The 57,671-nt window shown below is 72.9% G+C and carries 43 protein-coding genes and 1 pseudogene (2 of these 44 running past the window's edge); 11 read left to right on the top strand and 33 right to left on the bottom strand.

The window, feature by feature from the left end:
• On the bottom strand, nucleotides 1-2,009 hold the 5' portion of the coding sequence (locus tag CHR28_RS25515) for a glycoside hydrolase family 2 TIM barrel-domain containing protein (protein WP_094056023.1). It extends 1,936 nt beyond the left edge of the window; 2,009 of the gene's 3,945 nt are visible here — the first part of the coding sequence; it begins with the start codon at nucleotides 2,007-2,009; the stop codon falls past the left edge of the window.
• A 475-nt stretch (nucleotides 2,010-2,484) separates the two neighbouring features.
• Between CHR28_RS25515 and CHR28_RS25520 the strand changes: the two genes are divergently transcribed.
• Complete coding sequence (locus CHR28_RS25520) at nucleotides 2,485-4,530, top strand: SpoIIE family protein phosphatase (protein WP_094056024.1); 2,046 nt, start codon at nucleotides 2,485-2,487, stop codon at nucleotides 4,528-4,530.
• Nucleotides 4,531-4,600: 70 nt separating this feature from the next.
• On the opposite strand, the gene CHR28_RS25525 is transcribed toward CHR28_RS25520, so the two are convergent.
• From CHR28_RS25525 to CHR28_RS25540, 4 genes are all read right to left on the bottom strand, one after another.
• A complete protein-coding gene (locus CHR28_RS25525; protein WP_094056025.1) occupies nucleotides 4,601-5,920 on the bottom strand; it encodes a diacylglycerol/lipid kinase family protein in 1,320 nt (439 codons plus the stop codon).
• An 8-nt stretch (nucleotides 5,921-5,928) separates the two neighbouring features.
• Nucleotides 5,929-6,378, bottom strand: coding sequence for a DUF7144 family membrane protein (locus CHR28_RS25530; RefSeq protein ID WP_094056026.1), 450 nt, complete (start codon nucleotides 6,376-6,378; stop codon nucleotides 5,929-5,931).
• Nucleotides 6,379-6,412: 34 nt separating this feature from the next.
• A complete protein-coding gene (locus CHR28_RS25535; protein ID WP_094056027.1) occupies nucleotides 6,413-6,874 on the bottom strand; it encodes an SHOCT domain-containing protein in 462 nt (153 codons plus the stop codon).
• 79 nt (nucleotides 6,875-6,953) lie between these two features.
• Complete coding sequence (locus CHR28_RS25540) at nucleotides 6,954-7,619, bottom strand: HdeD family acid-resistance protein (protein WP_094056028.1); 666 nt, start codon at nucleotides 7,617-7,619, stop codon at nucleotides 6,954-6,956.
• A 377-nt stretch (nucleotides 7,620-7,996) separates the two neighbouring features.
• On the opposite strand from CHR28_RS25540, the gene CHR28_RS25545 reads away from it, so the two are divergent.
• Nucleotides 7,997-8,629, top strand: a complete 633-nt coding sequence (locus tag CHR28_RS25545; protein ID WP_094056029.1) for a potassium channel family protein — start codon at nucleotides 7,997-7,999, stop codon at nucleotides 8,627-8,629.
• A complete protein-coding gene (locus tag CHR28_RS25550; protein WP_094056030.1) occupies nucleotides 8,626-10,035 on the top strand; it encodes a DUF2252 domain-containing protein in 1,410 nt (469 codons plus the stop codon). Before CHR28_RS25545 ends, CHR28_RS25550 begins: the two co-directional genes overlap by 4 nt.
• Before the next feature lie 20 nt (nucleotides 10,036-10,055).
• Here the strand turns inward: CHR28_RS25550 and CHR28_RS25555 are convergent, their stop codons facing one another.
• The 4 genes from CHR28_RS25555 to CHR28_RS25570 form a co-directional block, all read right to left on the bottom strand.
• Complete coding sequence (locus tag CHR28_RS25555) at nucleotides 10,056-10,253, bottom strand: hypothetical protein (protein ID WP_094056031.1); 198 nt, start codon at nucleotides 10,251-10,253, stop codon at nucleotides 10,056-10,058.
• 126 nt (nucleotides 10,254-10,379) lie between these two features.
• Nucleotides 10,380-10,901, bottom strand: a complete 522-nt coding sequence (locus CHR28_RS25560) for a hypothetical protein (RefSeq protein WP_094056032.1) — start codon at nucleotides 10,899-10,901, stop codon at nucleotides 10,380-10,382.
• A complete protein-coding gene (locus CHR28_RS25565) occupies nucleotides 10,898-12,544 on the bottom strand; it encodes an MFS transporter (protein ID WP_094056033.1) in 1,647 nt (548 codons plus the stop codon). Before CHR28_RS25565 ends, CHR28_RS25560 begins: the two co-directional genes overlap by 4 nt.
• A 60-nt stretch (nucleotides 12,545-12,604) precedes the next feature.
• Nucleotides 12,605-15,277, bottom strand: a complete 2,673-nt coding sequence (locus tag CHR28_RS25570; RefSeq protein ID WP_094056034.1) for a LuxR C-terminal-related transcriptional regulator — start codon at nucleotides 15,275-15,277, stop codon at nucleotides 12,605-12,607.
• 587 nt (nucleotides 15,278-15,864) lie between these two features.
• Between CHR28_RS25570 and CHR28_RS25575 the strand changes: the two genes are divergently transcribed.
• Nucleotides 15,865-16,698: a class II glutamine amidotransferase gene (locus CHR28_RS25575; protein WP_094056093.1), complete on the top strand. Its 834-nt coding sequence runs from the start codon at nucleotides 15,865-15,867 to the stop codon at nucleotides 16,696-16,698.
• 19 nt (nucleotides 16,699-16,717) lie between these two features.
• On the opposite strand, the gene CHR28_RS25580 is transcribed toward CHR28_RS25575, so the two are convergent.
• The 4 genes from CHR28_RS25580 to CHR28_RS25595 form a co-directional block, all read right to left on the bottom strand.
• A complete protein-coding gene (locus tag CHR28_RS25580) occupies nucleotides 16,718-17,227 on the bottom strand; it encodes an O-acetyl-ADP-ribose deacetylase (protein WP_094056035.1) in 510 nt (169 codons plus the stop codon).
• Nucleotides 17,224-18,633 carry a phytoene desaturase family protein gene (locus tag CHR28_RS25585; RefSeq protein WP_094056036.1) on the bottom strand — a complete coding sequence of 470 codons (1,410 nt, stop codon included), beginning with the start codon at nucleotides 18,631-18,633 and terminating at the stop codon, nucleotides 17,224-17,226. Before CHR28_RS25585 ends, CHR28_RS25580 begins: the two co-directional genes overlap by 4 nt.
• Before the next feature lie 180 nt (nucleotides 18,634-18,813).
• A complete protein-coding gene (locus CHR28_RS25590; protein WP_094056037.1) occupies nucleotides 18,814-19,659 on the bottom strand; it encodes an inositol monophosphatase family protein in 846 nt (281 codons plus the stop codon).
• Nucleotides 19,660-19,752: 93 nt separating this feature from the next.
• Nucleotides 19,753-21,576, bottom strand: a complete 1,824-nt coding sequence (locus CHR28_RS25595; protein ID WP_094056038.1) for a gamma-glutamyltransferase family protein — start codon at nucleotides 21,574-21,576, stop codon at nucleotides 19,753-19,755.
• 263 nt (nucleotides 21,577-21,839) lie between these two features.
• Here CHR28_RS25595 and CHR28_RS25600 point away from each other — a divergent pair, with 263 nt between their 5' ends.
• Nucleotides 21,840-22,508, top strand: coding sequence for a hypothetical protein (locus tag CHR28_RS25600; RefSeq protein ID WP_094056094.1), 669 nt, complete (start codon nucleotides 21,840-21,842; stop codon nucleotides 22,506-22,508).
• Between the two features lie 22 nt (nucleotides 22,509-22,530).
• Here the strand turns inward: CHR28_RS25600 and CHR28_RS25605 are convergent, their stop codons facing one another.
• The 9 genes from CHR28_RS25605 to CHR28_RS25645 all read right to left on the bottom strand — a co-directional run bounded on the left by CHR28_RS25605 (nucleotide 22,531) and on the right by CHR28_RS25645 (nucleotide 33,640).
• Complete coding sequence (locus tag CHR28_RS25605) at nucleotides 22,531-24,060, bottom strand: NCS1 family nucleobase:cation symporter-1 (RefSeq protein ID WP_094056039.1); 1,530 nt, start codon at nucleotides 24,058-24,060, stop codon at nucleotides 22,531-22,533.
• A 131-nt stretch (nucleotides 24,061-24,191) separates the two neighbouring features.
• On the bottom strand, nucleotides 24,192-25,214 hold the full coding sequence (locus tag CHR28_RS25610; protein WP_094056040.1) for a TIGR03842 family LLM class F420-dependent oxidoreductase: 1,023 nt from the start codon (nucleotides 25,212-25,214) through the stop codon (nucleotides 24,192-24,194).
• 11 nt (nucleotides 25,215-25,225) lie between these two features.
• Complete coding sequence (gene hydA, locus CHR28_RS25615) at nucleotides 25,226-26,611, bottom strand: dihydropyrimidinase (protein WP_094056041.1); 1,386 nt, start codon at nucleotides 26,609-26,611, stop codon at nucleotides 25,226-25,228.
• Between the two features lie 91 nt (nucleotides 26,612-26,702).
• Entirely contained in the window at nucleotides 26,703-27,545 is an 843-nt protein-coding gene (locus CHR28_RS25620; RefSeq protein WP_094056042.1) for a nitrilase-related carbon-nitrogen hydrolase, read from the bottom strand.
• A gap of 155 nt (nucleotides 27,546-27,700) precedes the next feature.
• Nucleotides 27,701-29,266, bottom strand: coding sequence for a PucR family transcriptional regulator (locus CHR28_RS25625; RefSeq protein ID WP_094056043.1), 1,566 nt, complete (start codon nucleotides 29,264-29,266; stop codon nucleotides 27,701-27,703).
• A gap of 27 nt (nucleotides 29,267-29,293) precedes the next feature.
• Complete coding sequence (locus CHR28_RS25630; protein ID WP_094056044.1) at nucleotides 29,294-30,580, bottom strand: aspartate aminotransferase family protein; 1,287 nt, start codon at nucleotides 30,578-30,580, stop codon at nucleotides 29,294-29,296.
• Entirely contained in the window at nucleotides 30,577-31,419 is an 843-nt protein-coding gene (locus tag CHR28_RS25635) for a nitrilase-related carbon-nitrogen hydrolase (protein ID WP_094056045.1), read from the bottom strand. The genes CHR28_RS25630 and CHR28_RS25635 overlap by 4 nt, the downstream gene beginning before the upstream one ends.
• Before the next feature lie 170 nt (nucleotides 31,420-31,589).
• Nucleotides 31,590-33,278: a hypothetical protein gene (locus CHR28_RS25640; RefSeq protein ID WP_094056046.1), complete on the bottom strand. Its 1,689-nt coding sequence runs from the start codon at nucleotides 33,276-33,278 to the stop codon at nucleotides 31,590-31,592.
• A 110-nt stretch (nucleotides 33,279-33,388) separates the two neighbouring features.
• A complete protein-coding gene (locus CHR28_RS25645) occupies nucleotides 33,389-33,640 on the bottom strand; it encodes a helix-turn-helix domain-containing protein (protein WP_094056047.1) in 252 nt (83 codons plus the stop codon).
• A gap of 32 nt (nucleotides 33,641-33,672) precedes the next feature.
• Between CHR28_RS25645 and map the strand changes: the two genes are divergently transcribed.
• Entirely contained in the window at nucleotides 33,673-34,440 is a 768-nt protein-coding gene (map, locus tag CHR28_RS25650) for a type I methionyl aminopeptidase (RefSeq protein ID WP_094056048.1), read from the top strand.
• A 177-nt stretch (nucleotides 34,441-34,617) separates the two neighbouring features.
• On the top strand, nucleotides 34,618-37,140 hold the full coding sequence (locus CHR28_RS25655) for an ATP-dependent Clp protease ATP-binding subunit (RefSeq protein ID WP_094056049.1): 2,523 nt from the start codon (nucleotides 34,618-34,620) through the stop codon (nucleotides 37,138-37,140).
• A gap of 48 nt (nucleotides 37,141-37,188) precedes the next feature.
• On the opposite strand, the gene ggt is transcribed toward CHR28_RS25655, so the two are convergent.
• Nucleotides 37,189-38,988, bottom strand: coding sequence for a gamma-glutamyltransferase (ggt, locus tag CHR28_RS25660; protein WP_094056050.1), 1,800 nt, complete (start codon nucleotides 38,986-38,988; stop codon nucleotides 37,189-37,191).
• A 104-nt stretch (nucleotides 38,989-39,092) separates the two neighbouring features.
• Here ggt and CHR28_RS25665 point away from each other — a divergent pair, with 104 nt between their 5' ends.
• Both CHR28_RS25665 and CHR28_RS25670 read left to right on the top strand, forming a co-directional pair.
• The gene (locus CHR28_RS25665; protein WP_094056051.1) at nucleotides 39,093-39,854 is read left to right on the top strand and encodes a hypothetical protein; all 762 of its coding nucleotides are present in this window, start codon (nucleotides 39,093-39,095) and stop codon (nucleotides 39,852-39,854) included.
• A 115-nt stretch (nucleotides 39,855-39,969) separates the two neighbouring features.
• Complete coding sequence (locus CHR28_RS25670) at nucleotides 39,970-41,538, top strand: CocE/NonD family hydrolase (RefSeq protein ID WP_094056095.1); 1,569 nt, start codon at nucleotides 39,970-39,972, stop codon at nucleotides 41,536-41,538.
• Nucleotides 41,539-41,758: 220 nt separating this feature from the next.
• Here CHR28_RS25670 and CHR28_RS25675 read toward each other — a convergent pair whose 3' ends face one another.
• Entirely contained in the window at nucleotides 41,759-42,502 is a 744-nt protein-coding gene (locus CHR28_RS25675) for an amino acid ABC transporter ATP-binding protein (RefSeq protein WP_094056052.1), read from the bottom strand.
• Nucleotides 42,503-42,642: 140 nt separating this feature from the next.
• Nucleotides 42,643-43,050, bottom strand: a complete 408-nt coding sequence (locus CHR28_RS25680; RefSeq protein WP_094056053.1) for a DUF6278 family protein — start codon at nucleotides 43,048-43,050, stop codon at nucleotides 42,643-42,645.
• 208 nt (nucleotides 43,051-43,258) lie between these two features.
• Here CHR28_RS25680 and CHR28_RS25685 point away from each other — a divergent pair, with 208 nt between their 5' ends.
• Complete coding sequence (locus CHR28_RS25685) at nucleotides 43,259-45,025, top strand: SGNH/GDSL hydrolase family protein (protein ID WP_094056054.1); 1,767 nt, start codon at nucleotides 43,259-43,261, stop codon at nucleotides 45,023-45,025.
• On the opposite strand, the gene CHR28_RS25690 is transcribed toward CHR28_RS25685, so the two are convergent.
• Genes CHR28_RS25690 through CHR28_RS25705 form a run of 4 tightly spaced genes read right to left on the bottom strand, consistent with a single transcriptional unit; the run spans nucleotide 45,022 to nucleotide 48,958 of the window.
• Nucleotides 45,022-45,801, bottom strand: coding sequence for an exodeoxyribonuclease III (locus CHR28_RS25690; protein ID WP_094056055.1), 780 nt, complete (start codon nucleotides 45,799-45,801; stop codon nucleotides 45,022-45,024). The genes CHR28_RS25685 and CHR28_RS25690 overlap by 4 nt on opposite strands.
• A 53-nt stretch (nucleotides 45,802-45,854) precedes the next feature.
• Entirely contained in the window at nucleotides 45,855-46,490 is a 636-nt protein-coding gene (locus CHR28_RS25695) for an MBL fold metallo-hydrolase (RefSeq protein ID WP_094056056.1), read from the bottom strand.
• 33 nt (nucleotides 46,491-46,523) lie between these two features.
• Nucleotides 46,524-47,828: a bifunctional 3-oxoadipate enol-lactonase/4-carboxymuconolactone decarboxylase PcaDC gene (gene pcaDC / locus CHR28_RS25700; RefSeq protein WP_094056057.1), complete on the bottom strand. Its 1,305-nt coding sequence runs from the start codon at nucleotides 47,826-47,828 to the stop codon at nucleotides 46,524-46,526.
• Nucleotides 47,829-47,860: 32 nt separating this feature from the next.
• Nucleotides 47,861-48,958: an IS110 family transposase gene (locus CHR28_RS25705; RefSeq protein ID WP_256984398.1), complete on the bottom strand. Its 1,098-nt coding sequence runs from the start codon at nucleotides 48,956-48,958 to the stop codon at nucleotides 47,861-47,863.
• Between the two features lie 1,314 nt (nucleotides 48,959-50,272).
• Here CHR28_RS25705 and CHR28_RS25710 point away from each other — a divergent pair.
• Nucleotides 50,273-53,023 (top strand): SpoIIE family protein phosphatase, encoded by a 2,751-nt coding sequence (locus tag CHR28_RS25710; RefSeq protein WP_143655892.1) that lies wholly within the window; start codon nucleotides 50,273-50,275, stop codon nucleotides 53,021-53,023.
• Between the two features lie 629 nt (nucleotides 53,024-53,652).
• On the opposite strand, the gene CHR28_RS25720 is transcribed toward CHR28_RS25710, so the two are convergent.
• From CHR28_RS25720 to CHR28_RS25735, 4 genes and pseudogenes are all read right to left on the bottom strand, one after another.
• Nucleotides 53,653-53,946, bottom strand: coding sequence for a hypothetical protein (locus CHR28_RS25720; protein ID WP_094056060.1), 294 nt, complete (start codon nucleotides 53,944-53,946; stop codon nucleotides 53,653-53,655).
• 838 nt (nucleotides 53,947-54,784) lie between these two features.
• On the bottom strand, nucleotides 54,785-55,135 hold the full coding sequence (locus CHR28_RS25725; protein WP_094056061.1) for an STAS domain-containing protein: 351 nt from the start codon (nucleotides 55,133-55,135) through the stop codon (nucleotides 54,785-54,787).
• A gap of 189 nt (nucleotides 55,136-55,324) precedes the next feature.
• A pseudogene (locus CHR28_RS25730) lies at nucleotides 55,325-55,692 on the bottom strand (diaminopimelate decarboxylase); the annotation flags it as partial.
• A 24-nt stretch (nucleotides 55,693-55,716) separates the two neighbouring features.
• Nucleotides 55,717-57,671: the 3' portion of a sensor histidine kinase gene (locus CHR28_RS25735; protein WP_094056062.1), read on the bottom strand. It continues 586 nt past the right edge of the window; 1,955 of the gene's 2,541 nt are visible here — the last part of the coding sequence; its start codon lies beyond the right edge, outside the window — the gene reads right to left on this strand; it ends in the stop codon at nucleotides 55,717-55,719.

Raw genomic sequence — 57,671 nt, forward strand, 5'->3', positions numbered from 1 at the left:
CCGAAGACGCCCCTGGCGCGGTCGAAGGTGCCGGCGGGCGCCATGATCTCGCCGCGCAGCGCGCCGGGGCCGGACTCGGTCAGCAGCGTGCGCGCCGGGGTGGGCCAGCGCAGGGCCTGGTCGGCGAAGTCCCAGATCCAGCCGCCCTGGAGGACGTCGTGGCGGCGGATGACGTCCCAGTACTTCTTGAAGTTGCCGTTGGAGTTCCCCATGCCGTGGGAGTACTCGATCATCACGTACGGGCGCGTGTCGCTCGTGTCCGCGGCCCGCTGCTCCACCCGCTGGGGGCTGTCGTACATCTCGGAGCGGATGTCGCTGATGCCCGGGCGGTCGTCGCCCTCGTACTGGATGACGCGGGTGGGGTCGTAGGAGCGGATCCAGTCGTGCATGGCGTTGAAGGTGGTGCCGCCGCCCGCCTCGTTGCCGAGGGACCAGATGACCACCGAGGCGTGGTTCTTGTCGCGGTGGACCATGTTCTGCGCGCGCACCACGCACGCCTCGGTCCACTCGGGCCGGCCGCTGCCGGGGTACCGGTCGCGGATGCCGTGCGTCTCGAGGTTGGTCTCGTCGACGAGGTAGAGGCCGTACTCGTCGGCGAGTTCGAGCCACAGCGGGCTGTTGGGGTAGTGCGAGGTGCGGACGCTGTTGATGTTGAGCCGCTTGATGATCGTGATGTCCTCGATCATCTGCGCGCGGGTCAGTGCCGAGCCGGTGACGGGGTGCATCTCGTGCCGGTTGGTGCCGCGGAACGAGACCGGCTTGCCGTTGATGCGCATCAGGCCGTCCTTGAGCGCGAACTCGCGGAAGCCGACCCGGTGCGAGAGGGTCTCGATCACCGTGCCGGACGGGTCGCGCAGACGCAGCACGGCGGTGTAGAGGTTCGGGTGCTCGGCCGACCAGAGCTTCGGCGCGGGGACGGCCCGGGCCGTCTCGACGGTGGCCTCGTCGCCCTCCGGCACGTCCACGGGCGTGCTCAGGGGCCGGGACCAGACGGCGTGGCCGCGGGCGTCGTACAGCTGGGTCTCGACGGTGTGGCGGCCCGCGCCGTCGCCGCCGTAGTCGCGCACGTGCGCGGTGACCTTGAGCTCGGCGGAGGTGTAGCCGTCCCCGAGCGGGGTGTCCAGCTTGAAGTCGCGCAGGTGGACGTTGGGCGTCGAGTAGAGGTGGACCGAGCGGAAGATGCCGCTCAGCCGGATCATGTCCTGGTCCTCCAGCCACTCCGCGTCGGAGTAGCGGTACACCTCGACGGCGATCTGGTTGGTGCCCGGCCTGAGGTGGCGGGTGATGTCGTACTCGGCGGAGGTGTAGGAGTCCTCGTGGTAGCCCGCCAGTTCGCCGTTGATCCACACGTAGTGGGCGGACTTGACGCCCTCGAAGTGCAGGAAGGTGCGCCGGCCCCGCCAGTCGCGCGGGACGGTGAAGGTGCGGCGGTACTGGCCGACGGGGTTGTAGCGGGTGGGGGCGGCGGGCGGCTGGGCGTTCTCCCCGCCGCCGTTGGGGCCCCACCAGGGGTAGGTGATGTTGACGTAGATCGGGAAGTCGTAGCCGTGCAGCTGCCAGGCGGAGGGAACCGGGATGGTGTCCCAGCCGGAGTCGTCGACGTCGGTGCGGTGGAAGTCGGGGTCGCGGTCGTCGGGGCGGTCCGCGTAGGCGAACCTCCAGGTGCCGTCCAGGCTCAGCCGGTACGGGGAGCGCGCGCGGTCACCGGTCAGGGCCTGGGTGAGGTTCGCGTACGGCGTGAGCGTGGTGTGCGGTGGCTCGGTGCCCAGGCGGTACACCGACAGTCCGTCGTTCCACTCCGGCGGGCCGTCCGCCGCCGGGCGCCGGCCGGCCGCGTACGCCGCGCCGGCGGGGGCGGACAGCGCCAGCGCGCCGAGCACGGCGGCTCCTCCCTCCAGCAGACGGCGACGGCTGACGACCGGCCGCTCGGGAGGGGCGGGCCGGCCGGGGTGGGCGGGCCGGCCGGCGGGAGACGGGAGCGGGTGGGGGTGCGGGTGGGGGTGCGGCATGCCGTGGCCTTCCTCGGTTCGACAGGGTCGTGCTGCACGGACTGAGGGCACGTCAGACGCGATCCCCAACTGCGCGTCGGCGACGGGCGTTTCTGTTGGGGCAGGGGGCAACTGACGGTGACGGAGCAACTGCTGAGCAGGCACACCCTAGGACTCGAACACAACCGAAGCAATGACCGCGTCGGACTTTGTGCGGTCCTGATGGTTCGCCTCGGGAGGGGCCTGACCCCGGCGGTTCGGCGGCGGGGATCCACGCGCCCTGCGGAACCGGCCCCAGCGGGCTGTTCCCGACCCGGTGGCCGGATCCCGGCGTCGGCACCAGCCGCTCAGGACGCCGCTCCCCCGCTGCGCGCAACGGCGGTTTTTTGTCATTTCGGCGCGACAGTGTCGCTCCGGCGACCGTACTGTGACCTCATCGGACGGCCTGAAACGGATCTCGGCGGTACCTCTTGCCGCGCCGGAAGGAGCGGCTCGCATGAGTGGCTATGCGACCTCGGAGCCCGACGCCGTCGCGGGCACGCCCGGCGGGCTGCTGGACCTGCTGAAGGTCGCGGCCGTCGTCCTGGACGCGTCCGGGCACATCGCGCTGTGGAGCCCGGAGATCGAGCAGCTGCTCGGCTGGACCGCCGAGGAGGCCCTGCGCCAGCGCGCCGACACCCTGCTCGTGGCGCCCGCGGACCGGGCCCGGGGCAGGGAGCTGTTCGCCCAGGTCAGCGCGGGCGGGCGGTGGGCCGGTGTGTTCCCGCTGCGCCACCGCGACGGCACGGCACGCGCCGTGGAGTTCCGCACGATGCGGCTGCTCGACCCCGAGGGACAGCCCCATCTGCTGGGGCTCGCCGCGGACGCGACGACGGTACGGAAGGTGGAGCGGGACCTCGCCCTCTCGCACAGCCTCGTCAACCAGACCCCGCTCGGCATCGCCGTCTTCGACAACGACCTGCGCTGGGTGGGGGTCAACCCCGCGCTGGAGCAGATCAACGGCGTCCCCGAGGAGGCCCTGCTGGGGCGCCGGGTCGGAGAGGTGCTGCCCGGCCTGGACGTGGAGGCCATCGAGGCCCGGATGCGGCACGTGCTGCGCACCGGGCGCCCGCTCCTGGACCAGCAGACCGTCGGCCGGACGGCCGGGGACGCGGAGGACCGGGCGTACTCGGAGTCGTACCACCGCATCGAGGACATCGACGGGCGGGTGCTGGGCCTCGCCATGGCCGTGCTGGACGTCACCGAGCGGCAGCAGGCGGCGGCGGAGGTCGCGCAGGCGCGCCAGCACCTGTCGGTGATCGCCGACGCGGGCGTGCGCATCGGCACGACCCTGGACCTGCGGCAGACCGCGCGGGAGCTGGCCGACGTGGTGGTGCCGCAGCTCGCGGACCTGGCCGCCGTGGACGTGCTGGAGTCCGTCGTCGCGCACGGCACCATCGTGCCCGTGACGGGCGGCGCTCCGGCCGAGTTCCGGGCGCTGGCCGTCGCGGCCGGCTACCCCACCGACGCCATCCACGCCGCCGACCCGGTGGGCGAGGTCGCCACCTACGGCTCCTCGCGCGTCATCACCCGGTGCGTGCGCAGTGCCCGCCCGGTCCTGGTCGAGCACGTGGACTCCAGGATGCTGCGGCGCCTGGCCCGGGACGCGCGGGCCGCCCAGGCCCTGCACGAGGCCGGTGCGCACTCCTACCTGGCGCTGCCGCTGCTGGCCCGGGGCAAGGTGCTCGGCACGCTGTCGCTGTACCGCACCGTCAACGAGCGCCCCTTCGACGCACGGGACCAGCTGCTCGCCTCCGAACTGGCCGCGCGCGCCGCGATCTGCATCGACAACGCCCGCCTCTACGGACGGGAACGCGGCACCGCGCTGACCCTCCAGCGCAGTCTGCTCCCGGCCCCGCCCGCCGAGCAGGAAGGGCTCGACATCGCGGCCCGTTACCGCCCGGCGCTCAGCGAGGTCGGCGGCGACTGGTACGACGTGCTGCGGCTGGGGCCGGGCCGTATCGGGCTGGTCGTCGGGGACGTGATGGGCAAGGGCGTCCAGGCCGCGGCGATCATGGGGCAGCTGAGCACGGCGACCCGGGCGCTCGCCCGGCTCGACCTGCCGCCCGCCGAGCTGCTGCGGCACCTCGACGACATCGCGGGCTCGCTGGGCGACGCCATCGCCACGTGTGTGTACGCCGTGTGCGACCTGGGGCGCGGTGTCTGCGAGCTGTCCAGCGCCGGTCACCTGCCGCCCGTGCTCGCCGGGGCGGACGGCGGGGCGCGCCTCGTCGAGGTGCCCGGCGGTGTGCCGCTCGGGGTGGGCGGCGTGGAGTTCGGCACGGTGGAGGTGGAACTCGCCCCGGGGGCGCTGCTCGCGCTGTACACCGACGGGCTGGTGGAGACCCGCGGGGAGCCGATCGACACGGGCCTCGACACCCTGACCCGCCTCCTGTCGAAGGCGGCCCCGGACCTCCAGCGCACCGGCGACCACCTGCTCGGCGCGCTGCGCCCGGAGCCGGACGACGACGTGGCCCTGCTCCTGGTCCGCCGGCACGTCTGAGAAGACCGCCACCGGCACCGGCACCGGCACCGGCACCCCAGCGCGAGCCACCCCGCCGGGGCAGCCGCCGTCAGTGCGGGTTTCGGTGTGGGGCGGTGGTGCCGAAGGCGATGCGTGCTACCTGGGGCCAGTCCGCCACCGGTCTGTGCACCGGGACTCCGGGGCGGCGGCGTGGTACCCGTACGCGCAGGGCGCCGGGTTCGACGCGGACCACCACGGGAACCGGCAGCACCACGTGTTCGCCGTCGATGCCCACCGGGACGGTGTCCGTGTCCGCCTCGACCACCACCTCGCGCGCCGTGAGACGCAGCAGGCCCGGGGCGCGGGGGCCGCGCGCCATCCCCGCCGCCTGCGCGGCGTTCTCCACGCGCACGCCCAGGACGCCGAGCCGGCCGGAGTCCAGTCGCTCCCTGCGGCCCGGGTGGGGCGAGTCGACGGCGCGGCGGTAGGGGTTGTTGCTGACGAGCAGCGCCTGGAGGCCCTCGGCGCGGGCGTCGTCGGCCCGCATCCGCAGCCTCGGCGCGTCCGGGCCGGTCAGCAGGCCGGGCAGGGTGCGCAGGGCCGTGTGCACCTTGTCGTCGCGGTAGGCGGGGGACGCGACGACGGACGCGTACGTGCCGAACGAGGCGTTGTTGACGAAGACCCGTCCGGCCGCGAAGCCGAGGTCCACGTCCAGTTCGACACCGTCGGCCAGGGCGTCCAGCGCCGCGGCCGGATCCTCGCGGTCGAGTCCGAGGTCGAGGGCGAAGTGGTTGCGGGTGCCGGCCGGGATCACCAGGAAGGGCAGGCGGTGCCGGGCCGCGACCTCCGCCACCAGGGCCTGCGTGCCGTCACCGCCGGCCACGCCCAGCAGGTCCGCGCCGTCGGACACCGCCTGCCGGGCCAGTGCGGACACGTCCTGGTGCCCGGAGCCGAGCAGCACGACCCGGGCGCCCGCGGCCCGGGCCCTGTCCTCCAGGTGGAAGCGCCCCACCTTGCCACCGCCGGAGCGGGGGTTCATGAGGATCCAGGGATGGCGGGCCGCCGCGGCGCCGTGCTCCGCCGCGACCGGGTCGGCACCGGGCGTGAGGGCGATCCTGGCGGCGGCGACGGCGGCGCCCCACAGCGCGAGGGAGGCCAGCGCCGGGCCCAGCATCCCGGCGGTGGCGTACAGCGCCAGGACGGCGGCCGGCGCCGCCACGGCCAGCAGGAGCCCGGCGGCCCGGGCGGGGCCGGTGCGGGCCAGCGCCCACCACACGCCGGCGGCGGCGAGCGCCAGCCCGGCCAGGCCGAGCAGGAGCCACAGCACGCTGCGCAGTCCGGCCGCGGCCAGGGCGACGGCCGCGCTCGCCAGGAGGGCGAGCACGGCCAGCCGGGCCCAACCCGCCGCGCCCGGACGGAAGGGGCCCACGGTGTGCCTCACGGATTGCCCGGCGGCCGTTCGAAGGGCTCCCAGGCATCGTCCTTGCGCACGGTGCACAGGGCCCAGATGATGATCGCCGACATCGCGATCATCACGACCGACCAGACCGGGTAGTACGGCAGGGACAGGAAGTTGGCGATGATCACGAGCCCGGCGATGCCCACGCCGGCGACGCGCGCCCACGTCGACGCCTGGAACAGCCCGGCACTGACGATCACGGCGGCCACGCCCAGGAACAGGTGGACCCAGCCCCAGCCGCTGAGGTCGAACTCGAAGACGTAGTTGCGGGTGTTGACGAAGACGTCGTCCTCGGCGATCGCCGCGATGCCGCGCAGGATGTCCATGATCCCGGCGATCATCAGCATCACGGCGCCGAAAGCCGTCAGGCCGACGGCCCATTCGCGTTTGGCTCTCGACGGCGTGTGCGTGGGGTGTGTGGCGGTCATCCTGCTGCCTCGTTTCTTGCTGCGTCCGGCGCCTTCAGCGACCGGAGGGGGAGGTGGCGGAGGCCGGGGAGTCCGAGGCGGTGGAGCCGCTCAGCACCAGGTCCTTCGCCTTGCGGAACTCCTCGTCCGTGATGTCACCGCGGGCACGGATCTCGGACAGGCGGGAGAGTTCGTCGACGCTGCTCGACCCGCCGCGGGCGGTCTGCCGTACGTAGTCGTCGAAGGCCTGCTGCTGCCGGCGCGCCTGGGACGCTTCCCGGCGGCCCATGTCCTTGCCCCGCGCGACGACGTAGACGAAGACGCCGACGAACGGCAGGACGATGCAGAAGACCAGCCAGCCGGCCTTGCCCCAGCCGCTCATCGTGTCGTCCCGGAAGATGTCGAAGACGATCCGGAAGAGCAGGACGAACCACATGATCCACAGGAAGAAGACCAGCATCGTCCAGAAGGCGCTCAGCAGCGGATAGTCGTACGCCAGGTAGGTCTGCGCGGTCATGTCACTCCTCCGTCCCGGGCGCACGCCCGGCAGCAGCTCCGTGCCCCTTCAGGCTGGCCGGTGCCACGGGGGCCCCGCCTCACCCGGGGCGGGTGAACATGTCAGCGGCGGCGCCCCGGCGCAGCGCGGCCCGCCAGGCCAGCGCCAGCCCCGCTTCGGCCAGGCCGAGGAGAACCAGCCACAGACCGAGCAGCCGGGTCAGCGCCCGGGCGGACTCGGCGGGCAGGGCCAGTACGACGACACCCGCGACGACGGCCAGGACGGCGGCGCCGAGCAGGAAGCCGCGGTGCGGCAGGTCCCGGGCGGCCAGGGCGGTGTAGAGGGTGAGCAGGCCGGACACCAGCCAGACCAGGCCGACGATCAGGGACAGCGCGGTGATGGTCTGCAGGGGGTTGCGCAGGCACAGCACCCCGGCCAGGACGTACAGCACGGCCAGCAGGAGGCCGGGCAGGCGGTGGCCCGGTTCCGGCCGGGCGAACGTCTCGACGAACCGGAACGCCCCGGCGGCCAGCAGGTACAGGCCGATCAGGACCGCCACGACGTGCAGGGTCGCCTCCGGCCAGACCAGGAGCAGGATGCCCGGCACGAGGGTCGCGACCGCCGAGGCGAGGATCCAGGTCCAGGAGCGGCCGACCGCGGCCAGCAGGTCCGCGGGGTCCGCCGCGCGAGCGGGCCCGGGGCCGTCGGGCCCGGGCCCGCCGCCGTACTCTTCCGCGTCCGGACCGCGGCCTGGCGACGTGGTCATGGCTCCTCCTTCTGCCGCACGGCCCCTGAGGGCCAGCGTCACGCGAGCCCGGGCCGCTGGGGTCACCCCCGACGGGTGATCCCTCCCCACCACCGCCGCGGCGAGCCTGGAGGGACAGCGGGCCGGCGCCGGCGTCGGGCGCACGGGCCACCCGGCGCCGGCGCGGGACCGCCCCGATCCGCCCGAGCGCTGCCCGTGACGGCACAGGAACCGCCCCGATCCGCACGAGAGCCGCCGGGGCCGGCGCGGGAACCGCCCGGATACCGGCACGAGAAGTGCCCGGGACGGCGCGGGAACGGCCCGGGTCCTCACAGGAGCCGCCCGGATACCGGCGCAGGAGCTGCCCGGTGCCGGGCGCCAGAGCGGGAGAGCACGCGATGAGGGATCGAGCGACCGCCCGGACCGGCGCCGTCGGGCCCCCGCACGACCGGGAGCCGCGGGGCCGCGAGCCGCAGAGCCGCGAGCCGCGACGGCGGCGTGCCTCGGCCGCGGCTCTCGCCCGGGCGCTTCTCATCGCGACCGGGCTCCTCACCGTCTACTACCTGCTCCCCCTGGACGGACGCCTGTCGAGCGGTGCCTCGGTCGTACTCGTCTTCGGACTGCTGCTGGTCGTGGTGGTCTTCTGGTGGGAGGTGCGGGCCATCGTGGACTCCCCCTGGCCGCGGCTGAAGGCCGTGGAGGCCCTGGCCACGACGCTGGCGCTGTTCCTGCTGCTCTTCGCGACCGCCTACTTCCTGCTGGAGCACACCACCCCGGGCTCGTTCAGCGAGCCGCTGACCAAGACGGACTCCCTCTACTTCACGCTCACCACGTTCACGACCGTCGGCTACGGCGACATCGCGGCCCGCTCCCAGACCGGGCGGGTCATCACGATGGTCCAGATGCTCGGCGGGCTGCTGCTGGTGGGCGTGGCCGCGAAGATCCTCGCGGGCGCGGTGCAGGCGGGCCTGCGCCGGCAGGGCCGGGAGCCGACGGACGACTTCCCCCGCGGCCGGAGGGCCGAACGATGACCGTAACGGGCTCCCCCAGTTCCTTCCTGTCCCCCGCCGAACGCGCCGCCGGGGGCCGTAACGCGCGGCGGCGCTCGCCGCGGTCCTCCCACGGCCGGCTGGAGGCGGGACCCGGGCGGTTCGACCCGGTGGAGGTGGTGGAGCGGCAGTCGGCGACGCGCGTACCGGAGCTGGTGCCGATCCGCTACGGCCGCATGCTGGAATCGCCGTTCCGTTTCTACCGGGGCGCCGCCGCGATCATGGCGGCGGACCTCGGGTCGGCCCCCGACACCGGGCTGCGGGTGCAGCTCTGCGGGGACGCCCATCTGCTGAACTTCCGGCTGCTGGCCTCCCCGGAGCGGCATCTGGTCTTCGACATCAACGACTTCGACGAGACCCTGGCCGGGCCCTTCGAGTGGGACGTCAAACGGCTCGCGGCCAGTATCGCGATCGCCGGCCGGGCGAACGGCTTCGGCACCGCGGAGCAGGACGACGCGGTGGCCACCTGCGTACGCGCCTACCGGCGGCGGATGCGGGAGTTCGCCGGCATGCGCGTGCTGGACATCTGGTACGCGCAGGACGACGCCGACCGCCTGCAGGAACTGATGGCCGCCTCGATGACGAAGGAGGCCAGGCGCCGCACCGCCCAGGCGACGGCGAAGGCCCGGACCCGCACGCATCTGCAGGCCCTGGCCAAACTCACGGCCGTCACGGACGAGGGCCGGCGGATCGCAGCCGACCCGCCGCTCATCACCCCGCTGCGCGACCTGCTCGCCGGCTCCTCGGCGCAGGACCAGGAGAAGGAGGTGCGCGGCGTCCTGGAGGGGTACGCCCGCAGCCTGTCGTCCGAGCGGCGGCACCTGCTGCGCCACTACCGGATGGTCGACGTCGCCCGCAAGGTCGTGGGCGTGGGCAGCGTCGGCACGCGCTGCTGGATCGCGCTGCTGCTCGGCCGTGACGACGACGACCCGCTGCTGCTCCAGGCCAAGGAGGCGCAGGAGTCGGTGCTGGCCGCCCACACCGAGGGCATCCGCTACGACAACGAGGGACGCCGCGTCGTGGCGGGGCAGCGGCTGATCCAGACCACCAGCGACATCCTGCTCGGCTGGACGCACGCCGTGGGCCTCGACGGCCGCGAGCGGGACTTCTACGTGCGGCAGTTGCGGGACTGGAAGGGCATCGCCCGGCCGGAGACCATGGACCCGGGGCTGCTCCGGCTGTTCGCGCGGCTGTGCGGGGCGAGTCTGGCCCGGGCCCACGCCCGCTCGGGCGACCCCGTCGCCATCGCCGCCTACCTGGGGGGCAGCGACCGCTTCGACCGCGCCCTCACCGGTTTCGCGCAAGCCTACGCCGACCGCAACCAGCGGGACTTCGAGGCGCTCGGCGCCGCCGCCGCCTCCGGCCGGATCCGTACGGCCGTCCTGTGACGCCCCGACCGGCTCCCGGCTCACTCCGGGAGCCGGCGCATCTCGACGACCCTGAGCCCCAGCGACTGGAAGCGGCTCAGCAGCCCGTACAGATGGGCCTCGTCGACCACGGGTCCGAACAGGACGGTCTGCCCGGCCATCAGCACGTGGTCCAGCTCCGGGAAGACCTTGGCCAGCGTCTCCGACATCTGTCCCTCGACGCGGATCTCATAGCGCATGGGCTGCCCTTCCCCGGGCTCAGTGGGGTGTGCGGTGCGCGCCCTTCTCCTGCCATGCTCCACCCGGCGGCGGTGGCCGCCCTCACCCGGGACAGGTGAACCTCGCGGGGGGCCGGGACGGCGGCGTCAGTGCTTCAGGACGATCTTGAGCACGATGATCAGCAGTCCCAGCAGCAGGTTGACGGTGGCGGAGAGGGCCATCTGTCCCCGGGAGGCGCCCGCGCGCACCGCCGCGGCCAGCGACCAGCCCACCTGCCCGGCCACGGCCACGCCGAGCGCCAGCCACAGGGTGCCCGGCACGTCCAGGCCCAGCAGCGGGCTGACGGCCACGGCGGCGGCGGGCGGAACGGCGGCCTTCAGGATGGGCCACTCCTCGCGGCACACCCGCAGCACGGTCCGGCGGTCCACGCTCTCCTGCGCCATGCGCGCCCCGAACAGCTGGGCGTGCACGTGCGCGAGCCAGAACACCGCCCCGGTGAGCACCAGCAGCAGCACCAGCTCCAGCCGGGGCAGCTCGCCGAGGGTGCCGGCGCCGACCACCACGGAGCCGGCGAGCATCGAGCCGTAGACGCCGCCGCTGTAGTCGGCGTGGGCCCGGCGCTCGGCCTTCCGGGCGCGGCGGGCGGTGCGGTCGGCGGTGTCCGTCATGTCGTGCCTCCGGCTCCGGCGCCGCGGTGCGGCTCTGCGGCCGGAGCGCCCTCGTCCCGCTCGGGCGGGCGGCTCTGCCGGCCGGCCGGCAGGTGCGGGGTGGCCAGGAAGCCGACGAGGGTGATCCCGCCGGTGGCCAGGACGGCCGCCTTCAGTCCGTCGAGCTGGGCCGAGGCGTACGACTCGGTGAGGGCTTCCACCTCGGCCGGGGGCAGCCCGGCGCGTTCGCCGGCCGAGCGGACCTGGTCCGTGGACACGAAGCTGACGCCGGACTCCAGGGCGATGCCGGTCTGCCTGCGGGCCTCGTCCGAGAGCCGGGGGTCGTTCTCGACCTGGGTGGTGAAGGCGTGCACCAGGGCCCCGATGAGCAGTGACCCGATGAGGGCGGTGCCCAGCGCCGAGCCGAGGTTCTGCGCGGTGAACTGGAGTCCGCCCGCCTCACTGCGCTCCTCCTCCCCCACGGCGGACTGGACGACGTTGCCCAGCTGCGAGGCGAGCAGGCCCATGCCGACGCCCAGCAGGGCCATGGCCCCGGCGAACTGGGCGTCGTCGATGGCGGGGTCGATGGTGGCGAGCAGCCACACGATCGCACCCGCCAGCGTCAGCAGGGCCAGCCGCACCACCCGCCGGGGCCCCGCCCGCCGCCCGAGCGGTGCGGCGAGCAGGGACGCCAGCAGCATGGTCACGGACACCGGCAGCAGGCGCAGCCCCGTCTCGAAGGCGTTGAAGCCCTGCACCACCTGCAGGTACAGCGGGATGGTGAAGAACAGGCCCAGCAGGATGAGGTTCTGGCTCAGGAGCATGGTCAGCCCGGACCGCAGGACGGGCCGGTGCAGCAGTGTCAGGTCCACCAGGGCGTCCCCGCCGTGCGCGGCCCGCCGCCGCTCCCAGCGGGCGAAGCCGGCCAGGACGAGCACGCCGGCGCCGATGACAAAGAGCGTCGGGGCGAAGCCCAGCACGGTGAAGGGCGGGTCGCGCGGCTGCACCCAGCCCCAGGCGGTGCTCTGCAGCACGCCCAGCACGCCCAGTCCCAGCCCGGCGGCCGAGAGCACGGCGCCCGTGCCGTCCAGCCGTGGGGGCCGTTCGGCGGGGGGCGTGCGCGGGATCGCCCGGTGCAGGCAGAGCACGGCCAGGACGACCACGACCTCCCCGGCGAACACCAGACGCCAGGTGAGGTAGGTCGTCATCCATCCGCCGAGCAGCGGGCCCACGGCGATGCCCGCGCCGGCGAGGCCGCCGATCACGGCGTAGGCGACGGCCCGGTCCCGGCCGCGGTAGGACTCGGCGACGAGGGCCGCCATGGACGGCAGGACCAGCGCGGCACCCAGCCCTTCGATGACGGACCAGCCCAGCGCCAGCACCCACAGGGTGGGGGCCACGGCGGTCAGGGCCGATCCGACGCCGTACACGGCGAGTCCGAGCAGGAACACGCGCCGCCGGCCCAGGATGTCCCCGAACCGGCCGCCGATCATCATGAAGGCGGCCATGACCAGCGCGTACAGGGTGATCACGGCCTGGATGGCCGTGACCTCGGTGTCGAAGTCCTCGACCAGCCGGCTGATGGACACGTTCATCACGGAGGTGTCCAGCACCATCAGGAACTGGGCGGTTCCGAGGACGAGCAGGGCGCGCCAGTGGCTCACGCGTCCATCACAGCGGTGGAACCGGCGGCGTGCCTCACCCCTCGCGGGGGAATCCGCGGTTCACAGCAGCCGCACCTCGCGGGCCCGGCGGACCGCCTCGGCCCGCCGGCTCACCCCGAGCTTGCGGTAGATGCTCTTGAGGTGGGTCTTCACGGTGTTCACCGACACGTTCAGGTCGGCGGCGATCTCCTCCGTCGACAGCATCTCGGCCAGGCGGTGCAGCACGTCCCGTTCCCGGGCGCTCAGCTCCTCGACGACCAGGTCCGGGGGCCGGCCGGGCGGGGCGGGTTCGACGGCCGCGGGCCGGACCGGGCCGGGCACGAGCCAGCCGCCGGCCAGTTCCCGCAGCCGGCCGGTGCGCAACAGCGGGTGGATCCAGGGACCGGCCTCCAGGAACGGGCGGCGCAGCCGGTCCCGCCGGCTGTCCAGGAGGGCGCGGGCGACGAGACGGGCGGCGGTGGCCTGGTCACCGGACTCGTAGGCCGCCTGGGCGCGCACCAGCGTGGCCCGGACCGCCACCGCCGGGCCGGGCCTGCCCTCCTCGGGCAGGTGCGCGATCAGGCCGAGCGCCTCGTCGGTGCGGCCCGCCGCGAGCCGGATCCGGGCCGCCTCGACCGCGCACGCGATGCGGTGGCGGGCCATCCGTTCCACGGCTTCCCCGGCCAGTTCCGGATGTCCCCGGGCCAGGTGGGCGGCCGAGGCGAGCAGGGCGCTGTGCTCCTGCGCCCACGGTGAGGCCACGTCCGCGGTGACGGGTTCGCCGGCCACCGCCAGCGCCGCCCGGGCGTCCCCTCGGGCCAGCAGCAGCCGGCCCCGGATCACGGCCCGCCCCGCCCGCTCCACGGGGTCCTCGGCGTATGGGTGGGAGCCGGCCTTGCCGGCGAGGAGCGCCTGGGCCTCGTCGAGTTCGTTACGGTCCAGCTGGACGGCGGCCAGGACCAGGGGCACGAGGCCGTCACCGGACCGCCGGGGCAGGCTGTAGCGCTCCGCCTGGCCGGCCGCGGCCAGGGCCTTCTGCTCCGCGCGGCCGGGCCAGCCGAGGAGGTAGTCGATCAGCGCCAGGTGGCCCAGGGCCTCCCAGCGGGGCAGCGCCATCACCGCTCCGCCCGGCTGGGAGGCGACCGCCGCCAGGGCGGACCGGGCCTCCTCGAACCGCCCGGCCCACAGGCGGGCGGAGCCCAGGTGGGTGAGGAGCAGGGCGGTGAGTTCCGGGTGCTCGTCGAGGAGCTCCGCCGGGATGTCCTCCCGCAGCAGCCGGGCCTGCTCGGCGGCGTGCTCGGCCTGTTCGGGGGAGCCGGTCAGCCGGGCCGCGAGCGCGTCCAGGAGGGCGAGGCCGAGCCGTGCCGGGGCGGGTTCCCCGCCGTCGCGGGCCAGTTCCTCCTCGGCCCGGCGCAGATGGGGCAGACCGTGGGCCAGATCGCGCCGGCCCAGGTCGCGGGCGGCGCGGACCAGGTCGGGCGCCGGGCCCCGCACCTCGGGGCCCATGTCCGCGAACAGGGCGGAGAGGTCCTCGGAGCGCAGGCCGGTGAAGAGGCGGCCGATCGCGAGGTCGTCGACGACGGCGCGGGCGGTGAAGTCCCAGTCGTCCGCCGCGGCGCCCTGGACGAGGGCCTCCCGCAGGGCTCCCGAGCGCCGCAGCCAGCGGGCGGCCCGGCCGCGCAGCTCCGGCTCCAGGCCGGGGAAGCGTTCGCGCAGATGGGCGCGGAGTATCTCGGCGAACAGCGGGTGCAGGGTGTACCAGGCGTGTCCGAGGTACTGGACGAAGGCGTTCTCGCGGTGCAGCGCGGCGAGGACGGCCTCCGCGTCGGTGCGCAGCGTCAGCGCGTTCACCAGGTCGGGGCAGAAGCGCTCCAGGACGCTGATGCGCAGCAGCAGGTCCTGGGTGTCCGGCTCCTGCCGGTCGAGCACCTCGGCCAGCAGGAAGTCGGCCACGGTGCTGCGGCCCGCCTCGAACTGCTTGACGTACGTGTCGGGATGATCGTCCTGCCGGGCGGCCAGGGCGCACAGCCGGAGGCCGGCGGCCCAGCCCTGGGTGCGCTCGACCAGGGCCCGGGCGGCGCTCACGGGCAGGTGCAGGCCGTGGCGGGTGAGCAGTTCCTGCGCCTCGTCGGTGGTGAAGGCGAGCTCGGCGTCCCGGATCTCCGTCATCTCGCCCGCGGCGCGGTAGCGGTGCAGCGGCAGCAGGGGTTCCGTGCGGGTGACCAGGACCAGGCGCAGTCCGTGCCCGGCGTGCTGCAGGACGAACTGGAGCTGCCCCGCGATCTCGGCGGAGGTCACGCGGTCGAACTCGTCGAGGACGACGACGGTGGTCCGGTCGCGGCGCTCCAGGGCGGCGGCGAGGCGGGTCAGCGTGCGCGGGTCCACGCGGCCGGCCTCCGCCGGGCAGCCGACGTCGGCGGTCACGGGCACTCCGGCGGCCCGCAGTGCCTCCAGCAGGTAGGCCCAGAAGACGCCGGGGGCCCGGTCGGCGGTGTCGGCGGTGAGCCAGACGACGGGTTCGCGCAGACCGGCGGCCCAGTCGGCGACCAGCAGGGTCTTGCCCGCGCCGGCCGAGCCGTTGACCAGGGTCAGGGGCGTGCGCAGGGCTTCGTCGAGATGGCGCACCAGCCGGGCGCGGCGCAGGAAGGTGGAGGGCCGCTTCGGCAGGGCGAAGCGGGTGCGCAGCAGCGGGTCTCCCGTGGGGCCGACACCCGGGGGCGCCGGTTCCGCACCGTTTTCGTCTGTCACGGCCATGGGCTCACCGTCGATTGCCGTCCGCCGGGTGACGAGCAGCGCTCGTTTCGCCCAGCATCTCAGCGTTCCGCCGCACACGCACGCCCAGGCAGCGGCCTCCACGAACACCCGCGGGGGTCTGCCGCGGGGGCCCTGCCGCGGGGGTCCTGCGGGGACCTCCTCGGAGGCTTGGCGCGGGTCACCTGCGGGAGCCTGCCGGGGGAACCCTCGGCGGCCTGCGGCGACCCACTCGCGGGGGCCTGCCGCCGCCCACCCGCAAAGGTCTGCGGGCCCACCCACGGGGGCCTGCCGCAGCAGACTCGCGGGTGCCTGCCGCGAGCCACCCGCAGGGGCCTGCTGCGCCCTGCCCTCGGAGGCCTGCCGCAGCCCACCCGCGAGGGCCTGCCGCGGGCCCCGTCGCGCGGCGCACAACCACCCGCCGCGGGCGATGCGCGGCTTTCGCCGCGGGGGTTGCCTGGGAGGCCACGCGCCACGGCCCCCGGCCACCCGGCCCCCACGGCCCCCCGGCGCGTACCACCTGTCCGCAGCCACCGTTCCCACGGGCCGCCCGGCACCGCCGGGGCGGCCCGGAGACAAGGGGTGTGACCATGTGCCGCTGGCTCGCCTACTCGGGCACCCCCGTGCTCCTCGACGACGTCCTCTACCGTCCGCAGCACTCGCTGATCGACCAGAGCCTGCACGCGCGGATGGGGGTGGAGACCACCAACGGCGACGGTTTCGGGGTCGGCTGGTACGCCTGGCATCTGCGCACCCCTGCCGTCATCCGCGACACCGGCCCGGCATGGAGCAACCGCAACCTGCGGGAGATCGCCGACCACGTCCGCTCGCCGCTGTTCTTCGCCCATGTGCGCGCCTCCACCGGGACGGCCGTGCAGCAGACCAACTGCCACCCCTTCCGCCACGAACGCTGGATGTGGATGCACAACGGGGCGATCACCGGGTTCTCCGCGATGCGCCGCGATCTGATGCTGGCCGTGGACCCGGAGCTGTTCCCGTCGCTGGAGGGCACGACCGACTCCGAGGTGATGTTCCACGTGGCGCTCACCTTCGGCCTCGACAGCGACCCGCCGGGCGCGGTGGCCCGGATGGTCGGGCTCGTCGAACGGCTCGGCCACGAGCACGGCGTGCCGGAACCGCTGCAGATGACGGTCGCGGTGACCGACGGCGAACGGGTGTGGTTCTTCCGGTACTCCAGCGGCGGCGATTCACGGTCGCTGTACTTCAGCAGCCGGGTGGAGGACGTGCGCGCCCTCCACCCCGACCTCGCGTTCCTCAAGCACATCTCCGACGAGACCCGCCTGGTGGTGTCCGAGCCGCTGGGCGATCTCCCCGGTGTGTGGAACGCGGTGCCGGAGAGCAGCTACGGCGTCGTCCAGCCCGGCCGGGACCTGCTGCGGCACTTCGAGCCGGAGCCCGTCTGAGTCCGCCCGGGACGCTGTCTCAGCGCAGCCGGGCGGCGAACACCTCGTACGCCTGCCGGTCGAAGAGCACGAACCTGACCCGCTCGACCGCCGTGTCCGCCGCCCGGACCGTCTCGACGGCGATGCGGGCACCGTCGTCCATGGGCCAGCCGTAGACGCCGGTGGAGACGGCGGGGAACGCGACCGTGCGGGCGCCGAGTTCGCCGGCGACGCGCAGGGACTCGCGGTAGCAGGAGGCGAGGAGGTGCGAGCGGTCCTCGGTGGTGCTGTGGACGGGGCCGACGGTGTGGATGACCCAGCGGGCGTCGAGGTCGCCGGCGGTGGTGGCGACGGCCTGGCCCGTCGGCAGGCCCTTGCCGTACCGGGAGGCGCGCAGCTTGCGGCACTCCTCCAGGATCGCCGGGCCGCCGCGCCGGTGGATCGCGCCGTCGACCCCTCCCCCGCCCAGCAGCGAGGAGTTGGCCGCGTTGACGATCGCGTCGACGCTCTCGTGGGTGATGTCGCCCTGGACCGCTTCGATGATGGTCACGTCTGCCTCAGTCGCTTCCAGACGGCCTTGGCCGCGTTGTGTCCGGACATGCCGTGCACGCCGGGGCCCGGCGGGGTCGCCGAGGAGCAGATGAAGATCGCCGGGTGGGGCGTGTGGTACGGGAAGAGCGTGAGCTTCGGGCGGAGCAGGAGCTGCAGGCCGGAGGCCGCGCCCGTGGCGATGTCACCGCCGACGTAGTTGGCGTTGCGGGCGGCGAGTTCGGGCGGTCCTGCCGTGGCACGGGCCAGGACGCGGTCGCGGAACCCCGGCGCGAAGCGCTCCAGTTGACGCTCCACGGCGTCGGTGAGGTCGCCCGTCCAGCCGTGCGGGACGTGTCCGTAGGCCCAGAAGACGTGCTTGCCCTCGGGGGCGCGGGTCGGGTCGACGACGCTCGGCTGGGTCGTGATGAGGAACGGCCGGTCGGGGGCCCTGCCCTCGCGGGACGCCGCGCGCAGGGCCGCCCCGATCTCCGCGCTGTCCGCGCCGATCTGCACCGTGCCGGCGGCGCGGGCCTCCTTCGCGGTCCACGGCACGGGCCCGTCCAGCGCGTAGTCGATCTTGAACACGCCCGGTCCGTAGCGGTAGCCGGCGTAGTGGCTGCCGAAGCCGGCGATGCGGGCCAGGGCGGTGGGCGAGGTGTCGAAGACGTAGGCCCGGGCGGGTGGCAGGTCGTCCAGGCGCTTGACCTCGTAGTCGGTGTGGACCTCGCCGCCGAGGTCGCGCAGGTGGGCTTCGAGGGCGTCGGAGAGCGCCTGGGAACCGCCCCGGGCGAGCGGCCAGCCACGCGCGTGCGCCGCGAGCGCGAAGACCAGGCCGACGGCGCCGGTGGCGAACCCGCCGAGCGGTGCCATGACATGGCCGACGAGCCCGGCGAACAGCGCCCGGGCCGGTTCGTCGCGGAAGCGGCGCATCAGCAGGGTCGCCGGGGGCAGGCCGGCGAGCCCGAAGCGGGCGAGGGTCACCGGGTCGCGGGGCAGCGCCGTGAGCGGCAGGGACATGAAGTCCCGCACGAGCCTGTCCCACCGGGGCAGGAAGGGCTCGACCAGCCTGCGGTAGGCACCGGCGTCACGGGGTCCGAAGGAGGCGGCGGTCTCGCCGACCGACCGGGACAGCACGGCCGCCGTGCCGTCCGGGAAGGGGTGGGCCATGGGCAGCTCGGCGTGGAGCCACTCCAGGCCGTACCGCTCCAGCGGCAGGGCACGGAACGCCGGGGAGTTGACGGCGAGGGGGTGGGCCGCGGCACACGGGTCGTGCCGGAAGCCGGGCAGCGTGAGCTCCTCCGTGCGGGCTCCGCCGCCCACGGTGCCCCTGGCCTCGAAGACGGCGACGGAGAAGCCGCGCCGGGCCAGCTCCACCGCCGCGGTCAGTCCGTTCGGTCCCGCACCCACTACGACGGCATCGAGCATCGACGGCACCTTCGGACCCCTTCGTCAGCCGACGGCCACTGGGGGATCAGGATATGCCCGGGGACTGACAGTCACCGGCCGCGGGGGACATCCGCTCGGGACGACCGGTTTGCGACGGTGACCGCCCCCGCACGCACACGCACGGTCATCGTCTGTGCGCACCACGCAACCCGTCCGCCGTCATCCGCCGCCCGCCAGCAGGGCCGCGATCCGGCGGGCCGTGGCCGCGTCCCGGGCCGCCGTGAACGGCAGGGCGTTGCCGCCCGTGATGCGGAACGGCTCACCGGTCAGGGTCAGATGGGCGCCGCCCGCCTCCTCGACGAGGAGCAGACCGGCCGCGTGGTCCCAGGCCGCCTCCCAGGAGAAGGCGATGGCGTCGGACTCGCCGCGGGCGATGGCGAGGTACTCCAGGCCGGCCGAGCCGCACGAGCGCGGCGCGACGCCCTCGGTGCGCAGGCCGAGCAGGGCGTGCTTCTGCTCGTCCGTCGTGTAGTCCGGGTGGGAGGTGGCCACGCGCAGGTCGCGGCCGGGCTCGGGGACGCCGGCGAACAGCCGCTCCCCGTCGAGGTGGGCGCCCTTGCCCCGCTGGGCGGTGGCGAGCCGGTCGCGGGCCGGGGCGTAGGTCCAGGAGGCGAGGACAGTGCCGCCGAGGGCGAGCGCGACCAGGGTGCAGAATCCGGCCTCGCCGCGCACGAACTGCCGTGTGCCGTCGACCGGGTCGATGATCCAGACCGGGGCCCCGCCGCGTATCGCCTCGTAGGAGGCCGGGTTGGCGTGCACCGCCTCCTCGCCGACCACGACCGAGCCGGGCAGCAGGGCGACCAGCTCCTCGGTCAGGTACAGCTCGGCCTTGCGGTCGGCGTCGGTCACCAGGTCGTGCGGCCCGGTCTTCTGGTCGATCTCGTGCGCGGCGAGGCGGCGCCAGCGCGGCAGGATCTCCGTGGAGGCCGCCTTGCGGATGGCCTCTTCGACGTCGGAGGCGTGCTGGACGAGAAACTCTTCGATGGTTTCGTTGCTGTCGATCACCCCTCCACTACAACACGCGCCGCTGACAATCCCCACCCGCCGGGTGCACCCCGGGTGGCCTCACGGTGAACTCGGCCGTGCGCAGGGGCGCGGTCACCGGCCCACGGCGTACCCCTGCATGCCGCGCGGGTTGGCGGCCGCCGACAGCACGCCCGTCTCCGGGTCGCGGGCGACCGCACAGAGCCGGCCCTCCGACCAGGGGGCGCCCACGGTCACCTCGTGGCCGCGCCGCCGCAGCTCCGCGACGACGGCCGGATCGGTGCGGGCCTCCACGGTCACGCTGCCGGGGCGCATGCCGCGCGGGTGGAAGGAGCCGGGGAAGCCGTCGTTGTGCCAGTTCGTGGCGTCGATCGCGCCCTGCAGATCGAGCCCGCCGCGGACCTGGGGGCGCAGCGCCAGGGCCAGGAGGAAGTGCAGCTGCCACTGGTCCTGCTGGTCTCCGCCGGGTGTGCCGAACGCCAGGACGGGCACGCCGTCGCGCAGGGCGATCGACGGGGACAGGGTGGTGCGGGGGCGGCGGCCGGGGGTGAGGGTGCTCGGCAGGCCCTCCTCCAGCCAGGTCATCTGCAGCCGGGTGCCGAGCGGGAAGCCGAGTTCGGGCACGACGGGGTTGGACTGGAGCCAGCCGCCGCTGGGCGTGGCCGCGACCATGGTGCCCCAGCGGTCGACGACGTCGAGGTGACAGGTGTCTCCCCGGGTGCTGCCGTCGGGCAGGATCTCCGGTTCGCCGGGCACGGGCGAGGTGGGGAGCTTCGCGACGGTGGGCTCGCCGGCGCCGAGCGCGGCGAAGCCGTCCCGGGCGGCGGCCACGCGCGCGTGCGCGCTCAGACGCGGGGTGCGCCCGCCGGGGCCGCCGGGCCGCAGGTCGTGCTCGGCCCGCTCGCCGACGAGGGCGCGGCGGGCCGTGTTGTACGCGGTGGACAGCAGGTCGTCGAGCGGCACGTCGGCCGCGTCCCCGTACCAGGCCTCCCGGTCCGCCATGGCGAGCTTGCAGTTCTCGATCAGCAGGTGGACGTACTCGCCCGAGCCGTACGGGGGCAGCTCGGGCGGGAGCAGGGCGAGCTGCTGCAGCAGGACGGGGCCCTGGCTCCAGGGGCCGGGCTTGCAGACGGTCCAGCCGTTCCAGTCGTAGGTCGCCGGTGTCTCCCAGGTCGCGGACCAGGCGGCGAGGTCTGCGGCGGTGAGGGTGCCGGTGTGGTGGGTGCCGCTGGTGTCGAGGGTGGGGCGGGCGGCCTGCCGGACGAGCGCCTCGGCGATGAAGCCGGTGCGCCAGACCTGCCGCGCCGCGTCGATCCGTGCCTCGCGGTCGCCGGCTCCGGCGGTCTCGGCGAGCAGCCGCTTCCAGGTGGCCGCGAGCGCGGGGTTGCGGAACAGCTCGCCGGGGCGCGGCGCCTTGCCGCCGGGCAGGTAGACGTCCGCCGAGGAGGTCCATTCGCTCTTGAACAGCTCCCGCACGGTCTCGACGGTCTGGCCGACGCGCTCCACGGGCGGATGACCGTGCTGGGCGTAGCCGATGGCGTACTTCAGGACGTCGTCGAGGCTCTTGGTGCCGTGGTCGCGCAGCAGCAGCATCCAGGCGTCGAAGGCGCCGGGCACGGCGGCGGCGAGCGGTCCGGTGCCGGGGACGAGGTCCAGGCCGAGGCCTCGGTAGTGCGCGACGCTCGCCCCGGCGGGCGCGACGCCCTGCCCGCACACCACCCGCGCCTCCCCGCCGGGCGGGGCGTACAGGATCGGCACCTCACCGGCCGGGCCGTTGAGGTGGGGTTCGACGACATGCAGCACGAACCCGCCCGCGACAGCCGCGTCACAGGCGTTGCCACCGTCCTCCAGCACGGCCATCGCCGCCTGGGAGGCCAGCCAGTGGGTGGAGGAGACCATGCCGAAGGTGCCCTGGAGGGTCGGGCGGGACGTGAACACGCGACTCGTCACCTCTCGTCGTCGTACGGCACTCGTCCCCTCTCCTGTCGCGGCCCCGACAAAACATGGGCCTCACGGGGGTGCGCAAATCCCCCACGGGCCATGCAAACACCCGGAATCGCGAGGGTCCGTGGTGAGGCACCGTCACCGCCTGGCCACGCAGCGAGTTCGCCCTTCCGCACCACAGGGACTCGTGTGACACTGTCGTCCCGTCCGCCGTGCGGACCCGTTCCGCACCGTCCGTCCCCCACGAGAAGGGCGCCGTGCGTTCTCTACCCCTGCCTCTCGCCCTGACCGCGCGCCTGTCCCCGGTGGCCGTGCTCGCCGCGGCGGGCTGGGCGCTGTCGTCCGGTCCGCTCGCCGCGCCGACGGCCGCCGAGCCCAGGCCGGCCGAGGAGAAGACCGAGACCCAGTCCGCCTCCGCCCCCTCGACGTCGACGGTGTCGAAGACGTACGGGGCGGCGCCCGCGCCGTGCGAGAGCGTGGCCAAGAAGACGATCGAGTCGCTGGTGCCGGGCGCCAAAACGGCCGGCAAGGAGATCCCCTCCACGGACGCGAAGCTGCGCCGGACCTGCTCCTGGAACGCGCTCAAGGGCTACGACTACCGCTGGCTCGACGTGTCCTACGAGGTGCTGGCCTCGGACGAGGCGGCCGAGAAGTCGTACCGGGAGCAGCTGGAGCGCAGGAGCGGCGGCGGGGCCGTCCCCGGGCTCGGGGACAGCGCGTACTCCGTCGTGAACCTCACCACCGAGGACAAGCAGCAGACCCGTGAGGGCGTCGTGGTCGCCCGCGCGTCCAACGCGCTGGTGACGATCACCTACAACGGCAGCGACTTCGAGTCGAAGAAGGCGCCCGACACGGACACCATCAACAAGGGTGCCATCAAGGCCGCGAAGGAAGCGGTGGCCGCGCTGGAGAGCGAGAAGGGCTGAACGCCCTCCGGCGCGGCGGTCCTCACCCCGCTCGGCGGGCCCCGCGGCCGCGCACCGCCATCAGCAGCAGGTACAGCACCATCGACGTGCCCAGGCCCACGGCCCAGCCGTAGTCGGCCAGATCGGCGAGTGCCGGGATGGGACGGCCGTCGACGAGCGGTTTGAAACTGGCGCCGCCGACGGCGAGGACGCCCCCGGCCGCGAAGGCGACGACGGCCCGCCAGTTCCAGCCGCCCTCGTACCAGTAGCGGCCGCCCGGGCGGTACAGGTCGGCGAGGTCGAGCTTCGAGCGGCGCAGGATCCAGTAGTCGGCGATGAGGATGCCCGCGACGGTGCCGAGCAGACCGCCGACCAGGCCGAGCCAGGTGAAGATGTAGCCCTGCGGGTCGGAGTACAGCTTCCACGGGAAGATCAGCACGCCGAGGACGCAGGTCGCGAGGGCGCCGGCGCGGAAACTGATGCGGCGGGGCGCGATGTTGGAGAAGTCGAACGCCGGGGAGACCAGGTTGGCGGCGACGTTGACGGACAGGGTCGCGACCAGGACGGTGACCAGCGCGAAGAGCAGGCCGACCGTGTTGTCGGTCTTCGCCGCGAGCTGGACCGGGTCCCAGATGGCCTCGCCGTAGACGGCCTGGCTGCCGGAGGTGACCATCACCGACAGGAACGCGAAGAGCGTCATGGTGGTGGGCAGGCCGAGGGCCTGGCCCCAGGTCTGGGCCTTCTGGCTCCTGCCGTAGCGGGTGAAGTCGGGGATGTTCAGCGACAGCGTGGACCAGAAGCCGATCATGCCCATGAGGGCGGGGGCGAACAGCGTCCAGAAGTCGGCGCCCCAGCCGAGCTTCGAGGGCTGGTCCAGCAGCGGTCCGAAGCCGCCCGCCTTGTCGCTCATCCACCACAGCATCACGAACGCGCCGACGAGCACGAAGGGCGCCGCCCAGTTCTCGAAGCGGCGGATGGTCTCCATGCCCCGGTAGATGATGACGACTTGCAGGGCCCAGAAGATCGCGAACGACAGCCACATGGTCCAGGCGTAGCCGCCGACCTTCGCGGCGTCCGTCCAGCCGCTGCCGATCAGCTTCCCGGCCAGGAAGTAGATGGCCTCGCCGCCGATCCAGGTCTGGATGCCGAACCAGCCGCAGGCCACCAACGCCCGTACGACGGCGGGCAGGTTGGCGCCGCGGATGCCGAAGGAGGCGCGCGCGAAGACGGGGAAGGGTATGCCGTACTTCGGCCCGGCGTGCCCGGTGAGCAGCATGGGTATCAGCACGATCACGTTGGCGAGGGCGATGGTGAACACCGCCTGCTTCCAGTCCATGCCGACGGCGATGAGCCCGGAGGCCAGGGTCCAGGAGGCGGTGTTGTGGGCCATGCCGACCCACAGCGCGGAGAAGTTGTACGTGGTCCAGGTGCGCTTTTCGACGGGGACCGGCAGCAGGTCCTCGTTGGCGTAGGGACCGCTCGGTGCCGGGGCGCCGGGGGCGATCTCCACCCGGCCGTCGGCGAGGGTGACTTGGGTGGTGGGTGGTGTGGCCGTGGGAGCGGTATCGGTCATGGGCCGGGCCAATCGGGAGGCGGGACGGGAATGGCCGTGCGGGTGATGCCGATGGGGGGTGCGCCCGGGGGCGTCCTGCTCCCCCTTCCCGGGCCGGGGGAAGGGGGAGAGCAAGGGGGTTCGGGGAGGCGTCAGCCGTTGACGGCCGGGATCACCCGGGAACCGTAGGCGTCGATCACGGCCTCCTGCGCGTCGTGCATGTCGTACACGGCGAACTGGTCCACGCCGAGCGCGCGCAGGGCGTTCAGCTTCTCGATGTGCCGCTCGACCGGGCCGATCAGGCAGAACCGGTCCACGATCTCGTCGGGCACGAACCGGGTGTCCGGGTTGCCGGCCCGGCCGTGGTGGGAGTAGTCGTAGCCCTCGCGGGACTTGATGTAGTCGGTGAGTTCGTCGGGGACGGCGGCCGAGTGCTCGCCGTACTTGGAGACCAGGTCGGCCACGTGGTTGCCGACCATGCCGCCGAACCAGCGGCACTGCTCGCGCGCGTGCGCCAGCGCCCCCGGAGAGTCGTCCTCGGTGACGTAGGCGGGGGCGGCCACGCAGACGGTCACCTGCGACGGGTCGCGTCCGGCAGCGACGGCCGCGTCCTTCACGGCCTTGACCATGTACTCGGTCAGATAGAGGTCGGCCAACTGGAGGATGAAACCGTCCGCCTCCTCGCCGGCCATCTTCAGCGCCTTGGGACCGTACGCGGCCATCCAGACGGGCAGTTCGGCGCCCGGCTTGATCCACGGGAACCGGACGACGCTGCCGCCGCCGAGGTCGGCCTCGCGGCCGCTGCCGAGGTCCCGGATGACCCGCATGGCGTCGCTGATCCGGGCCAGGGTGTTGGGCTTGCGGCCGGCCACGCGCATCGCGGAGTCGCCCCGGCCGATGCCGCAGACGGTCCGGTTGCCGAACATGTCGTTGAGGGTGGCGAAGGTGGAGGCGGTCACCTCCCAGGTGCGGGTGCCCGGGTTGGTGACCATCGGCCCGACCTTCAGTTTCGTGGTGTTGGCCAGGATCTGGCTGTAGATCACGAACGGCTCCTGCCACAGCACGGCGGAGTCGAAGGTCCAGCCGTGGGTGAAACCGTTGCGTTCCGCGCGCTTCATGAGGCTGATCACCCGCGAGGCCGGCGGGTCGGTCTGCAGGACGAGTCCGAAGTCCATCCGCACCACTCCTAGTTGAGGTACTGACAGGTGGAACGCGGGGTGAAGACGCCGTGTCCGGCGTGTCCGGTGTACTCCCGCTCGGTGACGACGGGGACGCCGCGCGAGAGCACCGTCTCGACCCGGCCGGTGACCCGCCTGCCCTCGTACGCCGAGTAGTCGACGTTCATGTGGTGGGTCTCGGCCGAGAGGACCTGCTCGGCGTGCGGGTCGTAGATCACGACGTCGGCGTCGGCGCCCGGGGCGATGGTGCCCTTCTTCGGGTACAGGCCGAACATGCGGGCCGGGGTGGCACACGCGATCTCGATCCAGCGGCGGCGGCTGATGTGCCCGTCGACGACGGCCTGGTGGAGCAGGTCCATCCGGTTCTCCACGCCCGGCAGGCCGTTGGGGATCTTGGAGAAGTCGCCGCGGCCGAGGTCCTTCTGGCCGGTGAAGCAGAAGGGGCAGTGGTCGGTGGAGACCACCTGGAGGTCGTTCGTGCGCAGTCCCTGCCAGAGCTTGGCCTGGTGCTCGCGCGGCCGCAGGGGCGTGCTGCACACGTACTTGGCGCCCTCGAAGTCCGGCTCGGCGAGGTTGTCGGTGGACAGGAACAGGTACTGCGGGCAGGTCTCGCCGAAGACGGGCAGTCCCTCGTCGCGGGCGCGGGCCAGTTCGGCGACGGCCTCCATCGCCGAGACGTGCACGACGTAGAGGGGTGCGCCGGCGACCTGGGCGAGCCGGATGGCCCGGTGGGTGGCCTCGGCCTCCAGCAGGGCCTTGCGGACCTCGCCGTGGTAGCGCGGGTCGGTCTCGCCCCGGGCCAGGGCCTGTTCGACCAGGACGTCGATGGCGATGCCGTTCTCGGCGTGCATCATGATCAGGCCGCCGTTGTCGGCGGAGCGCTGCATGGCGCGCAGGATCTGGCCGTCGTCGCTGTAGAAGACGCCCGGGTAGGCCATGAACTGCTTGAAGGAGGTGACGCCCTCCTCGACCAGCAGGTCCATCTCCTTGAGGGTGTCCTCGTTGACGTCGGAGACGATCATGTGGAAGCCGTAGTCGATCGCGCAGTTGCCCTCGGCCTTGGCGTGCCAGGCGTCGAGGCCCTCGCGCAGGCCGTGTCCGACGCTCTGCACGGCGAAGTCGATGATCGTCGTGGTGCCGCCCCAGGCGGCGGCGCGGGTGCCGGTCTCGAAGGTGTCGGAGGCGAAGGTGCCGCCGAAGGGCAGCTCCATGTGGGTGTGGGCGTCGACGCCGCCGGGGATGACGTACTTTCCGGTGGCGTCGATCGTGCGGTCGGCGGTGAGGACTCCGGGCGCGGCCAGGGCGGCGATGCGGCCGTCCTCGATCAGGACGTCGGCGTGGACTTCGTCGGAAGCCGTGATGACTAGACCGCCGTGGATCAGTGTTCGGGTCATCGGGCGCTCCTCACTGTGGGTGCGTGCGGGTTCGTCGTGGCTGGTCGCGCGCACGCGGCGGCAGCCGCATGTCGAATACAGCCCCGCGCCCCTAGGGGGCCGTCAGCGGACCGTAGGCTCCAGGCGCGCGGTCCCGGTAGAACTGCCAGCGGTCGCGGACCTCGCGGAGTTTGGCCAGGTCCAGGTCGCGGACGACCAGCTCGGGCTCCTTGTCGCTCGCCACCTCGCCGACGAACTGGGCCTCCGGGTCCACGAAGTACGAGGTGCCGTAGAAGTCGTTGTCGCCGTACTCCTCGACGCCGACCCGGTTGATCGCGCCGACGAAGTACTCGTTGGCCACGGCCGCAGCCGGCTGTTCCAGCTGCCAGAGGTAGCCGGACAGGCCCCGGGAGGTGGCCGACGGGTTGAAGACGATCTCGGCGCCCGCGAGGCCGAGGGCGCGCCAGCCCTCGGGGAAGTGGCGGTCGTAGCAGATGTAGACGCCGACCTTGCCGACGGCGGTGTCGAAGACGGGCCAGCCGGAGTTGCCGGGGCGGAAGTAGAACTTCTCCCAGAAGCCCCGCACCTGGGGGATGTGGGTCTTGCGGTACTTGCCGAGGTAGGAGCCGTCCGCATCGATGACGGCGGCGGTGTTGTAGAGGACGCCGGGCTGCTCCTCCTCGTACATCGGCAGCACCAGCACGAGGCGCAGTTCCCTCGCGAGGGCCTGGAAGCGGCGGACGATCGGGCCCTCGGGGATCTGCTCGGCGTACTCGTAGAAGGCCGGGTCCTGCACCTGGCAGAAGTACGGGCCGTAGAACAGCTCCTGGAAGCAGAGGACTTGGGCGCCCTGGGCGGCGGCGTCGCGGGCCGCCTGCTCGTGGGCCTGGATCATCGATTCCTTGTCGCCGGTCCAGGCGGTCTGGAAGACGGCGGCACGGATCACTCGGCTCATCGGGACCTCCGGTCGCTCGGTGTGCCGTGAGCCTAGGAAGCCGGGACGTCGTCGTTGAGTTGCACCGTGTCACGTCCCGGGGCGTGCGGCGTGTCACCGTGTCACTCTCGTACGGGCTCATGTTTCACCGCCGTTTTCCCAGGTGGTTGCGTGTTTCACTGCTGTTGCGCGTCGTGCGCGAGGAGCGCGATGTGCACCGAGGCGGCCTGCTCGAAGTCGTCGAGGTCCACCCCGAGGCGGACCTGTATCGCCTCCAGACGGCGGTAGAGGGCCGGCCGGGAGACGTGGTGGAGCTGGGCGGTGCGGGACTTGTTGCGCCCGGTGGCGAGGTAGGTGCGCAGCACGGACAGCAGGTCCTCGTCCGCCTCGTACAGCAGCCCGTCCAGCTCCCGCTCCGCGAAGGACTGCACGTGCGGGTCGTCGCGCAGGAGGCGGATCAGGCCGCGCAGGTGGACGTCCTTCAGGCGGACGACAGGAGGCAGGTCGAGGGCGGCGGAGGAGTCGGTCACCGCGTCCGCCACGTGCTGGGCCTCCCGCAGGCCGGTGGGTACGTCGTCCCAGGCGGCCCGGGCGCCGGCCGCCGCGACGACCGTGCGGTCCGTGCCCGACTCGGTGCGCAGCCGGGTCGCGAAGCGCGCGGTGAGCGCGTCCGCATCCTGGTCGCGGGCGAAGCTGAGCAGCACGGCGGTGGCGCCGTCGGCCAGTTCGGCCGCCAGTCCGGACAGGCCGAGCAGCCGCAGCAGCCGTTCCAGCCGGACGGGGTCGCCGTCGCGGACGACCAGCGGCACGAACGTCCGCCGGTTGACGGGCAGCCCGGCCGCCCGCGCCCGGGGCAGCAGCTGCCGCGCGGGTACGACACCGCTGACGAGGTCGGTGAGCAGGCTCTGCGCGGACTGCTCCTCCCAGGAGCACGCGGCAGCGCCGGCGAGCATCCGGTGCAGCACGAGGGCCTCGGCGGCACGGTCGGCCAGCAGCCGCCCGGTGGCGGTGTCGCCGCGGTAGCCGCACAGCACGATCCGGCCCCAGCGCTCCCCGCGCCCGCCGAGCTCGGCCCGGACCCAGCCGTCGCCCTCGGTGCCCCCGGCCTGCCGGGCGATGCGCTCCCAGTCGCGCAGCACGTCGTCGACCGCGGGCCGCTCCCCCGCCGTGCCGAGGACGCGGTGGGCGAGGTTGGTGACGACGACCGGGCAGGCGCTGTGCCGCGCGACCTCGTCGAGCAGGCGCTGCAGCGGGGCGCCCGCGGTGATGAGGGCCGTCAGCTCGGTGCGCACGGCCTCGGAGAGGCTGACGGCGGCGAACTTGCGCCGCACCAGCCGGGACTGCACCTCCTCGGTCAGTTCGGCGAACGGGAAGGGCCGGTGCAGGACGACCATCGGCAGCCCGCACCGCTCGGCGGCCCGGCGCATCACGTCCGGCGGGGAGGGAAAGGCCCGGCCGAGTCCGAGGACGACCGCCGCCGCCTCGGCGCGGTGCAGCGAGCGGACGTACTCGGCCTGCTTGTCCTCGTCGCCGGCGAGCAGCACCCCGGTGGTGAGGACCATCTCGCCGCCGCTGAGCATGACGCCTACGTCGGCGGCCTCGGCGACGTGCACCCAGCGCACGGGCCGGTCGAGGTGGCTCGCCCCGGCCACCACCTCGGGCTCCCCGGCGAGCACCCGCTCCAGGGTGAGGACCTGCCGGACGGACAGGGCCGGTTCGAGGGAGTCCGAGGTGAGGGTCATGTGACGGTTCCCTTGTTCAGTCCACCGCTAGGGGATGCTCCTCAGAGCGTCTTCGAGGATCGCGGCGCCCTCCTCGGCCTCCGCGACGTTGAGGGACAGCGGCGGGGCGACCCGCAGCGAACTGGTGTTGTGGCCGCCGCCCTTGCCGATCAGCAGGCCGCCCGCGCGAGCCGCCTCCAGGACGGCCGCCGCGGTCGCCGGGTCGGCCTCGTCGGTGCCGGGCCGGGTGATCTCGATGCCGATCATCAGGCCGCGGCCGCGGACCTCCCGCACGGCCGGGACGTGCGCGGCGGCGGCCCGCAGCCGCTCGATGAGCAGGCCGCCGACGCGCCGGGCGTTGCCCTGGAGGTCGTGTTCCAGCAGGTAGTTGAGGTTGGCGAGGCCCGCCGCCATGGTGATCTGGGTGCCGCCGAAGGTGGAGATGCTGTTGGAGTCGAGGCAGTTCATGATCTCGGAGCGGGCGACGACCCCGCCGATGGACATGCCGTTGCCGATGCCCTTGGCGAAGGTCACGATGTCCGGCGGCCCGTGCCGGCCGTGGGCCTGCCAGCCCCAGAAGTGCTCGCCGGTGCGGCCCCAGCCGGTCTGCACCTCGTCGGCGATCCACAGGATGCCGCGCTCGTGCAGCACCTCGCGGAAGGCGGCGTAGAGGCCGTCCGGCGGTGAGGTGAAGCCGCCGACGCCCTGGATGGGCTCGGCGATCAGCGCGGCGGGCGGGCGGGTGTGGCCGAGCAGGTCGACCAGGTCGTCCACGCAGGCGGCGATGAAGTCGCCGTCGCTCAGGGCGGCGTAGGGCCCGCGGGTGCGGACACCGCCGTGCACGTACAGCGTCTGCAGCGGGGACAGCGAGGTCGGGGACCAGCCGCGGTTGCCGGTGATGCCGACGGAGCTGAAGGAGCGGCCGTGGTAGCTGTTGCGCATGGCCAGGACGGTGTTGCTGCGCCGGTACGTCGTGGCGAGCAGCAGGGCGGTGTCGTTGGCCTCGGTCCCGGAGGTGGTGAAGAAGACCCGGGCGTCCGGGATGCCGCTCAACTGGGCGATGCGCTCGGCGAGTTCGACCATGGGGCGGTTGAGGTAGAGGGTCGAGGAGTGGATGATCCGCCCGGCCTGCTCGCTCACCGCCTTGGTCACCTCGGGCAGCGCGTGCGCGGTCATGGTGGTGAGGATGCCGCCGAAGAAGTCGAGGTAGCGGTTGCCCTCGGCGTCCCAGACGTGGCGGCCCTCGCCGTGGGTGATCTCGATCGGCTCCTCGTAGTAGAGGGCGAGCCAGTCGGGGAACACGGCCCGGTGCCGGCCCAGCAGGTCGTGGGTCACGGCCGCACCAGCCCTTCGTAGGCGTCGGGGCGGCGGTCGCGGTAGAAGGCCCACGTCTGCCGCACCTCCTCGATCAGACCGAGGTCGATGTCCCGGACCACGAGCTCCTCCTTGCTGTCGCTGGCGACGTCCCCCACGAACTGGCCGCGCGGGTCGACGAAGTAGCTCGTGCCGTAGAAGTCGTTGTCGCCGTACTCCTCCTGGCCGACGCGGTTGATCGCGGCGATGTAGTACCCGTTGGCGACGGCCGCCGCCGGCTGCTCCAGCCGCCACAGGTGGGAGGAGAGACTGCGGTGGGTGGCGGAGGGGTTGTAGACCAGCTGGGCCCCGGCCAGGCCGAGCTCCCGCCAGCCCTCCGGGAAGTGGCGGTCGTAGCAGATGTAGACGCCGACCTTGCCGACGGCGGTGTCGAAGACGGGCCAGCCGAGGTTGCCGGGCTTGAAGTAGTACTTCTCGCGGAAGCCCTTCAGCTGGGGGATGTGGTGCTTGCGGTACTTGCCGAGGTAGCTGCCGTCGGAGTCGATCACGGCCGCGGTGTTGTAGTAGAAGCCGGGCTGCTCCTCCTCGAACACCGGCGCGACGATCACCATGCCGGTCTCGCGTGCGAGGGCCCGCATCCGCCGGACCGTGGGTCCGTCCGGGACGGGCTCGGCCCAGCGGTAGTGCTCCGGCTCCTCGACCTGACAGAAGTAGGGGCTGTTGAACACTTCCTGGAACCCGATGATCTTCGCGCCCCGGCGGGCCGCCTCGCGGGCGTGCTCCTCGTGTTTCGCCACCATGGACTCGGTGTCGCCGGTCCAGGTGGCCTGGACCAGAGCGGCACGTACGACGTTGGCCATGAGCTGCTCCTTCGACGCGACGTCTGCGCCTCTACGCCCGTAGAAGCGGGCCGTAGAGCCACGAACGTAAGCCTCCCGCCCGGGCTTGCCAAGACCATCGTCGCCAACCCGCGGGGCATCGCGCGATTCGCACTCCTGTGGGTGAGTCGCCTGGGCCACGGCGTGGCCGGTCAGGCGGGGTGCCCGGCGACGCGCAGGGCGTGCACGAGGTCCCAGCGGCGCTCGTCGGACACGCCGGCGGCGGCCTCCAGCAGGAGCGGTACGAGGCGCTGCGGGTCGGGCTCGGCACTGCGGGCGGCCTCCTCGGGGGTACGGGCCGTGACGTAGGCGTCGAGCAGCACGCGCACCTCACGGCGGCGTCCTCCGTCGGCCAGCGCGAGGACGGCCCGGCCGATCTCGCCCGGCGGGCGGGCGACGCCCTGCCTCAGCATCTGCCGTCCGTCGCCGGCGCGCCCCGCCGCGGCCAGGGCGTCGGCGGCGGCGACCAGCTGCCCGGCGGGCAGTGCGGCGGCCTCCCAGAGCAGGGTCTGCCAGTCGGCGTCCAGCCCGGCGCGGTGCAGCCGCTCGGCGAGCAGCGGGAACCGGGCCGGTCCCCAGGAGGCGGCCTCGACCAGCAGGGCGTGCGCCTCCCCGCTGCGCCCCTCGGCCCGCAGCCGCGCCAGCGTCTCGACGACCCTGGCGACCTCGTCCCGGTCGGCGTCCCCGGCGACTGCGGTCCCCTCCCCCACCGGGCGCTCCTCGACCGCCTCCTCGGCGGCCCCGGCGAAGCGGGCGCCCCGGGGCGTACGGCCGCCGGCCGACGCGACGGGCGCGGGCAGACCCGGCACGACGGCGGACACCACACCGGGCACGACGTCCTCCTCCTCGACGGCCCCGGCGAACCGGGCCCCACCCCGCCGCCGCTTACGCACTTTCCCGACACCGCCCTGCGGACCACTCACCGCCTGGGAGGGACTGGCCGCGGAAGGAGAACCCGGAGCGGGGTCGGGGGCGGCCGGGCTGGGGCTGGGGGCGGCGAAGCGGGCGGGGGCGGCTGGGGCGGCGAAGGCGGCCGGGGCAGCGAGAGGGGTGGAGGCATTCACGCCGCCCGCGGCGGCTTGCCGCGGTTCGGTCCGGCTCGCCGGGTGCGGGGCCCCACGGCCGGCCTCGTGGGCGCCGGCGCCGTATGGAGCCGGGGCCGCGGTCCTGCCGCCACCACGGCCCTGCCCGGCCTCACCCGCGCCGTACCCGGACGCGACCCCGGGCCGGGGCCCGGCCACCGTCCCGCCACCGCCCCCACGGCCCTGCCCGACCCCGTCGGCGTCGTGCGGGGCGGTCGTCTCGGCCCACTGCCCCGTGGGGGACCGCGGGGCGCTTCGGTGTGTGTGGGTCATTCGGGCCCGTAGTTCCGCGCATCGTGCCGTCGCGCGGGCGTGGTCGTCGTGGGCCCAGGCCAGGTCGCGGCGGAGGGCGTCCGCCTGCTCGCGTGTGGCGGCCGAGGTCAGCTGGCGGGCGAGGGCGGCCTGGCGTTCCGCGGCGTACTTCTGTTCGCGGAGCATGACGTCGAGGCGGTCGGCGAGGGCCTCACGGCCGCCCGGCCGGCCGTCGTACGCGGCGAGCGCGGCGGTGTGCAGGAAGCGGGCGTGCTCGGTCTCGGGGCCCACGCCCCCCGGCCCGTACTGCTCGGCGAGGTCGCGCAGCAGGGACTCCACCACGTCCCAGGGCGGCAGCTCACGCCCGTCGAGACAGGCCCGCATGCCCTCCGGGTCCCGCTGCCAGAACACCGCGCACCACCCGCCGGACGGGTCGAGGCGCGCCAGGAGACCGTCCAGGTAGTTCGCGAACTCCCGCACCTCGGCCGGGAGTTGGTCCGCCGTCATCGCTCAACTCCCGATAGACCGGAGCACTCCGCCCCGTAGGCAACACCAATCGTGTTACGGCGGTGCTACGGGGAGTTTTCACCCGCGGAGCGGGCGCCTCCGGGGGCCGGTCAGAGCGGTACGAGAACGCACTGCCCGGCCAGGTCGTCCATCGACAGCCCGAGCGCGCCGGCCAGCGCGGCCACCGTGAAGAACGCCGGGGTCGGGGCCCGCCCGGTCTCGATCTTCCGGAGGGTCTCCGCGGAGATGCCCGCGCTCGCCGCGACCTCGGCCATGCTCCGGTCGCCACGCGCCTCACGCAGCAGCTTGCCCAGCCGCTCGCCGCGTTCGCGCTCTTCGGGGGTGAGAGGGGTGCGCACCATGACCCCATTCTAATACCGGTATAGTAATTGGCATGGTGGAGCTGAAGACGGACACATCGATCGACGCCATGTACGAGGCGGGCCAGGTCGTCGCCCGCGCGCTGACGGCCGCACGCGAGGCCGCCGACGTGGGCGTCTCCCTGCTGGAACTCGACGAGGTCGCACACGACGTACTGCGCGAGGCGGGGGCGAGTTCCCCCTTCCTCGGCTACCGGCCGTCCTTCGCGCCGACCCCGTTCCCGGCCGTCCTGTGCGTCTCGGTCAACGACGCGATCGTGCACGGCATCCCGACCCGCTACCGCCTGCGCGACGGCGACCTGGTGTCCATCGACTTCGGTGCCGAACTGGGCGGCTGGGTCGGCGACTCCGCGCTCAGCTTCGTCGTCGGCCGCCCCCGCCCGGGCGATCTGCGGCTGATCGAGACGGCCGAGCGGGCGCTCGCGGCCGGCATCGAGGCGGCCGTCGTCGGCAACCGCATCGGCGACATCGCCCACGCGATCGGCACGGTCTGCCGCACCGCCGGCTACGGCATCCCCGACGGCTTCGGCGGCCACGGCATCGGCCGCCGGATGCACGAGGACCCCGGCGTGCCGAACGAGGGGCGGCCCGGACGCGGCATGCGGCTGCGGCACGGCATGGTGCTGGCGATCGAGCCCATGGTCGTCGCGGGCGGCACGGACGACTACCACGCGGCCCCCGACGGCTGGACCCTGAAGACCAACGACGGCTCCCGCGCGGCCCACGCCGAGCACACGGTGGCGATCACGGACGCGGGCCCGAGGATCCTGACCGCGCGCTGACACCGCCCGAACAACCTCATATGTCCCGAAGGTGCCCCTCGTCGGCGATCGTGCGAAGGTGTTCTACGAGCGCGCCTCAGGTGTAACGGGCTGCCACCCGGGTTACCCGACCCCGGCACGTCGACCAGCGAGGGCGTCCCCCGCCCGGGCGCCGGGGACGCCGGGAACGGAAGGCCCATGAGCAGCGGCTACAGCAGCCCGGAGGGCTACGGCTCGGACCCCTTCGGAGAATTCCTCGCACGCTTCTTCGGCGGACCGCGCCCCGGTCCCCGGCAGATCGATCTCGGCCGGCTGCTCAGCCAGCCGGCCCGGGAGCTCGTCCGCGGCGCCGCCCAGTACGCCGCCGAGCACGGCAGCCGGGATCTCGACACGCAACACCTGCTGCGGGCGGCTCTCTCGACCGAACCGACCCGGACCCTGCTCAGCAAGGCCGGCGCCAACCCGGACTCGCTGGCCTCCCAGATCGACGAACGCTCGGGCCCGGCCCAGCACACCCCGGACGACGCGCCGCCGCCGACCGCGCTCTCCCTCACCCCGGCCGCCAAGCGCGCCCTGCTCGACGCGCACGACATGGCCCGGGCCCGCGGCTACGGCTACATCGGCCCGGAGCACGTGCTCAGCGCCCTGGCCTCCAACCCCGACTCGGCCGCCGGGCACATCCTCAACGCGGCACGCTTCGCGCCCTCCAGCCCGCCCGAGGCGCCCGAGGCACCCCAGGCCGAGCGGCCGCGCGCGACGAACACGCCGACTCTCGACAAGTACGGCCGCGACCTCACCGACCTCGCCCGGCAGGGCCGGATCGACCCGGTGATCGGCCGGGACGAGGAGATCGAGCAGACCGTCGAGGTCCTCTCCCGGCGCGGCAAGAACAACCCCGTGCTGATCGGTGACGCGGGCGTCGGCAAGACCGCCATCGTGGAGGGCCTGGCCCAGCGCATCTCCGAGGGGGACGTGCCCGACGTGCTGATCGGACGCCGGGTGATCGCCCTGGACCTGACGGGCGTGGTCGCGGGCACCCGCTACCGGGGTGACTTCGAGGAGCGGATGAACAACATCGTCGGGGAGATCCGCGCCCACTCCGAGCAGCTGATCATCTTCATCGACGAGCTGCACACGGTCGTGGGCGCCGGTGCCGGGGGCGGCGACGGCAGCTCCATGGACGCGGGCAACATCCTCAAGCCCGCCCTCGCCCGGGGCGAGCTGCACATCGTGGGCGCCACGACGCTGGAGGAGTACCGCCGGATCGAGAAGGACGCGGCGCTGGCCCGCCGTTTCCAGCCGATCATGGTGCCGGAGCCCACTCCCGCCGACGCGATCGAGATCCTGCGCGGTCTGCAGGACCGCTACGAGGCCCACCACCAGGTCCGCTACACCGACGAGGCCCTGGTCGCGGCCGTGGAGCTGTCCGACCGCTACCTCACCGACCGCCGTCTGCCCGACAAGGCGATCGACCTGATCGACCAGGCCGGTGCGCGGGTGCGGCTGCGGGCGCGGACCAAGGGCACGGACGTGCGGGCCCTGGAGCGGGAGCTGGAGCAGCTGATCCGGGACAAGGACCAGGCGGTCGCGGACGAGCAGTACGAGCAGGCCACGCAGTTGCGCGACCGGATCCTGGACGTGAAGCAGCGGATCACCGAGGCCGGCGGTGACGGCGAGGTCGACGAGGGCCAGGACCTGGTGGTCGGTGCGGAGGCGATCGCCGAGGTGGTGTCCCGGCAGACGGGCATCCCGGTCAGCAGCCTCACGCAGGAGGAGAAGGACCGCCTGCTGGGCCTGGAGGAGCATCTGCACGAGCGGGTCGTCGGCCAGGACGAGGCCGTCCGGGTCGTCGCCGACGCGGTCCTGCGCTCCCGCGCGGGGCTCGCGGCCCCCGACCGCCCGATCGGCAGCTTCCTCTTCCTGGGCCCGACGGGCGTCGGCAAGACCGAGCTGGCCCGGGCCCTGGCGGAGGCCCTGTTCGGCAGCGAGGACCGCATGGTCCGCCTCGACATGAGCGAGTACCAGGAGCGCCACACCGTCAGCCGCCTGGTCGGCGCCCCGCCCGGCTACGTCGGCCACGAGGAGGCGGGCCAGCTCACCGAGGTCGTCCGCCGCCACCCGTACTCGCTGCTGCTGCTGGACGAGGTGGAGAAGGCCCATCCGGATGTCTTCAACATCCTGCTCCAGGTCCTCGACGACGGCCGCCTCACCGACTCCCAGGGCCGCACGGTCGACTTCACCAACACGGTCATCGTCATGACCAGCAACCTCGGCTCCGAGGCGATCACCCGCCGCGGCGGGTCCGTGGGCTTCGCCTCGGGCGGCGCCGACGCGGACGAGGAGGCCCGCCGCGAGCAGATCCTGCGCCCGCTGCGCGAGCACTTCCGCCCGGAGTTCCTCAACCGCATCGACGAGATCGTCGTCTTCCGGCAGCTCACCACGGAACAGCTGCGCCGGATCACCGAGCTCCTGCTGGAGCGCACCCGCGCCCTCGTCCGGGGCAAGGGCGTCACGGTCGACTTCACCGACCGCGCGGTGGAATGGCTCGCCGACCACGGCTACCAGCCGGAGTACGGCGCCCGCCCCCTGCGCCGCACCATCCAGCGCGAGGTGGACAACGAACTGTCACGCCTGCTGCTGGACGGCAGGGTCGCGGAGGGCGGCCGGGTGACCGTGGACGTGCAGGACGGTCGTCTCGCGTTCAGTACCGCCCCCCGTTAGGGGCGCGGGGAACTGCGCGGCCAGCCCCCGCACACCCGCACCCGGCATTCAGCGAGCAGGCCGCACCACCATCGCCGACCCTCCACCCCGCCGCACGGTCTCCGCGGCCGCCAGCCACTTCCCGCCGGGCAGCCGCTGCACCCCCGTGGCCGCCCCGATCTCCGGGTTGGCCTTGAACGAGTGCCCGATCGCCTCCAACTGCCGCTTCACGTCACCGTCGAGGCCCGGCTCCAGCTCCGTCTGCGCGGCGTTGCGCTGGCTCGCCCGGGGCGCGGCGATCGCGTCGACCAGCGGCAGCCCCCGGTCGAGGAACCCGGTGAGCGTCTGCAGCACGGTGGTGATGATCGTCGCGCCGCCCGGCGATCCCAGCGCCACCACGGGCCGGTCGTGCCGGTCGAGCACGATCGTCGGCGACATCGACGACCGGGGCCGCTTGCCCGGGCCCGGCAGGTTCGGGTCGTGCACGGCGGGGTTCGCCGGGGCGAAGGAGAAGTCGGTCAGCTCGTTGTTGAGGATGAACCCCCGCCCCGGCACGGTGATCCCGCTGCCGCCCGTCTGCTCGATGGTGAGGGTGTAGGAGACGACGTTCCCCCACTTGTCGGCCACGGTCAGATGCGTGGTGCTGTCGCCCTCGTAGGTGGTGGGCGCGGCCGTGCCGCCGGTGTCGCAGGACTTCGGGTCGCGCGGGTCACCGGGTGCCACGGGGCTGGTGAGCACCGCGTCGTCCTTGATGAGGCACGCGCGCGAGTCGGCGAACCGCTGCGACAGCAGTTCCTTCGTCGGGACGTCCTCGAACGCGGGGTCGCCCACCCAGCGGCCCCGGTCGGCGAACGCGATCCGGCTCGCCTCGATGTACCGGTGCAGATAGGTCGCCCGGTCGGCCTTCGACAGGTCGGTCCGCTCCAGGATGTTGAGCGCCTCGCCGACCGTCGTGCCGCCGGAGGAGGACGGGGCCATCGAGTAGACGCCGAGGCCGCGGTAGGAGGTACGGCTGGGCGCCTGGAGCCTGGTGCGGTAGCCGGCCAGGTCCTGGACGGTCAGGTCGCCGGGCCGGGCGTTCCAGCCGGAGGCGGGGTCCACCGGCGGCTCGTTGACGGTCTCGACGATCTCCCGTCCGAGCCGGCCGTGGTAGAGCTCCCCGACCCCCTTGCGCGCCAGCTCCGCGTAGGTGCGGGCGAGGTCGGGGTTCTTGAACGTGGAGCCGACGGCGGGCAGCCGGCCGCCGGGCAGGAACAGCTCGGCGGTGTCCGGGAAGTAGCGGAAGCGGGCCTCGTTGGAGGCGGTCTGCGCGCGGAAGGTCTCGTCGACCGTGAAGCCGTCGCGGGCCAGGCGCTCGGCCGGCTTCAGGACGCTGGCGAGCCGCTTGCTGCCCCATCGGTCGAGGGCGGCCTGCCAGGTGGCGGGCGTGCCGGGCGTGCCGACGCTCAGGCCGCTGCTGACGGCCTCGGCGAAGGGCACGGGCTTGCCGTTCTCGACGAACAGGTCCTCGTCGGCGCTCGACGGGGCGGTCTCGCGGCCGTCGATGGTGCGTACCGTGCGGGACCGGGCGTCGTAGTAGACGAAGTAGCCGCCTCCGCCGATGCCGGCGGAGTAGGGCTCGGTGACGCCGAGGGCGGCGGCCGTGGCGACGGCCGCGTCGACGGCGTTGCCCCCCTTTCGGAGGACCTCGATCCCGGCGGCGGAGGCGTCCGGGTCGACGCTGGAGACCGCGCCGCCGTAGCCGACGGCCAGGGGGGTCTTCTCACCGCCGGGGCTCTGTGCGGCGGGTGGCGCCGTCGCGCCCACCGAAGCCACCACGGCGGCCGAGACCGCCAGGACCGTCAGATTCCGTGCGACAGGGCGACGCATCCGCACCTCCAGGCAAAGGCAGTCCGCGCAGCTTAATTCATCGCCATGGCCTCGTCAGGAGCACGCCGAACGCGTGTCCGCCCGGCCCGCTACCATGCGCGCCCATGAATGACGACGTGCGCAACATCGTCCTGGGCGTGATAGCGGCCGGCCTGAGCGCCGCCATCGGCTGGGTGGCCCGCACCTACCTGTGGAACCGCAAACTGCGCCGGAAGCAGGCGTTCTTCGGGCTGCCGGACAACTCCGAGTCCCTGCTGGTGGTGAACCGGGGCGCGGCGGGGCCGGAGTTCGCGGTGATGCGCTACGACGTGTTCGCCCTGCTCGAACTGGCCGCGCTGATCAAGGACTGCAACGCCCACGCCCAGATCCTCCCCCACGACACGGCACGTCAGGGCTTCGGCGAGCGTACCGAGTTCTGCGTCGGCGGCCCGGCCTCCAACCGGCGCATGGCGGCCCACCTGTCCTCGCTGCTGCCGGGCGTGCAGGTGAACGTGGACGCCGAACCGGGCCCGGACCGGGGCTCGTTCCTCATCGGCTCGGAGCGCTACCGCGTGGAGCACGGCAGACAGGAGTTCGCGCTGCTGGCCCGCCTCACCGGGGAGCGCGGCCGGGACACCCGCCCGGTCTTCCTCTTCTGCGGCCAGACGTCGATCACCAACCAGGCCACCACCCGCTACCTCGCCCGCCATCACGAGCGGCTGACCCGCAAGTACGGCACCGGCTCGTTCGTGCTGCTGCTCAAGGTGATCAACTCGCAGGCGTACGGGCCGGACGTCGTGGAGCTGATGGAGGACGTGACGCGCGCGGCCCAGACCGCACCGCCCGCAGCGGCGACGGCTCCACGCAACATCCACCGGGCCTCCTGAGGTTCTCCACGCCTCAACAATCGTTACTGGCACGTAACTTACCGACGGGTTACTCCTGGTAAGGAGCCGAGGTTACCGTTCGGTCACTTTGCACTGACACGAGTGAGGAGTGACCGTGGGACCCCACCGCAAGGCCCTGCGCACCACCGCCGTAGGCGCCGTCTCGGCGACCCTGCTCGCCGGAAGCGCCCTCGGAATCGCCCCCACCGCCCAGGCGGCACCACACCCGGTCCGCTTCGTCGACATCAAGGGCGACGGCGGCACCGTCCTCAAGGCCAACGTCGTCACCCCGGCCGGCGCCGACGGCACGCGCCGCTACCCGCTGCTCGTCATGCCGACCAGCTGGGGCCTGCCCCAGATCGAGTACCTCGCCCAGGCCCAGCAGCTCGCCGACTCCGGCTACGTCGTCGTCACCTACAACGTGCGCGGCTTCTGGCAGTCGGGCGGCGAGATCGAGGTGGCCGGCCCACCCGACGTCGCCGACGCCTCGAAGGTCATCGACTGGGCGCTCGCGCACACCCCCTCAGACGCCGGGCACATCGGCATGGCGGGCGTCTCCTACGGCGCTGGCATCAGCCTGCTCACCGCGGCGCACGACCCCCGCGTCAAGGCGGTCGCCTCGCTGAGCGGCTGGGCCGACCTGATCGCCTCGATCTACTCCGGGCGCACCCAGCACGTCCAGGCGGCCGCCCTGCTGGACGGGGCGAGCGTCGTCACGGGCCGCCAGGGAGCCGAAGTCCGCCAGGTCTTCGACGACTTCTACAGCTCCGACCTGGCCAAGGAGCCGGAGCTCGTCGCCTGGGGGAAGAAACGTTCCGCTGCGACCTACCTCGACCGGATCAACGACAACGGCACGGCGATCATGCTCGCCAACGCCTGGGGCGACTCGGTCTTCCCGCCCAACCAGTACGTCGGCTTCTACGAGAAACTGACCGGCCCCAAGCGGCTGGAGCTGCGCCCCGGCGACCATGCCACCGCCGAGCTGACCGGCCTGTTCGGGCTGCCCAACGACGTGTGGAAGGACACCCGGCGCTGGTTCGACCATCACCTCAGGGGCGTGGACAACGGCATCGACCGCGAGCAGCCGGTCCGGCTCAAGTCCCGTTCCGCCGGGGGCTATGAGAGCTACCCGGACTGGAAGTCGGTCGGTGCGGACGCCCGGAAGATCGCCCTCGCGGACACGAAGACCATCCGCGCGAACGTCAACTCGGGCGCCGACGGCGGGGTCGTCCTGCTCTCCAGCATCCTCGACCAGGTGACCCGGCTGCCCCCGATGGCCTCGATCCCGCTGCTCCCCCGCCGCTGGGCGGCCGTGTGGCAGTCGGAGAAGTACGCCACGGCCCAACAGGTGCGCGGCACGGCCAGATTGCACACGACCCTCACCCCGACCGAGGAGAGCGGCACCCTCGTCGCGCACCTGTACGACGTGGGGCCGCTCGGCCTCGGCAAGCTGGTCTCCCACGCGCCGTACACCTTCCACGGGCGCACCCCCGGAAAGCCGTTCGGCGTCGACCTGGAGCTGTACTCCACGGCGTACGACGTCCCGGCCGGGCATCGCCTCGCCCTGGTCGTCGACACGGTCGACCCGCTCTACATCGAGCACAACCCGTCCGGCGCGCAGCTGACCTTCTCCTCGCCGGCGAACGACCCGTCGTACGTGTCGGTTCCGCTGCGCGAGCAGTGATCTCCGGCTGCCGCCGGACGGGCCTGGCCGATGTGAACCACCGCCCCCGTGGCCTGGTACCGCGGGGGCCGCACCCGGCGGGAGACGCCCCGCGGACCGGGCGGGCGGTCTGCTCACCCCGAACGGATCGGCGACCTTCGGCGAAGTCCCCCTCTCCACAGGGATGAAGGGCACATCGTAGTCGAGGTCCGGCCCGGGGCTCCGTCCGGTGCCCGCCCGTTCAGTGCTTGAGGATCTTGGAGAGGAAGTCCTTGGCGCGGTCGCTGGTGGGGTTGGTGAAGAACTCGTCGGGCGTGCGGTCCTCGACGATCCGGCCGTCGGCCATGAAGACGACGCGGTTGGCGGCCGAGCGGGCGAAGCCCATCTCGTGCGTGACGACGATCATGGTCATGCCCTCGCGGGCGAGCTGCCTCATGACCTCCAGCACCTCGTTGATCATCTCCGGGTCGAGGGCCGAGGTCGGCTCGTCGAAGAGCATCGCCTTGGGCTCCATGGCCAGGGCGCGGGCGATGGCCACACGCTGCTGCTGGCCGCCGGAGAGCTGCGCCGGGTACTTGTCCGCCTGGTCGGCGACGCCGACCCGGTCGAGGAGTTCGCGGGAGCGCCGGTCGGCGTCCTCCTTCCCGCGCCCGCGGACCTTGACCTGCCCCAGGGAGACGTTCTGCAGCACGGTCTTGTGGGCGAAGAGGTTGAACGACTGGAAGACCATGCCGACATCGGCGCGCAGCCGCGCCAGCGGCTTGCCCTCCTCCGGAAGCGGCTGCCCGTCGAGGACGATCTGCCCGGACTCGATCGTCTCCAGACGGTTGATGGCCCGGCACAGGGTCGACTTGCCCGAACCCGACGGGCCGATGACCACGACCACCTCCCCCCGGCCGACGGTGAGGTTGATGTCCCGCAGCACATGCAGGTCCCCGAAGTGCTTGTTGACGTCACGCAGCTCGATCAGCGGATCGACGGCCATACTCAGCCCTACTCACTCTCAGCTGTGTGGTGGTTGCCGCAACGTATCCAGGCACGATCGGTTGTGTCGGGCGACACGCACTTTTCGATCATTAGCCGTATTTACGTCGGACTTTAGGCCAAAGCTTCTGGCCTCAGGGCTCAGGACTCGGCGACTTCGGCGTACAGCTGGGACAGTTCGGGCACCCCGTGGGCGGCCCACTCGTGGCCGGAGTCCACGACGTCGAACTCCCGGCCGGAGGTGAGCCGCACGACGGGCTGGCCGTCGGACCGGATCTCCCAGGCGGCGCCGGGCACCGTGCGCACGATCACGGTGCCCAGGTAGAGCCCGGCGTCGTTGCCGAGCCAGGTCAGGGTCTCCTCGTCGTCCCGCCAGCGCGGGACGAGCTGGTCGAGCGCCTCCAGGGAGGCCGCCGAGTCGTCCAGCCGGACACCCTCCCGGGACGCCTGGTAGCGGAGCAGTTCGCACTCGGCGAGGAGGTCCGCGATGCCCGCCGGATCGGGGAACCCCACCTTCGGGCGCCGGTGGCCCAGGAAAGGGATGTTCATACGTCCAGCGTGTCATTCGTACCGCCGTATGCACCACAGGGCGCGCGGACCGGGCGCGGTGGCCGAGTTCACGCCGAGTTCGCGCGGCGCTCGTTGACGCGCCCCCGCCGTCTCCCTACTTTCACCGTGCGCCTTGCGCACCGGCGGTCGCGGGCTCTTCCGCGCGGCGGGTGTCGCGTCGTGTCCCGACGAGCGGGAGGAGTCGGCCGTGCGCCGATGTGTCCGGGGGATCCTGGTCGTCCTGGCCCTGTGCGGGTCACTGGTGCCGGCGGTGTCGGCGGAGGCCGCCGAGGCCCCACGCGCCGCGCCGCTGCCGCTGGAGCGGCTGTTCGACAACAGCGCCGTCAGCGACGACGGCCGGCCCGGGGAAGCGGACTTCGACGGCGCCGGGGCCTCGCTGTCGGCGGGCGACCTCACGGCCGCGGGCTGGACGCCCGGCCGCACCCTCACCGTGCAGGGTGCCCGGCTGACCTGGCCGAAGCGGCGGCCCGGTGAGCCGGACAACGTCCGCGCCGCCGGGCAGGACGTCCGGGTCACCGGGCGCGGCGACGCCCTGGCCTTCCTGGTGGCGGGCACCTCCGGCGCGCCGGCGGGCGGCCCGGGCACGGTGGTGTACGCGGACGGCACGCGCTCCGCGTACCGGCTGACCGCGCCCGACTGGCGCACCGGTCCGCTCGCCACCAAGGCCGTCGCCCTGCCGCACGTCAACACGCCCGGCGGGCAACTCGCCGAACGGGCCCGCCTGTACGTGGTGACGGTGCCGCTGGTTCCGGGGCGCGCGGTCGCCTCGGTGCGGCTGCCGGACGCGGCCGGGCTGCACGTCTTCGCGGTCTCGGTCCGCGCGGCGACGGCGGGCTGGACGGGCGGCTGGACGACGTCCACCGGCGGCTACGCGGCCGTCGGGCCGTGGACGGACCGCACGCTGCGGCTGGTGGTGCACACCTCGGCCGGCGGGCCCCGGGTGCGGGTGCGGTTCGACAACACCTTCGCCGCGTCGCCCGTGCGGATCGGCCGTGCGACGGTGGCCGTGCGGGCGTCGGGGGCGGCCGCGCGGGGCACACCAGTGGCGCTGTCCTTCGGCGGGGCGGCGGGCGTGGAGATCCCGGCCGGGGCGCAGGCGTACAGCGACCCCCTCGGCTTCGCCGTGCCCGCCGGCACCGACCTGCTGGTGAGCTTCCACCTGCCCGGCACCGTGACGGCGGCGCCGGTGCACCGGCTCGCGCAGCAGCGGTCGTACGTCAGCGAACCCGGCGACCACACGGCGGACGGCTCGGCCGGGCCCTACACCTCGGTGATCACCGCCTGGCCGCTGCTGGCCGGGGTCGACGTGGGCGGCGGCCCGGGGTCCGTGGTGCTGCTCGGGGACTCGATCACCGACGGCGACAAATCGACGGTGGACGCGAACCGGCGCTGGCCGGACGTCCTGGCCGGGCGGCTCCTCGCCCAGAGCGCCGTCCCGCGCTACGGCGTGCTCAACCAGGGCGTCTCGGGCAACCGGGTCGTCACCGACCGGTACCCCGGCGACGGGGTGTCCACGGACACGGCCGGGGTGAGCGCCCTGCACCGGTTCGACCGGGACGTGCTCGCCCAGACGTCGGCGCGTACGGCGATCGTCTTCGAGGGCGTCAACGACCTGCGGTGGGACACCTCGGCGGAGGGGGTGATCGCCGGGCTGCGGGAGCTCGCGGAGCGCGGGCGCGCCCGGGGCGTGCGGATGCTCGCCGCGACGATCCTGCCCTGTGCGGGCGAGGCGCGGTGCACCGCCGCCGTGGACACCGAGCGCCGGGCCGTGAACGCGTGGATCCGGGACGGCGGGGTCTTCGACGGCGTGCTCGACTTCGACGCGGTGGTCCGGGATCCGCAGCAGCCGTCCCGGATGCTGCCCGCCTACGACAGCGGGGACCATCTGCATCCGGGCGACGCGGGCCTCGCGGCCCTGGCGGACTCGGTGGATCTGCGGCTGCTGCAGCCCTAGACGTCGAGGTCCACCACGACCGGGGCGTGGTCCGAGGCGCCCTTGCCCTTGCGCTCCTCGCGGTCCACGTACGCGTCCTTGACGGCCTGCGCGAACGGCTCGTTGCCGTACACCAGGTCGATGCGCATGCCGCGGTTCTTCGGGAAGCAGAGCTGGCGGTAGTCCCAGTACGTGAAGGGGTGCTCGTACTTCAGGGGCCGCGGGACCACGTCCGACAGGCCGGCCTCGCGCAGCGAGGCCAGGGCGGCGCGCTCGGCGGGCGTGACGTGCGTGGAGCCCTCGAAGAACGCCGGGTCGAAGACGTCGTCGTCCGTCGGCGCCACGTTGTAGTCGCCCATCACCGCGAAGGGGCGGCCGCCGGCCGCGTCACCGGCGACGGCCGCCGTGAGGGCCTCGAACCACTGCAGCTTGTAGGCGTAGTGGGGGTGGTCCACCTCACGGCCGTTGGGCACGTAGACCGACCAGACGCGGACCGGGCCGCAGGTCGCCGAGATCGCACGGGGCTCCACCGAGCCGTCGAAGCCGGGGTCGCCGGGCAGGCCCTTCACGACGTCCTCGAGGCCGACGCGGGAGAGCACCGCCACGCCGTTCCACCGGCCGGTCGCGTGCACCGCCGACTCGTAGCCCAGCTCGCGCAGCTGCTCCGCGGGGAACTGCTCCTCGGCGACCTTGGCCTCCTGCAGGCACAGCACGTCCGTGCCGCTGCTCTCCAGCCAGGCCAGGAGCCTCGGCAGGCGGGCGGTGATCGAGTTCACGTTCCAGGTCGCGATGCGCATGCCTCACAACCTACCCGGAGGGTGTGACAACACGGCCCGGTCCCCGCGGGCCCTCAGACCTCGGCGGAGTCCCCCGGGGTCAGCCGCAGGTGTTCCGAGCCGCCGAGCTGCCCGATCTGGCGGTCGTAGACGGGGCGGGCCAGGTCGGTGAGGAGGGCGTCGTGGATGTCGTAGGCGCGCCGCGGCCGCACCTCGCGGACGTAGTCGATGACCTCGGAGATCTTGCTCCAGGGGGCCATCACGGGAAGCATCAGCGTCTCGACCGGCTGGCCGGGGACGGTGAGGGCGTCGCCGGGGTGGAAGACCTTGCCGCCGTCGACGAGGTAGCCGACGTTGGTGATGCGCGGGATGTCCGGGTGGATCACCGCGTGGAGTTCGCCGTGGACCTGGACGTCGAAGCCCGCGGCGGTGAAGGTGTCGCCGTGGCCGACGGTGTGGACGCGGCCGGGAAAGGCGGAGGAGATCTTCTCCGCGACCGACTTCAGGGTCCAGATCTCGGCGGCCGGGTTGTCCTCCATCGCGGCGCGCAGCCGGAACTCGTCGAAGTGGTCGGGGTGCTCGTGGGTGACGAGGATCGCGTCCGCGCCGAGCGCGGCGTCCTCCTCGGTGAACCCGCCGGGGTCGAGGACGAGGGTCCGGCCGTCCTTCTCCAGGCGGACGCAGGCGTGCGACTTCTTCGTGAGCTTCATGATTCCATCCTGCCTCCGCGCTCCTGCGCGGGCTCACTCCTGGGGTGTGGTCTCCTCGCGGATGACCTGCTGGGCCACCTTGAAGGCGCTGTTCGCCGCGGGCACGCCGCAGTAGACGGCCGCCTGGAGCAGCACTTCCTTGATCTCGCCGGGGGTCAGGCCGTTACGCAGGGCGGCTCTGGTGTGGAAGGCCAGCTCGTCCAGGTGGCCGCCGGCGACCAGGGCGGTGAGGGTGACGCAGCTGCGGGTGCGCCGGTCCAGCCCGGGCCGGTCCCAGACCTCGCCCCAGGCGTAGCGGGTGACGAACTCCTGGAAGTCCCCCGAGAACTCGTCGGCCTGGGCCAGGGCCCGGTCCACGTGGGCGTCGCCGAGCACCTCCCGGCGGACCTTGAGCCCGGCGTCGTACGGGTCGGGCCGGCCCTGCCCCTGCGGTACGGCGACCGGGGCGATCTCGGCGACGGGGCCGGTCTGCGGCGGCTGCTGCGGGGCCGGGGAGAGGACCGGCTTGAGGGCGGCGGCGGGCAGGGCGGTCTGGCCGGTGGAGGTCTCGAAGACGGGCTGCCAGGCGGTGGAGAAGTGCCGCACGAGCAGGTCGGTGACGGCGGCGGGCTGCTCCACCGGCACCAGGTGCGAGGCCCCGGGGACGACGGCGAGGCGGGCGTCCGGGATGCCGGCGACCAGGGTGCGGGCCTCGGCGGGCCCGGTGACCTGGTCGTCCGAGCCGACGAGGACCAGGGTGGGGACGCCGACGCGGCCGAGCTCGCTGCGGACGTCGAAGGAGGCGAGCGCCTCGCAGGCGGCGATGTAGCAGCCGGGGTCGGTGGTGCGCACCATCTGCACGGCCCACTCGGTGATGGCGGGCTGCGCGGCGGCGAACCCGCCGGTGAACCAGCGCTCGGGCGCGGTCCGGGCCATGGGGTCGAGGCCGTTGGTGCGGACGATCACACCCCGCTGGCGGAACTCGTCGGCCGTGCCGAAGCGCGGCGAGGCCGCGATCAGCGCCAGGGAGGCGAGCCGCTCGGGGTGGCGCAGGGCCAGCTCGATGCCGACGGCGCCGCCGAGCGCGCAGCCGGCGTAGCCGAAGCGCTGCACCCCGAGGCCTTCCAGGGTGACCAGCAGCCGTGTGGTGAGGTCGGTGACCGAACCGGCCGGGTACGCGGGCGCGCCGCCGTGGCCCGGCAGGTCGAACCGGAAGACGCGCCACTGCTTGGTCAGCTCGGGGATCTGGCGGTCCCACATGTGCCATGTGGTACCCAGTGAGGGACCCAGGATCAGGACCGGAGCGTCTTCTGGCCCGTCAAAGCGGTATTGCAGGGTGTTCGGGGGTGTCTCACTCACGCCCCAGACCCTCTCACGTCTCACGGACGCCCCTATAACGCGGGGGCGCGGGAAACCGGTCTGACCAGGTTGAAGACCTCGCGGGCCGCATATCGCTTGAGGCATCGGATGATCTCGCGTCGGGTCTTGCCCTCCTGAGTGCGGCGTTCGTAGTACGCCTGGGTGCGCGGGTCGTGGCGCAGGCGGGTGAACACGATGCGGTGCAGGGCCGCGTTCGCCCGTCGGTCGCCGCCGCAGTTGAGCCGGCGCGTGCTCCGACGGCCCGACGAATACTCGATGGGGCTGACTCCGCAAAGGGCAGCAAAGGACGCCTCGGAGTTCAGTCGCTCGGGGTTGTCTCCCATGGTGATCAGCAGGGTGACGGCGCTGTCCGGGCCGATGCCCACCGGTACGAGCAGTTGCGGGGCGTGGTGTTCGACGAGCCGGGTCAGGCGCTGGTTCAGCTCATTGATCTGCGCGGTGAGCTGTTCGATGCGCTCGGCGAGCATGCGCAACGTCAGGTGGGTGGCCTGGGCCACCGCCTTCTCGTCTCCCCCACCATCGGGTGGGCTGAGGGTCGCGCAGATGGGGAACAGCTCCGCATTGCCCAAGCTCGACAACCGCTCCCGCAGGGCGGGGTCGGCGATGACCAAGACGGCCTTGAGCTGGTTGATCGCCTGGGTACGGGCCTTGACCGCGGAGTCCTTGGCGAGTTTGTGGATCCGGGCGCTGTGCACGGGTCCGCCACCGGATTTGGCCTGGGCCCGGGCGCGACCGCTGAGCACGGCTCGCGCTGCGGCCTGCGCATCGAGAGGGTCCGACTTGCCGAGCATACGGCGGGCCGTGTGGTCGGGCCGGTTCACTTCGAGCACCTGGATCTGCTGAGCGAGCAGGTAACGGGACAGGCCCGCGCCGAAGGTGCCGGTGCCCTCCACGCCGGCCCGGCGCACCGCACCCCGCTTGCGGGCCCACACGAGCAGTTGTCGGTAACCGGCCGCCGTTGCCGGAAAGGACTCGGTTCCCATGACCTCCCCCAGCGGGGAGACCACGGCGGCGACGTGAACCTCGCCGTGGGTGTCCACACCCAGGACGACCTCGCGCCGAACAGGCGGATCCGTGCTCGAGGAGGTGCTGCGCTGTCTGGTCGTCATGGCGGTTCCCTTCCCGCGTGATGACGTGCTGGGTGAATGGCACCGGCCTGCTCGGGCGGTCTGAACCGTGATGGCGCCTGAAACTCGGCAAGGCCCCTATAGGGACACGCCCTGTGGCTCGGTGGCAGGCAGCATCCCGCAACGGCAGTCGACAGGTCCGTGACTGGACACCTCGGTCAAAGATCTCAAGAGTCAGACCCCGTACGGGACGGCATCACGCAACTGTCCCATCGCTCCCCGGGCATCGTCACGTCCCGACCGCAGCCGGACAACTTCGCACGAACCAGGTCCCAGGTCGGCTGGAGCATACTGAGATGAGTAGAAACCCGGCCCACTCGTGACCATCTTTGACGGACATCCGTCTGGCCTGCCGCGCGGTCGTCACTTCATCGACCATCGCGTCAGCGGCTTCCCCCGTCCTCTTTCCGGTGAACGGCTTTCCACAGGTCTGCAGCGGGTACCGACGGTGCGCGGTGCGGCGAGCCCGGCGCTCTCGTTGTCTCGATCAGCTGCTGGCCGAGGTCGGTCATGACGGTCCCGTGCTTCGGGGCGGGCGCCCGGGGGACTGGAGGACATGGCGGGACCTACTTCGAACGGGTCACAGCCGGTCGCATGCCCGTGCGCGACGGACTCGGTGAGATCTTGCAGACGGGGGCGGGCCCCTCCACTTCGTCGAACACTCGGGGAAACGGGGAGCTCATGAGTTCTGACGTAGCCGGGATCGCCGCTCGTAGGGCGCCGCCGGCAGGAGTTCAACACCACACACCACGCCGTGGTCGGGGATCCTCGACGACCAGGGCGTGCAGCGCTTCGCGAGAGCGGCGGCCCCCTCCATCGACGGGAGTTCCCGCTGCCTGCTCGGATTTCCCACGGAGCTCTCCTGTACGGCGGGACGCGGCCGGCGTTCGCCCTCCTTGGTCATGGTTGCCCGAATCCGGACCACGAAATCCGGATCTCCGTAGGGGTTCGGCTGGCCCAGATCGTGTCCGAGAGCGCACCGTGGCCGGCCGATGCCACACGCGGGCAATGCGCAGGAACCGCCTCGAAGTGACTCAGAGCTTGCAATATCCGCCAAAGCATCATTCTCATGCCCACGCTCGCCTAGATTCAGCCGTCCGTCATGGCACCCGCCTTCCCGTAAGCGGAGACGACGGAAGACCAAGGCGGTGGTGCCGGAGCACGAAGAGCGAGGGCATGATCGACCCACCGGCTGGAAGCACCCCGCAGACCTCTCCGGCAGCTGGACAACCGGGCGCGGCGGTCCGTTCGGGGCTGCCGTTCAGCACCACCGGCGTCACCAGAACACGGCACGCGGTGACTGCTCTGGCCTGGCTCACCATCGCCCTCGGGGTGCTGGGGCTTCTGGGATGGGTTCTCCCCTCCCACCTGGTCCGAGGCGCCTGGCCCGGGCCGGACGGGTGGATCAAGGCGAACACCGCACTCGCGCTCACCCTGTTGGGAATCGGACTGGCCCTGCTCGTGGGCCGGTCTCCCGGATCACGGCGTGTGAGAACGGCCCGGGTTGCCTCACTGACCGGTGCCGTGATCGGCGTCGCGAGCCTTCTGGAGTACGTCAGCGGCGGGTGCTTCGGCATCGACGAGTTACTCGTTCGTGACGACACCATGGACGACCTGCCCCAGGTCGCCTCTCCACCGGGTCGGATGGCTCCGAACACGGCGCTGGCCCTCGTCCTGGCCGGGTTGGCGCAGTTCCTGCTGAGCCTGCGCCGCCAGGCGCTGGTCGCCTCCGGGCAGGTGCTGGGCCTGCTGGTGTTCATGCTGGGCCTGCTGCGCTGGTACGGCTTGGCCTACCGGGTGCCGGAGCTGGGCCGGATCGGCGCCTACGTAGGCATGGCACTGCACACCGCGGCCGCCTTGGCCCTGCTGGGCGCCGGCCTCTTCCTCGCCCGCCCACGGCAGGGGTTCGCGGGCCTGCTGTGCAACACCGGCACGACCGGGATGCTCGGCCGTCGCATGACGGCCGCGATCCTCCTCCTGCCACCACTGATGGGCTGGCTGCGCCTGGCAGGACAGGACCAGGGCTGGTACGGCACCCGACTGGGCGTCTCCCTTCTCGTGTCCGGGCACGTGTGCGTCTTTCTCACGGCCAGCTTCCTGTCGCTACAAGCCGGCCGCCGAGTGGAACTGGCGCACACGCGCGCGCAGCACCGGCTGGCCGAAGTCCGCTGGCTGCAGGAGTTCATGGACCATGTACCGGCTGTGGTCTTCATCAGGGATCTCGAAGGGCGCTACACAGCCGCGAACGCCGAGTTCGCGCGGTCGCTGGGGTGCCGGCGCGAAGCGATCGTGGGTCGGCTGACGCAGGAGGTCCTCCCCGCGCACTTCGCAGACGCCGCCCGCGCGGCAGACGCGGAAACGCTGTCCCGGGGGTCGGCCCTGCACAAAGTGGACCACTTCACCCTCGACGACCGGTCGCTCGTCTACTCCACCACGCTCTTCCCCTTGCCCGATCAGAACGGCCGGCCTCACGCGGTCTGCGGGATCTCCGTCGACGAGACGGCCAGAACCGCCGCACGGCAGCAGGCCGAACGCGCCCACCAGCGCTTTCGCGACCTGCTGGAATCCGCGCCCGACGCCGTCCTGATCACCGACAGCGAGGGCATCGTCGCCATGGCCAACGCCCAGGCCGAACGGCTCTTCGGCATACCGCGCGGCTACCTCCTCGGCAGCCCGGTCGAGCAACTGGCGCCCGCTTCGCACCGCGTGCGACTGTCCACGCTCCGACGGGCCTACCGACAGCTGGGCGAGGGCCGTCCGGCGACCTTCGACAAGGACGTGTGGGCCAGGCACGCTGAAGGACGCGTCTTCCCGGTGGAGGTGAGCATCGGCACGCTCAACGGCGAAGCCGGACGACTCATGAGCCTCTCGGTCCGCGACATCAGTCGGCGCAGACGTCTCGAAGCCGAACTCGACGAGCGCTACCACGACTTGCAGCATGTCGCCTACACCCTTCAGAGCAGCCTCATGGGCGACCCGCCCCACCTGCCCCATCTGCACACCGCGCGCCGCTACCTGCCCTCCGCGCAGGACACCGGCGTCGGCGGCGACTGGTTCGACGTCATTCCTCTGGAGAAGGACCGCACAGGCATCGTCATCGGAGACGTCATGGGCCGGGGCATCGAGGCCGCGGCCATCATGGGCCAGCTCAGGGCCGCCACTCACGCCCTGGCCAAGGCCGACATGGAACCGGAGCGGCTGATGCACCACCTCGACGCCTTCGTCTGCGAACTACCCGACCAGCTCGTCACCTGCTGCTTCCTCGTCCTGGACCCGCATCAGGGGCAACTCACCCTGTGCAGCGCGGGCCATCTGCCCGTACTCGCCGCCGAGCCCGGGCGCAGACCGCGACAGCTCGAAGCCCCCATCAGCGTCCCCCTGGGTGTCGGCGGCATTCCCCACCGCCAGACGATGCATACCCTGCCCCCCGGAGGCACCCTCCTGCTCTACACCGATGGCCTCGTCGAAGAACCGGCAGCGGACCTCGACGCCCGCCTCGCGTTGCTTGCCGACACCCTCCACGCCGGCCTGACCGAAGCGGACCACACCCTTGGCGCCCTGGAACAGACCGCTGATCTCGTCGTGCGCACCCTCATCCCCCAGCCCGAACAGCACGACGACGACGTGACCCTGCTCGCCCTGCGACTCCCAGGGGCCCGCACCACCGGCGTGCGCCTGCCCCCGGATCCGCGCTCAGCACCGCGTGCCCGCCACTTCACCACCCACGCCCTTCACGACTGGCAGGTGCCCCGGCAGCTCACCGAGACAGCCGCACTCGTCGTGACCGAACTCGTCACCAACGCACTCCGGCACGGCGACGGCGAACTCTCGCTGGCCCTCCACCTCACCGCTACCGCCCTCACAGTCGAACTCGCCGACCGCAGCGCAACGCCGCCCGTGCCCCGCCGGGCCGCTCCCACCGACGAGAACGGCCGCGGGCTCCAGCTCGTCGACGCCCTCTCGACCAGCTGGGGCACCCGAACCCACAGCCAGGGGAAGTCGGTCTGGTGCATCCTGCCCAGGCCAGGCGGCATCGACAGCCAGTGAGAGGCATGGCCGGCTGGGGCCGCGCCCTGTGAGCGCGGCGGTCAGCGACACGGGGCGGAATGAAGGGCGGGCGTTCGTCGCGCAGGTGGTCGCTGGATGAGGAGAACTGGTCGTGGGGGTGGCAGATCCCGCTGGTCCCCGTCGTCATGGCGGCCGCGGCCTGTTTCCTGGGGGACGTCGAGGGCGGCTGCGAGCGTGGGCCCAGGGGCGTCTGTGTCGCCGTCGGCGGCGCGGTCTGAGGGCGCCACACGTTCGCGCAGGGCCGGACGGTGCGGCATCTGATCATCGCGGCCGTCCCCTTCGCTCTGGCGGTCAGGGCACCGGCGCCGGCCTGGCGGCGCCGACGGGCCGGTCGAGCGGAGTAAGCCGGATGCCGTACTCGTGAATCGAGCCACGCCGACGCAGGGTCCGGTCCCGAGGGGTCCACGGATGCGCAGGTGCGGCGGCACAGTGGAGCCTCCGCCTCGGCGGGACGAGCGGTGGTCTCCCTGCCGGCAGCCCCTCCGGCGCGGCAGTCCGCACAGTCGGTCGGCGATGCCCACTGGCCGGTAGGTGGTGCTCGGGGCGGTCGGAGACAGCCCGCGGCGGGTGTACCGGACCCGTGAAGCGGCGGTGCGGAGACGTGCCGGTCACAGTGCCTGGGGCACGGCACGGGTCAGGGGCCCCAGATCGCCGTACAGGGCCGCGTGGAGACCGGCCGCCAGTTCCCGGCTCCTGGGTTCGAAGTGCAGGTCGTACCACGCGTAGTACACGGGCCCGGCGAGCGAGTCGGGGCGGATCTCGCGGGAGCGCACCAGCTCGGCCACGACCCTGCGGATTCCCTCACCGATGTGATCGTCGAGGGAGAAGGACGAGTCGGCGGTGAGCGTGTCGGCCTTGATCGTCCACAGCTGGGCCTGACATTCGAGCCCGACGAACACCACGCCCTGCTGCCGGCACTGCTCGCACAGAGCCCGATAGACGTCCGCCTGGGAAACGTCAGGGATTGACTCAGCAGGACATGGAATCGGCATCAACTCCATAAAATCCATCGTGCCAGGCCGACAGGAGACCAGCGATGCCGCCCCGGCGGACGTCCGGAGCTGCCTCAGCCGCGGGGTTGCACGACAGGCCGGCAGCCGCCGGTGGTGCGTGTGGCGTCGAGGCAGGGCGCGGGGTGAGACAGTGCTGGCACCACCGGCTCACGATTGCCGTGCCGGCAGGTGACCTCCTTCGCCTCCCCTCGGTGGTGACGGTGGGAGACGGTCCCTTGCGGCATGGACGGGTGCTCCTGGCCCGGGTCTGTCCGACCAGGCCGGCACCCGGCCGTGCTGCCGGGCCACCTGCCTGCTGAGCGCGCCGAAGCGGCGGCCCGGGCGTCGACGGAGTACTCCCTAGGCGAAAGGTTCCGGTGACCGGGATGAACCAAGCCGGGGTGCTGGTCACGACCTTGTGTCGTGCCTGTCGCCCACGGTGGTCACCTCCGGGATCACACTCGGAGTATGTGGGTCGCAGATCTCGGTGCCGCGGGCCAGGCAGCCCCTGGAGCGGGTCTCGCAGCGGCCGCGCATGACGGGCGCCGATGTGGTGGTCGTGCTCGAATACCGGCGAGGTGTTCGGTCGGCCCGTGGCAGCGTCGGGGAACGAGGCGGTGACGATCACGGGCACGGAGCGGCCCGAGTGCCACGGACTCGTCCCTGCGGCGGAGGCACGTACGTGAGGCATCAGGTCCGTGGTGCGGGGGCGGGCGACGGCGCGGTTCCGCCCGGCACGGCTGTGCGGTCACTGCAGAGCATGGTCCAGCGACTCGGCGACATCGAAGTACTCCCGCGTTCCCGTGATGGAGAAGAGCCTGGCCGCAGTCTGCAACGACGGTCCTGCCACCACGAACGAGCGGCCTTCCCGCAGATGCCGGGCACGGCCGTTCAGGAGGGCGTTGAGCAGACCGCTGTCACCGAAGCCCGCGCGGGACAGGTCGACCACGGTCACCTCCAGCCCCAGAGCACCGGCTTCGTCCCCCCACAGCGACGCGAAGGAGTCGCCGTTGTCGCTGTCGATGTCACCCACCACCTCGACCGCGAAGACCCCACGCTCCACACGGCCGGTCACCCGGTCCCCCGCCCGATTCGCCATGTCCGGTGCCTCCAGCCCGCGGCGGGAGGAAGAGGCCCGGCCCGGCCTCGACGGACCCTGCCCCGGATACCCACGTCGCGGCTGCGGATGTCGTCCAGTGGCTCCCGGCGGACGAGGAGGCGCGCGATGCCCTCACGCACGGCCACGACCGGTGGGCGGCCGACGAGGTTGTGGCCGGAGGCCATGGAGACTGTCGATGACGATCCGGCCGACGCCCAGGCGCAGGGCGGTGTCCAGGTCGCGCGGGGACTTGGCGTTGCCGTGCAGCACGACCGGTCCGGCGGGAAGCCGGTGGTGACGACCAGTTCCTGTTCACCGGCGGAGCAGACGTCCAGGCCGAGGCCCTCCTCGGTCGTCCAGTCGCCGCGTACAGGGTCTCGGCGTCGGGGAAGGCGTCTCAGCAGGCGCGGCAGCGGTCGCGGACCTCGGCCTCGTCGAGGACGCAGACGGGGGTGCCGAAGTGGTCGGCGATCTCGGCGAGCGGGACGCCGCCCACCGCGAGGTGCCCTCGCGGTGAATCGGGTGGTGGAGGCGGGCCAGACGGCCGGGCCGGCGGGGACTCACTGCCGGATCGCAGGCTCTCAAGGCTCGGCCACGGCCGGAACCGCCGGCTGGTCGAGCCGCTCGGGGGCCATCGGGACGCTGATCACCATGGTGAGGCCGCCACCGGGGGTGTCCTCGGCGTGCACGGTGCCGCGGACGGCCTCGGTGAAGCCGCGTGCGACGGCGAGGCCGAGGCCGACGCCCACGCCGCGAGGCGCGTCGCCGTAGCGCTGGAACGGTTCGAAGATGCGTTCCTTGGCCTCGTCGGGGACCCCGGGGCCGCGGTCGACGATCCGCAGTTCGACCCGGTCGCCGAGGACGCTGGCGGAGACCAGGACCTTCTCCCCCGGTGGGCTGTGCTTGACGGCGTTCTCGACGACGTTGGCGACGGCCCTCTCCAGGAGTCCCCGGTCGACGTGGACCATGGGCAGCGTCTCCGGGATGTCCAGCTCCACGCTGTCCTCCGGGACCCCGCCGAGCGCCATGGGGACGACCTCGTCCAGGTCGGTCTCACGGAGAACGGGTGTGACCGTGCCGGTCTGCAGGCGGGACATGTCGAGCAGGTTGCCCACCAGTTGGTCGAGCCGGTCGGCGCCTTCCTCGATGGCCGCCAGCAGTTCCGCCTCGTCCTCCTCGGACCACTCGACGTCGTCGGAGCGCAGGGATGTCACGGCCGCCTTGATGCCGGCGAGCGGGGTGCGCAGGTCGTGGCTGACGGCGGCGAGCAGTGCGGTCCGGATGCGGTTGCCCTCGGCCAGTTCCTCCGCCCGGTCCGCCTCACCCTTGAGGCGCTGGCGGTCCAGGACGACGGCGGCCTGGGCGGCGAACGCGGCCAGGACCCGCCGGTCGGCGGCCGGCAGCACCCGGCCGCGCAGGGAGAGCGCCATGTGGTCGCCGACGGGGACGTCGACGTCCGCCTCGTCCGGGGTCGCGGCGGGCCGGGGCCCCACGCTGCCGGCGCAGGTCCAGGGAGCTTTCTCACCGATCCGCTCCAGCAGCGCCACGGACTCCATACCGAAGGTCTCGCGGACTCGTTCCAGCAGCTCCTCCAGCCCGGTTTCACCGCGCAGCACGTTCCCCGCGAGGAAGGACAGGATCTCCGACTCGGCGCGCAGCCGGGCCGCCTGGTGGGTGCGGCGGGCCGCCAGGTCCACCACCGAGGCCACCGCCACGGCCACGCCGACGAAGACCACGATGGCGACGATGTTCTGCGGGGCGGCGATGGTGAGGGTGTGCACCGGCGGTGTGAAGAACCAGTTCAGCAGCAGTGATCCGGCCGCGGCGGAGGCCAGCGCCGGCAGGAGTCCGCCCAGCAGCGCCGCCGCCACGGTCAGGCTCAGGAACAGCAGCATGTCGTTGGCGAGGCCGACGTCCGGCACGGCGCTGCTCAGGAGCCAGGTGAGCATGAGGGGGCCGAGCACGCCGGCCAGCCAGCCGCCGATCACACGGGTGCGCCCCAGGCGTGCACCGCGCGCCACCGGCAGTCCGCGGCCCTTTCCGGCCTCGGCGTGCGTGATGAGGTGGACGTCGAGGTCGGGGCCGGACTCACGGGCGACCGTGGCGCCGACCCCCGGGCCGAAGACGTACTGCCAGCTTCTTCGCCGGGACACGCCGAGGACGATCTGAGTGGCGTTCACCCCCCGGGCGAAGTCGAGCAAGGCTGCGGGGATGTCGTCGCCGACGACGTGGTGGAAGGTGCCGCCGAGGTCCTCGACCAGGGTTCGCTGGAGAGCCAGCTCCTTCGGGGACGCGGCGGTGAGGCCGTCACTGCGGGAGATGTACACAGCCATGACCTCCCCGCCGGCGCCCTTCTCGGCCAGCCGCGCGGCCCGCCGGAGCAGGGTGCGGCCCTCCGGGCCGCCGGTGAGGCCGACGACGATCCGCTCCCGTGAGCCCCAGATGGCGGAAACCCGGTGCTCGCTGCGGTACTCGGTCAGGTAGGCGTCGACCCGGTCGGCGACCCAGAGCAGAGCCAGTTCGCGCAGGGCGGTGA

This window comes from Streptomyces sp. XY006, from assembly GCF_002237655.1.
Lineage (GTDB): Bacteria > Actinomycetota > Actinomycetes > Streptomycetales > Streptomycetaceae > Streptomyces > Streptomyces levis.

What these genes read in the sequence shown, in the direction of transcription:
- CHR28_RS25520 (WP_094056024.1), top strand. Translation starts at nt 2,485, where the DNA reads ATGAGTGGCTATGCGACCTCGGAGCCCGACGCCGTCGCGGGCACGCCC.
- CHR28_RS25530 (WP_094056026.1), bottom strand. Translation starts at nt 6,378, where the DNA reads ATGACCGCCACACACCCCACGCACACGCCGTCGAGAGCCAAACGCGAA.
- CHR28_RS25535 (WP_094056027.1), bottom strand. Translation starts at nt 6,874, where the DNA reads ATGACCGCGCAGACCTACCTGGCGTACGACTATCCGCTGCTGAGCGCC.
- CHR28_RS25540 (WP_094056028.1), bottom strand. Translation starts at nt 7,619, where the DNA reads ATGACCACGTCGCCAGGCCGCGGTCCGGACGCGGAAGAGTACGGCGGC.
- CHR28_RS25545 (WP_094056029.1), top strand. Translation starts at nt 7,997, where the DNA reads ATGAGGGATCGAGCGACCGCCCGGACCGGCGCCGTCGGGCCCCCGCAC.
- CHR28_RS25550 (WP_094056030.1), top strand. Translation starts at nt 8,626, where the DNA reads ATGACCGTAACGGGCTCCCCCAGTTCCTTCCTGTCCCCCGCCGAACGC.
- CHR28_RS25555 (WP_094056031.1), bottom strand. Translation starts at nt 10,253, where the DNA reads ATGCGCTATGAGATCCGCGTCGAGGGACAGATGTCGGAGACGCTGGCC.
- CHR28_RS25560 (WP_094056032.1), bottom strand. Translation starts at nt 10,901, where the DNA reads ATGACGGACACCGCCGACCGCACCGCCCGCCGCGCCCGGAAGGCCGAG.
- CHR28_RS25570 (WP_094056034.1), bottom strand. Translation starts at nt 15,277, where the DNA reads ATGGCCGTGACAGACGAAAACGGTGCGGAACCGGCGCCCCCGGGTGTC.
- CHR28_RS25575 (WP_094056093.1), top strand. Translation starts at nt 15,865, where the DNA reads ATGTGCCGCTGGCTCGCCTACTCGGGCACCCCCGTGCTCCTCGACGAC.
- CHR28_RS25585 (WP_094056036.1), bottom strand. Translation starts at nt 18,633, where the DNA reads ATGCTCGATGCCGTCGTAGTGGGTGCGGGACCGAACGGACTGACCGCG.
- CHR28_RS25605 (WP_094056039.1), bottom strand. Translation starts at nt 24,060, where the DNA reads ATGACCGATACCGCTCCCACGGCCACACCACCCACCACCCAAGTCACC.
- CHR28_RS25610 (WP_094056040.1), bottom strand. Translation starts at nt 25,214, where the DNA reads ATGGACTTCGGACTCGTCCTGCAGACCGACCCGCCGGCCTCGCGGGTG.
- hydA (WP_094056041.1), bottom strand. Translation starts at nt 26,611, where the DNA reads ATGACCCGAACACTGATCCACGGCGGTCTAGTCATCACGGCTTCCGAC.
- CHR28_RS25620 (WP_094056042.1), bottom strand. Translation starts at nt 27,545, where the DNA reads ATGAGCCGAGTGATCCGTGCCGCCGTCTTCCAGACCGCCTGGACCGGC.
- CHR28_RS25625 (WP_094056043.1), bottom strand. Translation starts at nt 29,266, where the DNA reads ATGACCCTCACCTCGGACTCCCTCGAACCGGCCCTGTCCGTCCGGCAG.
- CHR28_RS25635 (WP_094056045.1), bottom strand. Translation starts at nt 31,419, where the DNA reads ATGGCCAACGTCGTACGTGCCGCTCTGGTCCAGGCCACCTGGACCGGC.
- CHR28_RS25640 (WP_094056046.1), bottom strand. Translation starts at nt 33,278, where the DNA reads ATGACGGCGGACCAACTCCCGGCCGAGGTGCGGGAGTTCGCGAACTAC.
- CHR28_RS25645 (WP_094056047.1), bottom strand. Translation starts at nt 33,640, where the DNA reads ATGGTGCGCACCCCTCTCACCCCCGAAGAGCGCGAACGCGGCGAGCGG.
- map (WP_094056048.1), top strand. Translation starts at nt 33,673, where the DNA reads ATGGTGGAGCTGAAGACGGACACATCGATCGACGCCATGTACGAGGCG.
- CHR28_RS25655 (WP_094056049.1), top strand. Translation starts at nt 34,618, where the DNA reads ATGAGCAGCGGCTACAGCAGCCCGGAGGGCTACGGCTCGGACCCCTTC.
- ggt (WP_094056050.1), bottom strand. Translation starts at nt 38,988, where the DNA reads ATGCGTCGCCCTGTCGCACGGAATCTGACGGTCCTGGCGGTCTCGGCC.
- CHR28_RS25665 (WP_094056051.1), top strand. Translation starts at nt 39,093, where the DNA reads ATGAATGACGACGTGCGCAACATCGTCCTGGGCGTGATAGCGGCCGGC.
- CHR28_RS25675 (WP_094056052.1), bottom strand. Translation starts at nt 42,502, where the DNA reads ATGGCCGTCGATCCGCTGATCGAGCTGCGTGACGTCAACAAGCACTTC.
- CHR28_RS25680 (WP_094056053.1), bottom strand. Translation starts at nt 43,050, where the DNA reads ATGAACATCCCTTTCCTGGGCCACCGGCGCCCGAAGGTGGGGTTCCCC.
- CHR28_RS25690 (WP_094056055.1), bottom strand. Translation starts at nt 45,801, where the DNA reads ATGCGCATCGCGACCTGGAACGTGAACTCGATCACCGCCCGCCTGCCG.
- CHR28_RS25695 (WP_094056056.1), bottom strand. Translation starts at nt 46,490, where the DNA reads ATGAAGCTCACGAAGAAGTCGCACGCCTGCGTCCGCCTGGAGAAGGAC.
- CHR28_RS25705 (WP_256984398.1), bottom strand. Translation starts at nt 48,958, where the DNA reads ATGACGACCAGACAGCGCAGCACCTCCTCGAGCACGGATCCGCCTGTT.
- CHR28_RS25725 (WP_094056061.1), bottom strand. Translation starts at nt 55,135, where the DNA reads ATGGCGAATCGGGCGGGGGACCGGGTGACCGGCCGTGTGGAGCGTGGG.